The sequence below is a fragment of the Enterococcus sp. 6D12_DIV0197 genome (genome assembly GCF_002174385.1).
Classification (GTDB): Bacteria; Bacillota; Bacilli; order Lactobacillales; family Enterococcaceae; genus Enterococcus_D; species Enterococcus_D casseliflavus.
Window position 1 is genome coordinate 2,071,597 of sequence record NZ_NIBN01000001.1, and the last position, 52,537, is coordinate 2,124,133.

55 protein-coding genes and 1 pseudogene are annotated in these 52,537 nt (G+C 40.8%); 32 read left to right on the forward strand and 24 right to left on the reverse strand.

The window, feature by feature from the left end; all coding sequences use genetic code 11:
* The 3 genes from A5867_RS17960 to A5867_RS09545 all read right to left on the reverse strand — a co-directional run.
* The coding region (locus tag A5867_RS17960) for a hypothetical protein (RefSeq protein WP_212648497.1) at positions 1 to 258 on the reverse strand (258 nt) is incomplete at its 3' end.
* Positions 259 to 416: 158 nt separating this feature from the next.
* Entirely contained in the window at positions 417 to 683 is a 267-nt protein-coding gene (locus A5867_RS09535) for a hypothetical protein (protein WP_249270034.1), read from the reverse strand.
* 186 nt (positions 684 to 869) lie between these two features.
* Positions 870 to 1,223, reverse strand: a complete 354-nt coding sequence (locus tag A5867_RS09545; RefSeq protein ID WP_010748266.1) for a hypothetical protein — start codon at positions 1,221 to 1,223, stop codon at positions 870 to 872.
* Positions 1,224 to 1,710: 487 nt separating this feature from the next.
* Between A5867_RS09545 and A5867_RS09550 the strand changes: the two genes are divergently transcribed.
* The gene (locus A5867_RS09550) at positions 1,711 to 2,661 is read left to right on the forward strand and encodes a zinc-binding dehydrogenase (RefSeq protein WP_087627482.1); all 951 of its coding nucleotides are present in this window, start codon (positions 1,711 to 1,713) and stop codon (positions 2,659 to 2,661) included.
* Positions 2,662 to 2,932: 271 nt separating this feature from the next.
* The gene (locus tag A5867_RS09555) at positions 2,933 to 3,184 is read left to right on the forward strand and encodes a hypothetical protein (protein ID WP_015509648.1); all 252 of its coding nucleotides are present in this window, start codon (positions 2,933 to 2,935) and stop codon (positions 3,182 to 3,184) included.
* Between the two features lie 213 nt (positions 3,185 to 3,397).
* On the opposite strand, the gene A5867_RS09560 is transcribed toward A5867_RS09555, so the two are convergent.
* Both A5867_RS09560 and A5867_RS09565 read right to left on the reverse strand, forming a co-directional pair.
* Positions 3,398 to 3,907, reverse strand: a complete 510-nt coding sequence (locus A5867_RS09560) for an AAA family ATPase (RefSeq protein ID WP_087628168.1) — start codon at positions 3,905 to 3,907, stop codon at positions 3,398 to 3,400.
* Between the two features lie 39 nt (positions 3,908 to 3,946).
* Positions 3,947 to 4,351, reverse strand: coding sequence for a hypothetical protein (locus A5867_RS09565; RefSeq protein WP_086295313.1), 405 nt, complete (start codon positions 4,349 to 4,351; stop codon positions 3,947 to 3,949).
* Between the two features lie 406 nt (positions 4,352 to 4,757).
* On the opposite strand from A5867_RS09565, the gene A5867_RS09570 reads away from it, so the two are divergent.
* On the forward strand, positions 4,758 to 6,830 hold the full coding sequence (locus tag A5867_RS09570) for a glycosyl hydrolase 115 family protein (protein ID WP_249270035.1): 2,073 nt from the start codon (positions 4,758 to 4,760) through the stop codon (positions 6,828 to 6,830).
* An 84-nt stretch (positions 6,831 to 6,914) separates the two neighbouring features.
* On the opposite strand, the gene A5867_RS09575 is transcribed toward A5867_RS09570, so the two are convergent.
* Positions 6,915 to 7,427: a GNAT family N-acetyltransferase gene (locus tag A5867_RS09575; protein WP_087627483.1), complete on the reverse strand. Its 513-nt coding sequence runs from the start codon at positions 7,425 to 7,427 to the stop codon at positions 6,915 to 6,917.
* A 492-nt stretch (positions 7,428 to 7,919) separates the two neighbouring features.
* Between A5867_RS09575 and A5867_RS09580 the strand changes: the two genes are divergently transcribed.
* The 5 genes from A5867_RS09580 (at position 7,920) to A5867_RS09600 (ending at position 13,878) form a co-directional block, all read left to right on the forward strand.
* Complete coding sequence (locus A5867_RS09580) at positions 7,920 to 9,497, forward strand: ABC transporter substrate-binding protein (protein ID WP_087627484.1); 1,578 nt, start codon at positions 7,920 to 7,922, stop codon at positions 9,495 to 9,497.
* A 61-nt stretch (positions 9,498 to 9,558) separates the two neighbouring features.
* Entirely contained in the window at positions 9,559 to 10,488 is a 930-nt protein-coding gene (locus A5867_RS09585) for an ABC transporter permease (protein ID WP_015509667.1), read from the forward strand.
* 11 nt (positions 10,489 to 10,499) lie between these two features.
* Positions 10,500 to 11,396: an ABC transporter permease gene (locus tag A5867_RS09590; RefSeq protein WP_060791898.1), complete on the forward strand. Its 897-nt coding sequence runs from the start codon at positions 10,500 to 10,502 to the stop codon at positions 11,394 to 11,396.
* A 6-nt stretch (positions 11,397 to 11,402) separates the two neighbouring features.
* Positions 11,403 to 12,833, forward strand: a complete 1,431-nt coding sequence (locus A5867_RS18295; protein ID WP_087627485.1) for an ATP-binding cassette domain-containing protein — start codon at positions 11,403 to 11,405, stop codon at positions 12,831 to 12,833.
* Between the two features lie 103 nt (positions 12,834 to 12,936).
* Entirely contained in the window at positions 12,937 to 13,878 is a 942-nt protein-coding gene (locus A5867_RS09600; protein ID WP_060791900.1) for an ABC transporter ATP-binding protein, read from the forward strand.
* Positions 13,879 to 14,573: 695 nt separating this feature from the next.
* On the opposite strand, the gene A5867_RS09605 is transcribed toward A5867_RS09600, so the two are convergent.
* Positions 14,574 to 15,563: an AraC family transcriptional regulator gene (locus A5867_RS09605; protein WP_060791901.1), complete on the reverse strand. Its 990-nt coding sequence runs from the start codon at positions 15,561 to 15,563 to the stop codon at positions 14,574 to 14,576.
* A 176-nt stretch (positions 15,564 to 15,739) separates the two neighbouring features.
* Here A5867_RS09605 and A5867_RS09610 point away from each other — a divergent pair, with 176 nt between their 5' ends.
* The 4 genes and pseudogenes from A5867_RS09610 (at position 15,740) to A5867_RS09625 (ending at position 21,802) form a co-directional block, all read left to right on the forward strand.
* Positions 15,740 to 17,017 carry a PTS transporter subunit EIIC gene (locus A5867_RS09610; protein WP_087627486.1) on the forward strand — a complete coding sequence of 426 codons (1,278 nt, stop codon included), beginning with the start codon at positions 15,740 to 15,742 and terminating at the stop codon, positions 17,015 to 17,017.
* A gap of 73 nt (positions 17,018 to 17,090) precedes the next feature.
* Positions 17,091 to 18,557: a glycoside hydrolase family 43 protein gene (locus A5867_RS09615; RefSeq protein WP_087627487.1), complete on the forward strand. Its 1,467-nt coding sequence runs from the start codon at positions 17,091 to 17,093 to the stop codon at positions 18,555 to 18,557.
* Positions 18,558 to 18,576: 19 nt separating this feature from the next.
* Positions 18,577 to 20,793: pseudogene (gene bglX, locus A5867_RS09620) on the forward strand (beta-glucosidase BglX); the annotation flags it as partial.
* A 304-nt stretch (positions 20,794 to 21,097) separates the two neighbouring features.
* Positions 21,098 to 21,802 carry a flavodoxin gene (locus A5867_RS09625; RefSeq protein ID WP_087627489.1) on the forward strand — a complete coding sequence of 235 codons (705 nt, stop codon included), beginning with the start codon at positions 21,098 to 21,100 and terminating at the stop codon, positions 21,800 to 21,802.
* A 212-nt stretch (positions 21,803 to 22,014) separates the two neighbouring features.
* Here the strand turns inward: A5867_RS09625 and A5867_RS09630 are convergent, their stop codons facing one another.
* The gene (locus A5867_RS09630) at positions 22,015 to 22,203 is read right to left on the reverse strand and encodes a hypothetical protein (protein WP_170927526.1); all 189 of its coding nucleotides are present in this window, start codon (positions 22,201 to 22,203) and stop codon (positions 22,015 to 22,017) included.
* Positions 22,204 to 22,491: 288 nt separating this feature from the next.
* Between A5867_RS09630 and A5867_RS09635 the strand changes: the two genes are divergently transcribed.
* The 4 genes from A5867_RS09635 to A5867_RS09650 all read left to right on the forward strand — a co-directional run bounded on the left by A5867_RS09635 (position 22,492) and on the right by A5867_RS09650 (position 24,839).
* The gene (locus tag A5867_RS09635) at positions 22,492 to 23,373 is read left to right on the forward strand and encodes a LysR family transcriptional regulator (RefSeq protein WP_087627490.1); all 882 of its coding nucleotides are present in this window, start codon (positions 22,492 to 22,494) and stop codon (positions 23,371 to 23,373) included.
* Between the two features lie 166 nt (positions 23,374 to 23,539).
* The gene (locus A5867_RS09640; RefSeq protein WP_087627491.1) at positions 23,540 to 24,106 is read left to right on the forward strand and encodes a flavodoxin; all 567 of its coding nucleotides are present in this window, start codon (positions 23,540 to 23,542) and stop codon (positions 24,104 to 24,106) included.
* A complete protein-coding gene (locus A5867_RS09645; protein ID WP_087627492.1) occupies positions 24,075 to 24,419 on the forward strand; it encodes a carboxymuconolactone decarboxylase family protein in 345 nt (114 codons plus the stop codon). Before A5867_RS09640 ends, A5867_RS09645 begins: the two co-directional genes overlap by 32 nt.
* Positions 24,420 to 24,839, forward strand: coding sequence for a cupin domain-containing protein (locus tag A5867_RS09650; RefSeq protein WP_086338231.1), 420 nt, complete (start codon positions 24,420 to 24,422; stop codon positions 24,837 to 24,839).
* 222 nt (positions 24,840 to 25,061) lie between these two features.
* Here the strand turns inward: A5867_RS09650 and A5867_RS09655 are convergent, their stop codons facing one another.
* Positions 25,062 to 25,916: a LysR family transcriptional regulator gene (locus tag A5867_RS09655; protein ID WP_087627493.1), complete on the reverse strand. Its 855-nt coding sequence runs from the start codon at positions 25,914 to 25,916 to the stop codon at positions 25,062 to 25,064.
* Between the two features lie 117 nt (positions 25,917 to 26,033).
* On the opposite strand from A5867_RS09655, the gene A5867_RS09660 reads away from it, so the two are divergent.
* The 8 genes from A5867_RS09660 to A5867_RS09695 all read left to right on the forward strand — a co-directional run bounded on the left by A5867_RS09660 (position 26,034) and on the right by A5867_RS09695 (position 34,390).
* The gene (locus tag A5867_RS09660) at positions 26,034 to 26,948 is read left to right on the forward strand and encodes an acyltransferase domain-containing protein (protein ID WP_087627494.1); all 915 of its coding nucleotides are present in this window, start codon (positions 26,034 to 26,036) and stop codon (positions 26,946 to 26,948) included.
* 5 nt (positions 26,949 to 26,953) lie between these two features.
* Positions 26,954 to 28,600, forward strand: coding sequence for a malonate decarboxylase subunit alpha (gene mdcA / locus A5867_RS09665; protein WP_015509676.1), 1,647 nt, complete (start codon positions 26,954 to 26,956; stop codon positions 28,598 to 28,600).
* Positions 28,601 to 28,625: 25 nt separating this feature from the next.
* Positions 28,626 to 28,925, forward strand: a complete 300-nt coding sequence (locus A5867_RS09670; RefSeq protein ID WP_005226050.1) for a malonate decarboxylase subunit delta — start codon at positions 28,626 to 28,628, stop codon at positions 28,923 to 28,925.
* Complete coding sequence (gene mdcD, locus A5867_RS09675; protein ID WP_087627495.1) at positions 28,915 to 30,597, forward strand: biotin-independent malonate decarboxylase subunit beta; 1,683 nt, start codon at positions 28,915 to 28,917, stop codon at positions 30,595 to 30,597. Before A5867_RS09670 ends, mdcD begins: the two co-directional genes overlap by 11 nt.
* Before the next feature lie 3 nt (positions 30,598 to 30,600).
* Positions 30,601 to 31,194 (forward strand): malonate decarboxylase holo-ACP synthase, encoded by a 594-nt coding sequence (locus tag A5867_RS09680; protein WP_005231351.1) that lies wholly within the window; start codon positions 30,601 to 30,603, stop codon positions 31,192 to 31,194.
* 24 nt (positions 31,195 to 31,218) lie between these two features.
* Positions 31,219 to 32,304, forward strand: a complete 1,086-nt coding sequence (locus A5867_RS09685; protein WP_010748325.1) for an acyltransferase family protein — start codon at positions 31,219 to 31,221, stop codon at positions 32,302 to 32,304.
* Positions 32,305 to 32,316: 12 nt separating this feature from the next.
* Positions 32,317 to 33,174, forward strand: coding sequence for a triphosphoribosyl-dephospho-CoA synthase (locus A5867_RS09690; protein ID WP_087627496.1), 858 nt, complete (start codon positions 32,317 to 32,319; stop codon positions 33,172 to 33,174).
* Positions 33,175 to 33,346: 172 nt separating this feature from the next.
* A complete protein-coding gene (locus A5867_RS09695) occupies positions 33,347 to 34,390 on the forward strand; it encodes an AI-2E family transporter (protein WP_087627497.1) in 1,044 nt (347 codons plus the stop codon).
* Between the two features lie 71 nt (positions 34,391 to 34,461).
* On the opposite strand, the gene A5867_RS09700 is transcribed toward A5867_RS09695, so the two are convergent.
* The 4 genes from A5867_RS09700 to A5867_RS09715 all read right to left on the reverse strand — a co-directional run bounded on the left by A5867_RS09700 (position 34,462) and on the right by A5867_RS09715 (position 37,353).
* Positions 34,462 to 34,938 (reverse strand): GNAT family N-acetyltransferase, encoded by a 477-nt coding sequence (locus A5867_RS09700; protein WP_087627498.1) that lies wholly within the window; start codon positions 34,936 to 34,938, stop codon positions 34,462 to 34,464.
* A gap of 177 nt (positions 34,939 to 35,115) precedes the next feature.
* Positions 35,116 to 35,340, reverse strand: a complete 225-nt coding sequence (locus A5867_RS09705) for a hypothetical protein (RefSeq protein WP_005226057.1) — start codon at positions 35,338 to 35,340, stop codon at positions 35,116 to 35,118.
* Between the two features lie 157 nt (positions 35,341 to 35,497).
* The gene (locus A5867_RS09710; RefSeq protein ID WP_087627499.1) at positions 35,498 to 36,463 is read right to left on the reverse strand and encodes a Gfo/Idh/MocA family oxidoreductase; all 966 of its coding nucleotides are present in this window, start codon (positions 36,461 to 36,463) and stop codon (positions 35,498 to 35,500) included.
* Positions 36,460 to 37,353 carry a MurR/RpiR family transcriptional regulator gene (locus A5867_RS09715; RefSeq protein WP_010748330.1) on the reverse strand — a complete coding sequence of 298 codons (894 nt, stop codon included), beginning with the start codon at positions 37,351 to 37,353 and terminating at the stop codon, positions 36,460 to 36,462. The genes A5867_RS09710 and A5867_RS09715 overlap by 4 nt, the downstream gene beginning before the upstream one ends.
* 204 nt (positions 37,354 to 37,557) lie before the next feature.
* Here A5867_RS09715 and A5867_RS09720 point away from each other — a divergent pair, with 204 nt between their 5' ends.
* The 3 genes from A5867_RS09720 to A5867_RS09730 all read left to right on the forward strand — a co-directional run bounded on the left by A5867_RS09720 (position 37,558) and on the right by A5867_RS09730 (position 40,097).
* Positions 37,558 to 38,583 carry a Gfo/Idh/MocA family oxidoreductase gene (locus A5867_RS09720; RefSeq protein ID WP_087627500.1) on the forward strand — a complete coding sequence of 342 codons (1,026 nt, stop codon included), beginning with the start codon at positions 37,558 to 37,560 and terminating at the stop codon, positions 38,581 to 38,583.
* 114 nt (positions 38,584 to 38,697) lie between these two features.
* The gene (locus A5867_RS09725) at positions 38,698 to 39,096 is read left to right on the forward strand and encodes a heme-binding protein (RefSeq protein WP_087627501.1); all 399 of its coding nucleotides are present in this window, start codon (positions 38,698 to 38,700) and stop codon (positions 39,094 to 39,096) included.
* Between the two features lie 23 nt (positions 39,097 to 39,119).
* Positions 39,120 to 40,097 (forward strand): Gfo/Idh/MocA family oxidoreductase, encoded by a 978-nt coding sequence (locus A5867_RS09730; RefSeq protein WP_087627502.1) that lies wholly within the window; start codon positions 39,120 to 39,122, stop codon positions 40,095 to 40,097.
* A gap of 62 nt (positions 40,098 to 40,159) precedes the next feature.
* Here the strand turns inward: A5867_RS09730 and A5867_RS09735 are convergent, their stop codons facing one another.
* Entirely contained in the window at positions 40,160 to 40,348 is a 189-nt protein-coding gene (locus A5867_RS09735; RefSeq protein WP_087627503.1) for a hypothetical protein, read from the reverse strand.
* A gap of 182 nt (positions 40,349 to 40,530) precedes the next feature.
* Here A5867_RS09735 and A5867_RS09740 point away from each other — a divergent pair, with 182 nt between their 5' ends.
* Positions 40,531 to 41,856, forward strand: coding sequence for an NAD(P)/FAD-dependent oxidoreductase (locus A5867_RS09740; RefSeq protein ID WP_087627504.1), 1,326 nt, complete (start codon positions 40,531 to 40,533; stop codon positions 41,854 to 41,856).
* A gap of 242 nt (positions 41,857 to 42,098) precedes the next feature.
* Here the strand turns inward: A5867_RS09740 and A5867_RS18105 are convergent, their stop codons facing one another.
* The 4 genes from A5867_RS18105 to A5867_RS09765 all read right to left on the reverse strand — a co-directional run bounded on the left by A5867_RS18105 (position 42,099) and on the right by A5867_RS09765 (position 44,351).
* The gene (locus A5867_RS18105; RefSeq protein ID WP_005235914.1) at positions 42,099 to 42,266 is read right to left on the reverse strand and encodes a hypothetical protein; all 168 of its coding nucleotides are present in this window, start codon (positions 42,264 to 42,266) and stop codon (positions 42,099 to 42,101) included.
* Positions 42,267 to 42,573: 307 nt separating this feature from the next.
* Positions 42,574 to 43,368 (reverse strand): hypothetical protein, encoded by a 795-nt coding sequence (locus tag A5867_RS09755; RefSeq protein ID WP_005226067.1) that lies wholly within the window; start codon positions 43,366 to 43,368, stop codon positions 42,574 to 42,576.
* On the reverse strand, positions 43,358 to 43,897 hold the full coding sequence (locus A5867_RS09760) for a sigma-70 family RNA polymerase sigma factor (RefSeq protein ID WP_016609350.1): 540 nt from the start codon (positions 43,895 to 43,897) through the stop codon (positions 43,358 to 43,360). Before A5867_RS09760 ends, A5867_RS09755 begins: the two co-directional genes overlap by 11 nt.
* A gap of 61 nt (positions 43,898 to 43,958) precedes the next feature.
* The gene (locus A5867_RS09765; RefSeq protein ID WP_087627505.1) at positions 43,959 to 44,351 is read right to left on the reverse strand and encodes a hypothetical protein; all 393 of its coding nucleotides are present in this window, start codon (positions 44,349 to 44,351) and stop codon (positions 43,959 to 43,961) included.
* 162 nt (positions 44,352 to 44,513) lie between these two features.
* Here A5867_RS09765 and A5867_RS09770 point away from each other — a divergent pair, with 162 nt between their 5' ends.
* The gene (locus tag A5867_RS09770; RefSeq protein WP_087627506.1) at positions 44,514 to 45,773 is read left to right on the forward strand and encodes a glycosyl transferase; all 1,260 of its coding nucleotides are present in this window, start codon (positions 44,514 to 44,516) and stop codon (positions 45,771 to 45,773) included.
* Between the two features lie 16 nt (positions 45,774 to 45,789).
* Here the strand turns inward: A5867_RS09770 and A5867_RS09775 are convergent, their stop codons facing one another.
* Positions 45,790 to 46,275 carry an AmiS/UreI family transporter gene (locus A5867_RS09775; RefSeq protein ID WP_005226071.1) on the reverse strand — a complete coding sequence of 162 codons (486 nt, stop codon included), beginning with the start codon at positions 46,273 to 46,275 and terminating at the stop codon, positions 45,790 to 45,792.
* A 340-nt stretch (positions 46,276 to 46,615) separates the two neighbouring features.
* Between A5867_RS09775 and A5867_RS09780 the strand changes: the two genes are divergently transcribed.
* On the forward strand, positions 46,616 to 46,894 hold the full coding sequence (locus A5867_RS09780) for a LexA DNA binding domain protein (RefSeq protein ID WP_087627507.1): 279 nt from the start codon (positions 46,616 to 46,618) through the stop codon (positions 46,892 to 46,894).
* Between the two features lie 34 nt (positions 46,895 to 46,928).
* On the opposite strand, the gene A5867_RS09785 is transcribed toward A5867_RS09780, so the two are convergent.
* Positions 46,929 to 47,915: a DNA/RNA non-specific endonuclease gene (locus A5867_RS09785; protein WP_074933894.1), complete on the reverse strand. Its 987-nt coding sequence runs from the start codon at positions 47,913 to 47,915 to the stop codon at positions 46,929 to 46,931.
* A 408-nt stretch (positions 47,916 to 48,323) separates the two neighbouring features.
* Here A5867_RS09785 and mgtE point away from each other — a divergent pair, with 408 nt between their 5' ends.
* Both mgtE and rsgA read left to right on the forward strand, forming a co-directional pair.
* Entirely contained in the window at positions 48,324 to 49,688 is a 1,365-nt protein-coding gene (mgtE, locus tag A5867_RS09790) for a magnesium transporter (RefSeq protein ID WP_010748340.1), read from the forward strand.
* A 152-nt stretch (positions 49,689 to 49,840) separates the two neighbouring features.
* Positions 49,841 to 50,782, forward strand: coding sequence for a ribosome small subunit-dependent GTPase A (gene rsgA / locus A5867_RS09795; RefSeq protein ID WP_015509693.1), 942 nt, complete (start codon positions 49,841 to 49,843; stop codon positions 50,780 to 50,782).
* Positions 50,783 to 51,098: 316 nt separating this feature from the next.
* Here rsgA and A5867_RS09800 read toward each other — a convergent pair whose 3' ends face one another.
* The 4 genes from A5867_RS09800 to A5867_RS09815 form a co-directional block, all read right to left on the reverse strand.
* Complete coding sequence (locus tag A5867_RS09800) at positions 51,099 to 51,452, reverse strand: DUF2200 domain-containing protein (protein ID WP_015509694.1); 354 nt, start codon at positions 51,450 to 51,452, stop codon at positions 51,099 to 51,101.
* Positions 51,453 to 51,547: 95 nt separating this feature from the next.
* Entirely contained in the window at positions 51,548 to 51,835 is a 288-nt protein-coding gene (locus tag A5867_RS09805) for a hypothetical protein (RefSeq protein ID WP_005226077.1), read from the reverse strand.
* Positions 51,832 to 52,110: a hypothetical protein gene (locus tag A5867_RS09810; RefSeq protein ID WP_010748343.1), complete on the reverse strand. Its 279-nt coding sequence runs from the start codon at positions 52,108 to 52,110 to the stop codon at positions 51,832 to 51,834. The genes A5867_RS09805 and A5867_RS09810 overlap by 4 nt, the downstream gene beginning before the upstream one ends.
* A 36-nt stretch (positions 52,111 to 52,146) precedes the next feature.
* Entirely contained in the window at positions 52,147 to 52,515 is a 369-nt protein-coding gene (locus tag A5867_RS09815) for a hypothetical protein (protein WP_015509697.1), read from the reverse strand.
* Between the last annotated feature and the right edge of the window lie 22 nt (positions 52,516 to 52,537).

Here is a 52,537-nt window from a genome sequence, read left to right on the forward strand (position 1 = left end):
ATTTATTATCTTTTTTTGCCGATCAAGATCATCGATCTCAAGAAAGAAACATGCAACTCCATTACCATCTTTGCGTGGCATACTACTTAATTTTGCAGTGCTAACAATTTCCTCAACAACACTTTTTTCGCAATATGATCTAATTGTGTCTCTCGCATCAAAGAAGTTAAAGAAAACCATCCATTTTCCTGTTTTAAATTTATCCATATTCTTTCCGGAAGTGAAATATTCCCAATTAGCTAAAATTACGTTATCCATATTTTTACCTCCTTTTAATAAGAGTAACACTTATAATAATCGATTACAATATCGTGTGAGATCGTTTTCGTTCAGTTTTATAGATTGAGAATGAAAAAAGTTATTTATTGTAAATATTTGAAAAGAGAAGTAATTTCACAGAAAAAAACCTGTGCTCTTTAGAGTATGGATCCTTTTTTCATTGCTTCAAATTCAATCATAATCCTCGTTTTACCAATCACCGTGTACTTCTTAACTACAAATTGTTTCCTACTATTAAACTCACCAGCGACAACGATTTCCATTCCCTCATCAACATCAGCCAAGAAGTTCAAACTATGCGTCGCAATCAAACAATTCATTCCATTAAGCGAGAACCGCACCAAAGGGGTCTTGCTCATCTTCAACACTCGTATCTTCGAAACTACACCTTTCATCGTTTTCACATTGATCGCCTCCGTAAGCTTGTACATAATAGCAATAATCCGTTTTACCTAAAGTGACAGCAACATAAAACTCGACACATTTTTCACCGTATAAAGCTTCCTGTGACTCTGAAATACTGTCCGGGAATTCATTTATAAACTCGGAATAGGATAAATAGCCTTGCTCGTATTGGCTGATGATATTCATCACACATCAAACCACTTTTTCTCAGAAAAGAAATCTATATTTCGAATTTCACCATATTCTATGAGGGTGGATCCGATGTAGATTCCCAAATCATTATGACCAGACAGAAACCCGGTTATATCAGGCATAAATTTTCCCAACTGAGTGTAATTTAGTTGCACGGCTAACTTTTTGTGTTTCATAAGCGCTTCCTGAAGAAACTTTCCTATTTCTTCTTCATCCATTTCTGGTTTAGGAGGGCATACATAAGCTAACTCTTTGTCAACTCTATCAATATCAGTTGTATGTTCAGACAAGAAGAATCCTATCCACTTTAATTTTTTACGATCCTCATAAGGTTTAATCATTCCCATAATTATCACTCCTTAAAGAAATTATACGAACGTTTGTTCTCTTTGTAAAGCGAACAAGAATATAAAAAAATAGATTTTTGAAAGCTGCTTTCATTTTCTTCGCCAATATTCCGCCCATCTGATAAGTAACAATACATATTCTTAATGAAGTATAGGTATTGAGTAGAATATAGGGAATTGATGAATCCAATTAAATCAATGATGAACAGGGAATGAGAAGGAAATATAAATACTGTTAAATAACGCGATGATATAAGAAGCCTTCATGGCAGTTCTGAAGATGGATGAGGACGAACCGAAGAAATAATCTGTTTTGACGGATGTCAGTAAGAGGAATAAAATGAAAGTACCTTCGAGAGAAGGTGCTTTTTTTAATAAAAGGAAAAATATAAAATGACCGAAGGGACATTCGTCGGTTGTTTAGTAGATAGTTTCAATCGATTGATGCGTGGCTTTTGATAGATTGAAGATCGGAGATGATTTGCGCATGAAGGCGTTGTATTTTAATGAATTCGGTGATTCAACTGTTTTAACATATGGGGATTTGCCGGATCCCATCATTCATGAAAATGAGCTATTGGTAGAAATGGTGTATATTGGGTTGAATTATGCTGATATTTATCGGAGAAAGGGCACCTATCATATTGAATCCCGAGAGCCTCTTATTAATGGCTATGAAGGGGTAGGGAGGATTATTCAAAAAGGAACATCTGTCTCCAAGTTTCAGCTAGGGGAAACGATTCTTTTTGTGGATGTTCCTTTTGCTAATGCAGAATTGGTGGCTGTTCCTGAGGAAAATGCCATCCGTATCCCATCAGGTATACCACCTAAATTAGCAGCCAGTATTGGTCTGCAAGGGTTGACAGCTGATTTTTTAGCTCATGATCTTGGCAATAATGTGAATCATAGTAAGGTCTTCGTCCATGGGATAAGTGGTGGCGTCGGACAAATTTTATCGCAATTATTAACCGCAGATGGTCTAGAAGTGTATGGCGTCACTTCTACGGAAGAAAAGCGGCAACTGGCTTTAGACCAAGGCGCAAAACAAGTTTTTTTAAGAAATACAGAATGGCAAGATACCTACACTTCTTTCTTTGATACCGTTTATGATGGCATTGGGCATACATTAGCCGAAAGTGTCGACTTGCTCAAAAATAGAGGGAAGGTTGTCTTTTTTGGCATGGCCGGCGGAAATCCGCCAGCGATCGACTTTATTCCCTTGCTATCTAAATCAAAAAGTATTTTGACAGGAGATCTCTGGGATTACTTGACAAGTTTTCAAGAGCGGGAGAGAAGAAGCTCTCGATTGTTTGACTACTTTAGCAAGGATCAAATGAAAATCAGTCAACCAACCATTTTTTCATTAGCTGACGGAAAAGCTGCCCATGATTATTTAGAATCTGGAAAAAGTATCGGTAAAATTCTGCTGCAACCATAAGAAGGTAAAAAACTAGATGTTTTTATTGCAAACGATACACCGAATGTTTGATGTTTCACTAAGGCATTTTTTATATAATCGATAGTTCTCTTATGATACATCTTTAAGGATAAAAATAAATGTAAAATGAATAGAATATTGCAAAAAAATTATAGCTTTTATCTATTCAGTGAGAATAAGATAAAACTTTGTGATACACAGTACATTTAATTTGAAAATATTTAATTACAGCAGTAAGATAAATATATCAAATACTTAAGGAGTGATATCTATGACAAACTATGAAGAAAAGGAAGCAAAAGCATTGGTAAAGATTGCAGAGGTTCTTGATAAGTTAGATGAAAATTTAGCTGAATTAGACACACTAGATGCAGATGCAAAAAAACATAGTATGAAGAAATGGATCGTTGAGAAAAAAGCGATTCATGAAATCAAAAAGATCGCACACGAAGCCGGTAAGTATGAAAAGTACGATGAAAAAGCACTACAAAAAGAAATTGATGAAGTTGAGAAGTATATGTAATTGAAGAATAATAAGAAATTGTCACCATTATTCAGCAATTGAAATCTGAATTGATAAAAGCCAGATTTCAATTGAAGATTTAGAATTGACAATGATCTCAATAAGCCCATGCTCTTATGAGTGTGGGCTTATTTGTGTCAGTCACAAGAAGTAGCTCTCTGAGAATAGTTGCGTTAAAAAACATGGGCCAAAATTTACTAATTGAAGGAATATTTAAGAAGATGCCAAAATTAATTTTCTTATTTTTGAAACGGTCTCCGCAACAGAGTAATGGGAAATATCAATTTTTCTTGAACGCAATTCAGTATATTTTGGTAACCTATCCAGTGAACGCTGTAAATCAGATAGTGTTCGTTTCCCGGTGGTTATATCTCCTTCAAAGTTTTTCTGCAATTTTTCTGGCGAGGCAATTAATGAGAAGTGTTGCACGTCAATATCTTCCAATGCGATGCCGTTCAAGACTCGATCCACAATTTTTTGCTCATCCATAACCCAGCAAAAATAAATGACGTTGATCATAGAGTTATTGATAAAAGAGTTTAACAGAAAATGGATATTGTTGATCACCATATCCTTATTCTCTTCATTGACGATAAACGGATTCATCATCCAGCACCAATCCCCGTCAAGGTAAACAGACTGCTTTGTTTGTTTGGATAGTTCTTCAGTTATAGTTGATTTACCAATTCCCATCGTACCACTGATCAATATAAGCTTTTTCATCAGACTACCGCCAGCTTTCATATAAAAAGTATTTTTTTCTCAATCCAAAAACGTGTTTAGATTTTTAACTGTGATCCAACCATTCTCTTTCCACAGCCCAATCTCTTCAGAGCAAGCTACTTTTTCACTCGGTTCCTCATGCAAAAACAATTGGATTTTCTGTCCGTACAGTAGTTTTCGAGTCAAAGCAAAGGTTGCTTCCGCAAAGCCAGCTGCACCGATATAACCACAGATGCCATTTTTTTCTTTGTTATACAAATAAAAAATCTCGGCTTTTTCTATGTCTTTATAAAAGTCTACGAATAAGGTTGGAAACTGAGTAGAAAGATCGTCCGTGGCTTTTGGATAATTGATCACCTGATGACCATTTTCAGTAAGTGTATTCGTCAGTTCTTCAAAATCCTTTTGAAAAGCGATACTTCCAGAAATAATTATTTTTGACATGCTATGGCTCCTTGTCGTTGATTTACTTCATTATATCAGGATGAAGGTGCTAAGCGAGGGAAATTTTAGCTAACTTGTATCGCCAATCTAGTAATGGGAAGGACGAAATTATTGATTGAATTAAAGTAATCTGTCTATGAGAGACGTGTTTACTTAAAAGAAGACGATTAAAACCACAATACGAAAAAAGTCTGTTTTTTTAATTTTTTCATCGATTTTCTCTATTTTTTTGGGGAAAGGTTTCGTTTATTCTATACTTGTAAACGATCTCAAAGTGTTTAAATGGGGATTATTAGAATGATTTTTAGAATGTGGTCCTATTTTTTCTAAGAGCGAATTGACTATCAAGTTATAGATAGAATATTAGTTACAGTACAGTAGTTGGATTTTCATTAGAGTTAAAATAATGAAAGAAAAAGATGAAACGGGGGATTACATGGAAACAACATTTTTCATTTCGAAAAATACTTCTATCACGTCAAAACAGCTGGAAAATGAAGTGATTGGGCATGCTTGCGAGATATTGCAGCGTGACATTTTAACCGTTGTGGCAGACACAAAGAAGGCAAATGAAATTGAATTGGTTTTACTTGATGAAAAAAATGAAACGGATGCTTTTCATATACTTTTCGTATCGCTAGATAAAGTAAAAGTGTGTGCTGAAACACCGTTAGGATTAATGTATGGGGTTCTTGAAATCTCTCATAAAATTTTAGGTGTTCAACCCTTTTGGTATTTCATGGAGATTCCCCCAATAAAAAAGCCATTTATTGAATGGACAGGTTTTGACTTAACATTGCCTGATTTTGCAACGGACTATCGGGGCTGGTTCGTTAATGATGAGTTGCTGCTGGATCAATGGGAAGATAATGGTTCAAATGAATATGTATGGGAACGTATTTATGAAACATTGTTACGTTTAGGCGGAAATGTCATCATCCCTGGAACAGATAAGAACAGTCATAGACATCGAGAAAGTGCGCAAGCGATGGGGTTGATCTATACACATCATCATGCCGAGCCACTAGGCGCTGAGATGTTTGCTAGAAGGTATCCCAGTTTGAAGGCTTCATACGAGGAACATTTTGTGTTGTTTCAGGAATTATGGAAAAAAGCCTTACACGAGCAAAAAGGTACCAAGGTTATTTACACACTCAGTTTTCGTGGACAAGGGGATTGTCCTTTTTGGGCAGAAGATCTTGATCGACAGTGGTCAGCAGCAGAAAAAGCAGCAGTGATCAACGAAGTCGTCCATCTGCAATATCATATGGTTAAAGAAGTCGATCCTCATGCAGTATGTTCAATGAACATTTATGGGGAGATGACGGAATTATTTAATCTTGGTTTACTTGAGCTTCCGGATGATGTGATTGAGATTTGGGCGGATAATGGTTATGGCAAAATGGTTTCTCGTAGACAAGAAAATCACGATCCACGAGATGAGGTGCTAACAAACACATCAAAACCAAATCAATCAAGAGGAATCTATTATCATGTTGCCTTTCATGATTTACAAGCATCTAATTTCTTGACGATCTTGCCTAATAGCCCAGAATTTGTTTCTAGAGAGTTAATGGCGGTTAGAGAAGTCAAGATGGATAAGTTTGTCTTAGTCAATACAGGCAACATAAAACCGCATATTTTGTTCTTACAAGAAATAGCGAATTTCTGGCGAGCAGATTATCAGTTACGAACCAATCAAGAGATAATTTCAGAGCATGTAACACAATATTATCAAAATCAGCAAGAAGAGATCCAAGCTGTCTATGAAGCTTACTTTGAAGCGATTATTCGCTATGGAACACATGAGGATCAAACCGCTGGGGACGAGTTTGCCTGTTATTTGATTCGAAAAATTATTCAATCTTGGCTCAAGCAAGAAACAAAAATTCCGAGGATAGAATGGTTGACGGGTGATCGGAAAATCAAGGAGCAAGTCACAGAAATTTTCTCTATGGTAGGAGAAAAGATAGCAGCCTGGGAGAATCTATTGCTGAGATGCCAGCAGATTACATCATCCCTTCAGGATAAACGTGCGCAAAATGCTCGCTTTTTTAATGATATTTACCTCTCAGTAGCCGTTCAATGCAAAACATTAAAAGCACTGCTCCATTTGTTAGACGCTTATCAGATGCTTGATCGGGAAGAAATGGTCTTTGTATTTGTAAAAGTTTTCGATGCGTTAGAAGAAATCCATCAACTAATTCAAATACTAAAGGAAAATCCAAGTGATACATGGTATGATTTTTATGAAAATGATGGCTATACCAACCTAACATTGACAAAAGAGATGATCAAAAGTCTGTTGTCTTACATTCGTATCATTGGCGATGGTCCAGATCAAGATCAATGGGAGAGAAAATATATTATGGATCCCACTGAATCAAGAGTTATGTTGCTTTCAAATACTAAAAAAGCGTTGACGGATGAAAAGTTAGCAAGAAAAATCAGAGTAAGTTTTAGAAAAATTCCTAAATAATATTAATTTGAGATGAAACGCCATTCAAAAGTTAGACTAAATATCTTACTTTTGAATGGCGTTTCATTTAGTATGCAGTTTTTATTAGAATTCACTAGGCGAATCGTCCAATTCCAGCACCATATTATACCAAGCAACATTTGCATGTTGGGAATCTGACAGCCCTTCTAGTTGATAGCCATGCTTTTTGTAATATGGAATCAATGATTTTAAACAAGTTAAGGTGATTCCTTTTCTGTTTTGAAGACGACATTGTTCTTCGAGGGCTGACAGTAGTTTACTACCAATCTGACAGTTTCTATAATCAGGAGCGACAGCTAAGCTCAGAATACTTTGGTAGCCACCAAAAGGCTGATTAGGACAAGTACTTTCAAAGAGATCGTCAGAGAGATAACGTTTAGAAATAATGGGCCCTACAACGTAGCCAATCGGACAATCCTTTTCATTTATAGCAACAATAAAACTGTCACTTATTGTATGTATTCGATCCATCATCGATGTTTTGGATGCTGCTTCATCAGCTGTAAATCCTGCATTTTCAATCTGCATGATTTGATCGATATCCTCTTCTTTTGGTGGTCTGAAGAAAATGTTCATTCAATCACTCCCATCTTTATTCAAAAATAGTTTATCACATAATGACATATGACGTTTATATTTGAGAACGATAAAATTTAGAGACTCAAAATTCCTAGTACAGAATCGTTGTCACACTTTCAATCAAATGAAACAAAAAGAAGAATTAGTAGTTGTTAACTGAATGGGTTCTTATAAGAAAAAGTCAAATTAATGATAATAAATCGCAATTCTTCATTTTATTCTAACAAAATGACAATTTTCTTAGGTATTCATCACAAATCTATCACATTTCCAAGCTAAAGTTTGTTATTATCTGAAAATTTTCATCATTCAGATAAAAGCTTCTTCATTATGAGCAAATTTTTTATAGTTAGTTGATAGAAAACAGGACGAGCGTATGTGTTTTCGATCCAAGTTACACGCCAATGCGTCTAATTTCTATATTTGCTGGTATGAAGAAGAGCGCAAAAAAAAAATCCTTAAGTTACAGGGGACGAAATGGAGGATAACATGAAAAAAAGGAAAACAAGCTGGGCTCTCGTATTGTTAACAAGTCTGATGGTATTAGGTGCTTGTGGTAGTGGAGGCCAAGACCCAACAGATAGTTCGGGAGGGAATGTGTCAGGGGGAGCTAGTTCTGATCCTAATGTATTAGTGGTCGCATCAGGTGCGGATCCAGTGACATTAGATATCCATCAAACGAACGACCAAGCAACTACCAGGGTAGCAAGACAGATTTATGAAACACTGATCAAACAGACGAACGATCTTGAGTTAGTGCCAGGGTTAGCAACAAAGTGGGAAGAAATTGAAGAGAACCTTTATGAGTTCAAGTTGCGAGAAGATGTTGTCTTTCATAATGGGGAAGCGATGACAGCTTCTGATGTTGCCTACACCCTTCGACGGGCGGTTGACTCACCTTCGATCAGTCATATCATTGGTTCGATCGATCCTGATACGATCGAAGTGATCGATGATCATACGATCCTTATCGGGACAAATGGTGCCTTCGGGCCTTTCTTGACTCATTTAGCACATCCTGCGGTTGGAATTTTGAGTGAGAAAGCTGTGGAAGAAGCTGGTGAAGATTATGGTATCAGCAGCGTTGTGGGAACGGGTCCCTTTGAATTTGTTGAATGGGCAACCGGTAGTCACGTGACGTTGGATCGATTTGACGATCACTGGGATGAGCCAGCGGGAATGGAAAGAATTGAGTTTCGGACAATTACAGATTCAAGTGTTCGTTTGATTGAACTAGAGTCAGGAACCGTCGATATTGTTTATGATATCGCTCCTTCTGATAATGAAAAGGTTGAAGAAAACGATGAATTGACTTTATTAGCGACAGAAAATTTAGGAACGGAATACTTAGGTTTCAACGTTCGAAATGATACACCATTGCAAGAAGTAGGGGTACGTCGCGCGATTGCCCATGCTATCGATGTCGAATCGATTATCCAAACGGTTCATATGGGGATCGGGACTCAAATGAGTGGACCGATCAACGAATTGGTTTTTGGATATAATGAAAACTTGGAAGCTACTCCTTATGACGTTGAATTAGCAAAAGAACTATTAGCAGAAGCTGGTTATCCAGATGGCGGGTTCTCCCTTTCGTTGTATGTCGGTGATAACAATCAAGAACGAATCCGTGTCTCGCAGGTTGTTTCCGCTGCTTTAGAAGAATTAGGTATCACTGTTGAGGTCAACCAAATGGAGTGGGGAGCATTTTTAGATGCTGCAGCAGCTGGTGAACCAGATATGTTCTTACTAGGTTGGACAACGATCACAACAGATGCTGACTATGGATTGTATCCGCTGTTCCATTCAAGTAGCTTTGGCGAAGCTGGAAATCGTACGTTCTATCATAATGAACGGGTAGATGAATTACTTGATGCAGCTCGTAGCACTTCTGACCAAGAGGAACGCTTGGCCTATTATCATGAGGCGCAAGAGATTATCAATGATGAGATGCCATGGGTTTACTTACAAACCAGAGAAAATGTTTCAGGTATCCGCAACTGGGTGCAAGGGTTCGAACATCATCCAACTGGAAGTTACTTCTTAGATACGGTGTCAAAAAACTAAATTGGATTGAGAGTATAAAATAAAGAGCCGCAATGGCTCTTTATTTTGAGGAGATGAATAGATGTTCCAATATATTGTAAAACGAATTCTGTGGTTGTTTCCTATCCTGCTAGGCGTCTCTTTTATTGTATTTACGATTATGTATCTATCACCTGGAGACCCTGTAACGATGGTGTTGGGGGAAGGAGCGACTCCTGAACAATATGAGGCCATGCGTGTGCAAATGGGGCTTGACCGTAGTTTTATCGAACAATTTTTTCATTATATAAAAAATGTTGTCGTCGAATTTGATCTTGGGAGATCGTATGTTTCTGGCCGGGTGGTCATGGATGAAATCCTAGTCCGTTTGCCCAACACAATCAAATTATCAGTATGGAGTGTGTTATTTGCCTCGCTGATTGGTATTCCACTGGGAGTGATCTCTGCTTCGAGACCTTATTCCAAGGTTGATAATTTCGTGATGTTTCTTTCACTAGTTGGGGTTTCTATGCCAACCTTTTGGCAGGCACTCCTTTTAATTATTCTTTTTACTTCTACCCTGGGCTGGTTGCCAGCATCTGGTTTTGATACTTGGCAGCAAATGATCATGCCAGTATTTGCATTGGCTTCCTCGTCAATTGGCACGATCGCCCGGATCACAAGGTCGAGTATGATGGACGTTTTAGACCAAGATTATATTCGCACGGCAAAAGCCAAAGGAGTAAATGGTTCAAAGGTGACGTTCCATCATGCTTTAAGAAATGCCTTGATTCCCGTAGTGACAGTCATTGGTTTGCAGTTTGGGGCTTTATTAGGTGGGGCTGTATTGACCGAGACTGTTTTTAGTATCAATGGGATCGGGACATTGATGGTGAATGCGATCCGTACAAGAGACACAATGATCGTCCAAGGCGGTGTTTTATTTATTGCATTTATTTTTACGATGGTTAATCTATGTGTCGATATTCTCTATGCATATATCGATCCGCGAATTAAAACCTCATATGATTAAGGGAGGAACTCATGTTTTCTAGAAAAAAGGCCATTGCGAAAACGCAAGCACTTGCAGGCGTACCAGAAGGATCGAAACAAGAGATTTGGCTTTCCTTAAAAGCAAATCGCCGAGCAATGTTTGGGTTACTATTTATCACGTTACTGACGATTACTGCGATTTTTGCAGACTTTATAGCTCCCTATGGTATGCGGGAGCAAAATCTAGCCAATGCATTGCAATTTCCAAGTCGTTCTCATTGGTTTGGGACAGATGACTTGGGACGTGACGTATTGTCTCGTTTGATTTACGGCACGAGAATATCGCTTACTGTAGGCGTTTGTGCGGTGTTACTGGCACTCTTTTTTGGTGGCATCTTAGGTGTCTTATCCGGTTATTTCAGAGGGTGGATCGATACGCTGATTATGCGTTTTTGTGACATCTTACTATCCATCCCTTCCATTTTGTTGGCAATCGCCATCGTGGCTTCTTTGGGATCCAGTCTGCCGAACATGATCTTGGCGATCGGGTTGGCGAATATCCCCATTTTTGCTCGTATTATTCGGGCAAGTGTGATGGCGGTCAAAGAGAAGCAATTTATTGAAGCTGGAAAAGCGCTGGGCGCAAATAATGGATTGCTGATTTTTAAACACATCTTGCCAAATATCCTTTCACCAGTCATTGTGCATTCATCAATGGGCGTTGCCACAGCAATTTTATCTGCTGTTGGCTTAGGATTTATTGGCTTAGGTATGGAGGCTTCCGTTGCGGAATGGGGAACGATGTTAAATTTTGGACGAGGCTATATCCGAACACATCCCTACCTGACGATTTATCCAGGGATCGCGATCATGTTGACCATTTTATCCTTCAATTTGATCGGTGACGGAATCCGAGATGCCATCGATCCGAAGATGAGAGAGAGGTAAGCAGTTATGGACACGATCATGCGCGTCAAGAATCTACAAAAGTATTTTCCTGTAAAGAAGAAAAACTTTTTTGGGGTGGGAAAAGACTATGTGAAAGCAAATAAAGATCTTACGATCGATATATATGAAGGAGAAACATTGGGCATCGTCGGTGAAAGTGGCTGTGGAAAATCGACCTTTGGACGCACGATTATTCAGCTCCAGCGACAAACCGGAGGCTCGACCCTTTACTATGGAGAGACGATCGAAGATTTCATGCCTTGTTACGTAAAAAAAGTCTATCAACAACTGCCACAAAAGATGAAACAGTTTACTGATTCTGTCAATGAGCTCCAGTCGATCGAATCAAAACTCGCTACTGATTCAGCTGCTGATGTAGAAGCAACAACGGAATGGTTGCGTCTAAAGAAAATCGCTTTTGAAAATGAATATGGCAATACCCTACGATTAGTCGGAGGCTTGATTTTGCATGATGATCTAAAAAAGGTCAGTAAGCTTCTTTCGTCTCGTTACGAAGCTGCAGCAAAAGTTGCCGCTAGCAAGCGAGCGTTAACATTTAATCAGCAAAAACAAGCGATGAATGGGGCAGTGGATCAATCAGAGCTCATAAATTTGGAAAAAACGATCGCTGAACAACAAAATGACTTAGCAGCTATTGATAAGCAAGTCGCACAACTAAAAAAAGATGTCATGAACAAAAAAGAATTTTCATACTATGAAGAGCAGCTTGATTCTGGCATCGATCTAGCTGCTTTGACTCAAAAGGAATCAAGAGTTTTACGAAAAGACCTGCAAATTATCTTTCAGGACCCTTACTCCTCACTAGATCCACGGTTAACAGTGGGTGATATTATTGGAGAAGGTTTGTTGATACACAAATTTTTTGCTAGTAAAAAGGACCCAAACTATGAAACCTATATTCTTGATATCATGGAAAAATGCGGGTTAAAGAAAGAATTTATTCATCGCTATCCGCATCAATTTTCTGGTGGACAACGACAACGAATCGGGATTGCTCGTGCCTTAGCTTTAAAGCCCAAATTCATTGTTTGCGATGAAGCTGTTTCAGCGTTAGATGTTTCGATTCAGTCACAGATCATCAATTTGCTTCATGATTTGCGGGAAGAACTCAATTTGACTTACTTGTTTATCACCCATGATCTTGGAGTCGTAAAATTTATTTCTGATCGGATCGGTGTGATGTATTTTGGGCATCTTGTAGAATTAGCTTCAGCTGAGACGATTTTTTCTAACCCGATCCATCCGTACACACGGCAATTATTAAATGCCATTCCAACGCTAGACGAAGAGTATCGCCCATGGGCTCTTGATGAAACCCATCCTGATTTGGCATTCAACTATTCAAAAGAAACGGATGCTGATCCAGATTGGGTAGAAGTCGAGCCGAATCATTTTGTGAAGTGTACGCGAAAATAGTTTTTTTAGAACATAGAAATTGAAACATGGTTGATGAGTCAATCAATCGAACCATAAGCATGATACGATTGGTTTAATGGGAAAAAATCAAAAGGAGGTCCAGATGGATTTACTAGAAGTTGATAATCTGCATACGTATTTTGATACGAAACGGGGCACTGTCAAAGCTGTCAAAGGCGTTACTTTTTCATTAAAAAGAGGGAAGACATTAGGAATCGTTGGAGAAAGTGGGAGTGGCAAAAGTCAAACAGCCATGTCGATCCTTCAACTTTTTCAGCGAAATCAGTATATAGCGGAAGGGCAGATCCGTTTTGATGGAAAAAATATCCTCGAATTAAGCAAAAAAGAGCTTTTAAAAATTCGTGGAAATGATATTTCAATGATCTTTCAAGAGCCTATGACAAGTTTGAATCCGGTATTTACAATCAAAGCACAACTGACAGAAGCCTTGAAACTTCATCAGCACGTCGACAATAAGACGGCGACTTTACGGGCATATGAGCTGTTAGAAGCTGTCAAGATCACAGATCCTAAACGAGTAGCCAAGCAATATCCTCATCAGTTATCTGGAGGAATGAGTCAGCGGGTAATGATCGCAATGGCATTAGCCTGCAATCCGAAGCTATTGATTGCCGATGAACCGACTACCGCACTCGATGTGATCATCCAAGCAGAAATCCTTAAGTTAATGAATGAGTTAAAAGACAAGCTGGATACAAGTATTTTATTTATTACCCATGATTTGGGTGTCATTAGTAAAATGGCCGATGATGTGATCGTGATGCATGGGGGAAAAATCGTCGAGAGTGCCCCAATCAATGAGATATTCAAAAATGCTTACCATCCGTACACAAGGCGCTTGCTTGCTGCGTTTTTAAGAACCGACATTCGAAACAAGAAAACAGCGCCTGATGATTTTTACAGTAAGGAAAACAATGTCTTTGATTTCACCACATTTAAAACAGAAGAAACAGCGGACCCGGATTGGGTTCAGGTAGGAACTAATCATTTTGTCGCTGCTAATTTGAGAAAAATCGATAACTAAATGAAAAAGTCGTAAAACAAAATGAATTAACTGCTTATCTCGGCTCTTCAGTATATAAGCTTGAAAGAGAATGATATAACTGAAAATTTAGATCTCTTCGACATTTAGTGTTGGTAGAGAAAGACACAACTGAAAATTTAGTCAAAACCAGTTACGCATAGTGCTTAACTGGTTTTAACGTCGATACAAAAAAGCTTTGAACGAAGTAAAATCTTGCTCGTAAATAAAACAGGAAATGATATCATGCGTATAGTAAATTTCTCTCTTAAAAGTTTGCAAAATTGAGTTCAACAAGAGAATATCTGTTTTAAATCATGTTTCAACACTAGAAAATATCTATTAAATAATTGCATTTCGGATATGTTTACCCAAGAGGCAAAATCAGAATCCGTATACTGATTAAACTCTCAAAGATTCTACTCAATTACAGTCTTTTCAACGATCTCAAATACTAGGTGCTGCTGGAGTATATTTATGTTCTATTACAAGTATCGAATGAGAAATAGTATTGACTAGAATCATACAGTGAGGCACATTTTGCTCATTGAGCTTTTATTAAGTTAGAAGGTAGTTTATTCAAAAGGCTGGCCTGTCTTTTTTACCTTCTCAATAACTTTTAGGACTTCTGCATGGGAAGAATCATTTTTGAAAAAATAGAATAGGTTGCTTTAGTGGTAACTTGACTTTATGTTTTATTAAAAATGCAGCTTTCTTCTTGTACCAGGAGTAATGCCATATGTTTCTTTAAATTTTTGGTAAAAGAAATTAATATTCTCAAAGCCGACTTGCTGCGAAATATCAACGATATCCATGTCGGTTGAAAGTAAAAAACGATCTGCTGCCAAGATACGTTGATTGATTACAAGTTTTTTGTAAGAATAGCCGGTATGTTTTTTTAAAAGATTGGACAGATAATTGGGATTAAGGTTGAATTGTTCCGATAATTCTGTCAAAGTCAAATTTGCGTAATTTTTCTCGATGTATTTCAAAATTGGAACAATCGGGCTCTTTCGATATTGATCGGAACGATCCGTATAAGAATCTTGATAGATATTCACAAGATCCGAAATGATCAAACTCAACAATCCTTCACAAATGTCGGTATATGCTGTGGAACGATCAAACCATTCGCATAACAACTCTTTAAAAAAGAACTGTAGACGTGTCCTTGTTTCTGAAGCAAAATGAATAAATCGATCATGTTTCATTCCATGAGTGATGGCTTCAATAAAGAATGAAGTCAAAACGCTGTCCGAGGAAAAACGGTTGAAGAAATTTGCAGTTAAATAGTACTTGGGAATAATCAAATTAATGAGAATATCATCTTCGCCAAGCGGTTCAATCTTGTGAACAGTATTTGCATCCATCAGCAAAATTTGCCCTTCATACAGAAAATGTGGTTCATTGTTAATGATCTGCTGACATTTTCCAGCATACATATAGTTAAATTCAATCCAATCATGACAGTGAATAGGATAATTCTGAAAACGAGAATGTCGTTTTATAAAAAACGGCTGATCTTTAGTAATCATCTGTGAATCTGTCAGTTCCATACAAAGAACTTCTTGATCGTTAACAACTACTTTTTTAAAATCTGAATAGTCGGGTTTTAAATTGCCGTCACGGTAAGCTTCTTCATGAGAAGAAACTTCACGGATCAAGTTGTCTAGCGCTAAATGGTCCATCGTTTTACTCCTTTTTTTCGATTTTAACAATCCGTTATCGAGTAGTCAAATCTGTGTTTTTGTTAAAAAGAAAGCGTTTATTGATATTCGCGTCAGTAGAATAATTTGTTATATTGAAAACAAGTTGAAATTGAAGGCGCTATCAAATCAACAATAAATGAATGGAAGGAAATATTATGAAAGAAAAAATCACAGGTTATTTCGATAAATTAAGTCCTTTTTTTGACAAATTAGGCAACAATGCTTATTTAAAATCGATCTCCGGTGCGATGATGGGGACACTAGGTCCTATTTTGATCGGCTCGATCGCTGTTTTACTTCTAGTATTACCTAATAGTCTTCCAGCACTTTCATTTTTAGCTAGTTTCGCAAATGTTTTTAGCAAACTAAATCAAATAACTATTGGCTCGATGGCTGTTTATGTCGTGGTATTAATGGCTTATCATTTAGTGAAAAATCTACGTCCGTCAGAAGATGGTATTTCCGCTGCTATTATCGCATTGCTTAGTTTCTTTATCATTACCCCTCTAGGTACAACGACGGATGAAGTCAGCGCGATTCCAGCTACTTGGCTAAGTGCACAAGGAGTATTTTCCGCAATGATCGTTGGTTTGGTAAGTGGAAGAGTATATATTTGGCTGAAAGACAAAGGTTGGACGATCAAAATGCCAGCAGGTGTACCTCCTATGGTAACAAAAGTATTTGAATCAATTTTGCCTACGGTTCTTATCAGTGTGCTCTTCATTGTATTAAATTCACTCTTTGAAGCAACCAGCTTCGGCAACATGCATCAGTTTGTTTACAGTATCATACAAGAACCGCTTCAAGGGATCGGAGGATCAATCAGTGCAGTCATTCTGATCTCACTGATTCAACAGGTTTTGTGGTTTTTCGGTATTCATGGAACAAATGTCGTTATGCCGATCGTTCAAGCCCTGTGGATGGCAATGGACGTCGAGAACTTAAACGCTGTTGCGGCAGGCCAAACACCGCCAAACATTACTGGCTATGCATTCTTTATGATCATAACTTGGAGCGGTATGGGCTTAGGATTAGCATTATTAATGCTGCGAGCGAAAAGCAAGCAGTATCGAGAAACAGGGAAAGTCGCAATTGTTCCAGCTCTTTTCGGAATCACTGAACCATTGATTTTTGGTACGCCTTTGGTATTAAACTTTAAATTAGCGGTACCATTCATTACCAATAATAGCATTGCTTTAATTTTAGCTTATGTTTTAACACGTTTTGGATTTGTCGCTCGTTTTACTGGTGTTACTGCCATTTTCGGTTTACCAATTGGGTTCCATGCAGCTGTTCAAGGGAAACTATCGATTATCATTCTACAGTTGTTCATTCAACTGATTTTGTCACCGATATTATGGTATCCGTGGTTTAAAAAGCTGGATAAAGAAACCTATCAATTGGAACAAGCCGCATTGAAGGAGAAAGTGTAAACTCGATGAAGAAAGCGGCTAGTGTCGCTTTCTTCTTTTTACATGTGGCACTAAAAGAGAAAAGAGGAGCACAATGAAGTATACCAATCCAATTATCAAAGGATTTCATCCTGATCCGAGTATCTGTTTCGATGGGAAATCCTACTATATAGTCTGTTCAAGTTTTGAATTTTTTCCTTGTCTGCCGATTTTTGAAAGCCAGGATCTGCTCAATTGGCATTTTAAGCAGTATGCGATTGATTGTCCGGATCATATCAATCTGAAAGAAATCAGCAACTCGATGGGACTTTTTGCCCCAACGATCCGCTTCTTTGAGGAAACATATTTTCTAGTATGTACAAATGTCACCCAAGGGAATTTCATCTGCCATACGAAAAACCTTGACCATGGTTGGTCTGATCCAATCTGGATCGATTGTCCTTTTGGGATCGATCCCTCAATTTCATTTATTGATGGCCGATTTTTCTTCCAACTTGCTGCATCAATGAAAGGGAAAAACAGCATTCTACAATTTGAAATCGATCCTTACAGCGGGAAAATGCTGACAGATCCGGTAGAAATCAGCCAAGGTTGCGGTGGACGCGACGCAGAAGCACCGCATCTATTCAAGAAAGACGAATGGTACTATCTTGTATTGGCAGAAGGTGGCACAAGAGAAGGCCATATGGTAACGATTCAAAGAAGCAAATCAATCAATGGTCCGTATGAAGGAGCTAATACGAATCCTATCCTCTCTAATAGAGATATCAAATCGAGGCTTCAAGCCGTAGGGCACGCAGATTTCTTTCAAGACAAAAAAGGTTCTTGGTGGCTGACAGCTCTTGCGACTAGGCCCAACCGTCATTTCACCCTGCTTGGTCGTGAAACGATTTTATTACCTGTAGAGTGGATAGATGGTTGGCCAGTTGTCAATCAGACAGGGAATGCATCGGTTGAAGTTGAAACAGATCGTTTTTCAAAAAGCGTTAAGCAGCGGAATGAACTAGTACCTTTTCTCTGCAAGAAGTTGCAGAGTGTACGTTTGCCAATTGATTATACGTATGATACTGATTTGATCATTGATAACTTACCGACTCGTTTAGGAACTTCTAAGGACGAGCCCATTGCCTTTTTGTCCTTATGTCAAGCTGATACTACCTGCTGCTTTGAAACCACTTTGATGGTCGACGAATGTCAGGAGGGGACTTTTGGTATAGCAATCTACAAGGATGACTTGCATTTTTGCCAATTTGGATTGCGAAAAACAAAACACCAAACAGAACTTTTTGGCAGGAAAAACATCTTTGATTTACTTCTGTATCGATCCAATAATTTAAAAGATAGAGAGCGGTTGACTCTGAAATTGTCTGGAGACAGCAACAGCTACCACCTGCTGATTTTAGATGAAACGAATACAGTAGTGTTCAAAGATCAAATCGCTGTACGTCATTTTACAAATGAATGTTCTGACTCAAAATTTACCGGTGTCCAGTTAGGAGTCTTTGCAGAAGCAGCTACAGGAAAGACTCGATTCATCACACCAGAACTAAGATGTCAATAGAAAAAACTATGCGAGGAGTAATAATATGAAAAATCAAACACTGGTACAATTAGTCAACCAACTGAGCTTAGACGAAAAAATCGGCCAATTGGTGCAGTTATCTGGAGAATTCTTTCACGGAAGCGATTTGTCTTTGGGTCCTCAGCAAAAACTTGGTATCGAACAACAAACCATCGATGTTGTCGGTTCGGTATTGAACGTCACAGGTGCCCAAGTAACTCGAAAGATTCAAACAGACTACTTAAGAAAAAGTCGACACAAAATCCCACTATTGTTCATGGCAGATATCATCTATGGATACCGAACAGTCTTTCCGATCCCTCTGGGATTGGGAGCAACATGGAATCCAGCATTGATTCAAAGCGCCTATCAAGCCGCAGCACAAGAAGCAAGAGCGGCTGGTGCACACGTAACATATGCACCAATGGTCGACTTAGTACGCGATGCTCGATGGGGGCGATGCTTGGAGTCGACAGGGGAGGATCCGCTGCTAAATGCTGATTTTGCGAAAGCAATGGTAGAAGGCATTCAGCAAGAAAAAGGGGGAACACTGCTCGGAATCGCTGCCTGTGTTAAACATTTTGCTGCTTATGGTGCAGCAGAAGGAGGACGAGATTATAATACAGTTGATATGAGCGAACGCAAACTGCGTCAAGACTACTTAAGCGGCTATAAAGCGGCTGTCGAGGCAGGATGCAAACTAGTCATGACTTCTTTTAACACGTATGATGGTATTCCCGCTACTGCTAATCAATTTTTGATCAAACAAATTTTAAGAGAAGAATGGCAGTTTGATGGAGTCGTTATTTCGGATTATGCAGCTGTTCAAGAATTAATTCCTCATGGGATTGCTACGGATGATCGAGAAGCGGCCAAATTAGCGATCGAAGCAACAAATGACATCGATATGAAAACCCGATGTTATGCGAAAGAGCTTCGTCCGCTGCTGGAAAGTGGTGCGATCGATCAGCGGTTGATCGATGACGCTGTGTATCATGTCTTGAAACTTAAAAAGGATTTAGGGCTGTTTGAAGATCCCTTCCGTGGCAGTTCAGAAGAAGTAGAAGCTCAAATACTCTTATCCGAAGAGAACCGGAAACTTGCACGAAAAGTTGCTTCCGAAGCGATCGTTTTATTGCAGAATAAGCAAGAGGTACTTCCTCTTACTCCAAAAAAAGAGAAAATATTACTCGTTGGTCCATATGGTGACAACCAAGCAATGATTGGTTTATGGGCAGTACACGGAAAAACAGAGGATGTCACAACATTAAAAACGGCGCTCCAAAATACAGTGTCGGAAAAATATGTTCATTACGAACCAGGTTGTCCGCTTTTAGAAGATGATTCTATACTTGGAGACTTTGGCTATACTGCCAGTGGCAATTCCTCATCAGCTGCACAGCAAGATCTTTGGCTGAAAGAAGCGTTAAAAGCTGGCACTGAGGCAGACATTATTCTTTTTGCTATGGGGGAACACAGTTTGCAAAGTGGGGAAGCTGGCAGTCGAACGGACCTTCATTTACCAGCTGTTCAAAGAGCTTTTATTAAAAAAATGACCGCTCTTGGTAAAAAAAATATCTTGATCAATTTCAGTGGTCGCCCACTGGTGTTAAAAGAAGAAACAAAACAAATGGATGCAATATTACAGGCATGGTTTCCCGGTACAGAAGGAGCACAAGCAATCGTTGACATACTTTTTGGGAAGGTCAATCCTTCTGGTCGTTTAAGTATGAGCTTCCCAGAAGATGTAGGGCAGCTGCCACTTTACTACAATCACTTCAATACTGGAAGACCATTGAACAGCAAGACACATACAGGACGTTTCGTTTCGAAGTATCTGGATTGCTCAAACGAGCCGCTCTTTCCATTTGGTTATGGGTTGAGTTTTGGGGAAGCATCATACCATTCGTTAAAATTGAGTGATTCAACCATGAATGAAACGTTGGAAGCTGAAATTACGATCCGCAACAATTCTGCTTACTCCAGATTGGAGACAGTCCAGCTTTATATCAGAGATCACGTTGGATCGGTAGTTAGGCCAGTGAAAGAATTAAAAAAATATAAAAAAATTTCGTTGTCTCCATACGAAGAAATAACCGTTTTGTTCACGATAACTAAAGAAGATCTTTTTTACTATCAAAAAGATCTGACTTTTGGCGTCGAACCTGGATTGTTTACTTTGTTTATTGGGAAAAATTCTGCAGAAGGTGAAGCAGCGACTTTCGAACTTCTATGAATATATGGTCATTTTCTGACACGAAACGCTTTCTGATCCTTTAACTACTTCTAACATTTCAAACAAGGTACTGTTTTCATTAGGTATTACCTTGTAAAAATATAGATCACAAGGAAAAATGAAAGATAAGACAGGGGAGAGCCGTAAAGCTACGCTTAATGTTTTAAGGCTTCTTATAATGTGCTGATTCTGTGAGAGAAAGGGAAAGGAAACCCTAAAAATCTTTTTTTGCCTTGCCTTAAAGTCCACTTCAAGAATTATACTGGAACTACCAATTTTGGTGGAAAAAGAAAGGAGTAATTCAATGAACAAATGGACAAAAGGACTTTTTCTGACAATGCTTTTTCTAACAGGATGTAGCAGTGATTCAATGAATGACGAGCCAGACATTGGTACAACAGAAACAAGTACTAGTGACACCGTTACGCAACAAATGAGAGAAACAGGGATTGATGGAGAGGCCGATATTTTGATTGCCTATTTCACAAGACCAGAAAATTTAGAGCATGAACCAGCGGTCGAAGCAGTTTCTGGAAGTAGTTTTAATGTAATCGATGACACCTTAGTAGGAGATGTCCAGGTGATAGCAGAAATGATTGCTGAACAGACCGGCGGTGCGTTGTTCTCGATTCAAACAGAAGTAGGTTACCCTAACGTTTACGATGAACATACAGCTTTTGCGACTAGAGAGGTGGAAGAAGATGCCCGACCAACGTTGATGACTGACGTTGCCGAAATGACTGAAGTGGATGTTCTCTTTATCGGCTTTCCCGTTTGGTGGAACCGTGCCCCAAGAGCCGTTTTAACATTTCTTGAAACCTATGATCTTACGGATAAACAAATCATTCCTTTTGCAACCCATGGGGGAAGTGGACTGACCAATAGTCAAAACGAACTTCAAACGTTGTATCCAGCGTATGACTTTCTGGAAGGCTTTGCAGCAAGAGCGGGAAGTGTTGAAGAGGCTGAACCGAATCTGTTGAATTGGCTCGATGAACTAGGATATTAGCAAAATTTAAGTTTAGTAGCCGTTTCTCAATTGGCTACATGTTCATGATGTACCACAAACCGAAATAATCATAATATAATTATGGTAAACTAATGCAGTTGATTTATGAATCATTTGGGGATGCGCTGATGAATTAGAAGCAAAAGCTCCTACTTATTCCCGAGAATAGTCAGTTTTTCCGATTTATTCGTTCTAGGTTGACTACAATTCTGTTATTTCGGATAAGAAAGGTAGATCATGACCAAAGAGCCGATTAATAGAATCACACCAATAACCGACAATGGCAATACAGGACCATTCCACGGACGTTTGTTCAGCAACGCACGCACTCTAAAGATGAATACTCCAAGTCCGAGTAAAGCGATCGCTACACAAAATAAAAAAATTGATAAATTTAACATCATATTCCTCCAAATCATTGTATGAGGACTCATACCAAGATACTCATACATCCTACGCCAAAAGCCGTAAAAAGCAAGCAGCTGACAAAACTGTTCGTTTAAGCGAACAGTTTTTACATGTTGTTGACGAATCTTTTTACAATTCTGCAATTTCCTACGTTTTTTAGCTAGATTCGCTGGAACAGTGATTCTTTGTTATCATAAGACTTGAAAAGGAGACTGGAGAGGGTGGTTCTCTTTTGTTTCGAACACCTTGAATGCAAAAGAAAAAAATGAGGAGGAGATTTTGTGGAAATTCGGTTATTAAAATATTTCTACGCGATTGCGGAGGAAGGGACGATTTCTCAAGCTGCAGAAGTGCTCCACATCACACAACCGACATTGAGCCGTCAATTAAAGGAATTAGAAGACGAGTTAGGGACGGCACTATTCACTCGTGATAATCGGAAAATGGTTTTAACGGAAGCGGGGCGTTTTTTAAAAAGCCGTGCAGAAGAGATTTTGAGTTTGACAGACCAGACAATGCAAGCGTTTGAAGATCGTAAAAAACATTTGTTTAGCGGTCACTTCACGATTGGTTGTGTGGAAGCAGATAATTCCGATACGCTTTCCTTGATGTTGGAAGAATTTATCAATGACTATCCTGATGTTCGCTTTCATATTCATAGTGGTACGGGAGATGACATCAGCGATCGCCTGGAGAAAGGCTTGTTGGATCTAGCGATCTTGATCGAACCGATTGAAATCGAGAAGTACGAAAAAATCGTTCTTCCACGAAAAGAAACATGGGGCTTTTTGACATCGGCTGATTCTTTTCTTGCGCATAAAGAAGAAATAACACCCGAAGACATCAAAGGTGTGCCTTTATTGATCTCCAAGCGTCCAGAAGTACAGCAAATGTTCAGTCAATGGTCGAAGACACCAGTGGAAGAGTTGCCGATCGTGGGCACCTACAATTTAATATTCAATGTCTTTTCCTTAGTAGTAAACCATGTTGGTTCGGCATTGACCATCAGCGGAGCAGTCGGAGAACGAAGGAATGAGGCAATCAAGTTTCTACCTTTAGTACCACAAATCGAGACCAGCTGTGTATTGGTCTGGAAAAAGAATCGTGTGCTGTCACCAGTCGTTATCGAGTTTATTCGGCGATTTCGCGATTCCTTTCAATAGTCTCAGTGTAAACATCAAATGAAGCGGTGATATCCGCTTCTTTTTTGTATATCGAAACCAGCTATGCTTTGTAAGCATAAGGTCTTGTGTGAAAAAGCATTAGCCAATCCAACTCGATTGGCTTACCATTAAATCTATCAGGAAACAAAGAGTAGGAGGTGACACAATGGCGGCAATACTTGTTTGTTCACGAGCTGGTGAAAATCTGATTGAGGGACAGCTAAAAAAACTGGGCTTAGGAAATACGCAGATTCTAGCAGAGAAACTGTCAGAGCAGCTGCAATGCCCCCTTTATCCCCTTGCCCCTGTGGAACCTTATCCTGAAAGCTATCAGGTGATGGTCGAACAAGCACAGAAAGAAAAAGCTACTAATGATTTTCCCCGTTATCAAACAGTACCGTCTGCGTTTTTTAAAGAACGGGTACTATTTGTTGGATTTCCCAACTGGTGGGGGAGCTATCCGAGGATCGTGGCGAGTTTTTTAAAAGACCATCATTTCGATGGGAAGATTATTTTTCCCTTTTGTACTCATGAAGGCTCAGGATTCGGCAATAGCCTAGAAGACTTTAAAAAAACTTGTCCTAAAGCCCTCATATATCCTGGATTAGCCATCCGTGGTTCACGAGTGAATAAGGCGAATACTGCCATTCAAAATTGGGTGAGCCAGCATTTTATCACAATAGAAGAAGGAGTCGATCAATATGGTAAAGAAACAAACTGCAGGAAGAGATAATCTAGGGTCATTTGCGCCGAAATTTGCGCAATTAAATGATGATGTGTTATTTGGTGAAGTTTGGTCACGTGAGGAAGAATTGGCTCCTCATACAAGAAGTTTATTAACGATATCTGCCTTGATTTCGGGTGGCAATTTTGAACAATTGACTGCCCACCTGACGATTGGCAAAAAAAACGGGATCACTGTAGAGGAAATTGCAGAAGTAATCACTCATCTGGCTTTCTATGTTGGCTGGCCCAAAGCTTGGTCTGCTTTTAACATCGCCAAAACGGTTTATCAAGAAGAGCTAGCTGAATTGGAGGAAAAATAAATGTCAGAACTCGATGCAGCAAAAGAAGCTGGAATCTTTTCATTAGGGAACACAAATGACGCCTATGCACAATATTTTAGCGGTCAGAGTTACTTGAATCCTTTAGTAGCTGATCCAGCGATTCCAGTCAACGTTGGCAATGTGACTTTTGAACCAGGTTGCCGCAACAATTGGCATCGGCATATTGATGGTGGGTATCAATTGTTGTTGGTGACTTCAGGAGAAGGCTGGTACCAAGAAGCAGGAAAGAAACCGCAAAAACTTACTGTTGGTGATGTCGTAGTCATCAAGGAAGGGGTCAAACATTGGCATGGTGCATCAAAAAATAGTTGGTTTGCCCATGTAGCGATTACTGCTGGTGCTTCAGAATGGTTAGAAGCAGTCAGTGATGAAGAATACGATCAATTGCCCGATGCATAAGCGATGATAAGGCAGCCGTACTGGAAGGCGTGTAACAAATCTTATGGGGTCTCACCTGACTGGGACAGCCAGTAGTGTGGCTAGTCAAAAGAGATCGAAGTGATCAATGTGATCAATGTGAATGAATGTACGGTCGAGCCGATGATTCAACCTTTGTAAATAGGAAAGAAAAAAGAAGCGTCCACTTGCACAGCTAACGTGCGAATGGACGCTTCTTTTTGTTTAGCCAAGATAAAATTCAATCAACGTTTTTGCAATTAGTTTTGTCATGGGATGACCTTTAGTAAAGCTTGATGCTAAATAAATGGTCCTTGATAAGGGGAAATCTGCTAGTTCACGTAAAACGAAAGGCGCCTGATCTTCATAGCCCCAAGTAATTTTAGGAAAGAACGTGATTCCTAGTCCTTGATTGATAAGGGAGCGCAGTGTCGCTGGATCGTCCGTCGTTGAACCGATAGCCAAACTGATTTTTTTTGCTTCAAAAGTTTCGTCGATGGTTCTACGCAGCGGGCTGTTTTCAACCAGCATCAGCAAAGGCACGTGTTGGATATCGGCAACTTGCAAGTCTTTTTTTTCTGCCAAGGGATGCTTTTGGGGGATCGCCAGTAAGATGGGTTCCGTGAATATTGGCAGATTGGTCAAGCCGTTCTTTGGCTCAGAGGTAATGTAGAAGGCTTGTTCTTTGTTGGTCTCCTTACTGCCGTGCTGCTTGATCGAAAGTTGGATCTCAGGGTGCTTTTCAACGAATGTCGCCACCAAGTTGGGCAAGGAAACAGAAGCGACTTCAGAGTAAATCGTCACTGCAGGGACCATTTCTCCATTTAAGGCTTGGATCGCACTCATTCCTTCGTCGAAACGTGCTAACGTCTCAACGACATAGGGATAAAATTCTTCAGCATACATCGTCAACTCGATATGCCGACCGGCATGATAGAACAAAGGAACGCCTAGTTCACTTTCTAGGTGTTTCATGGCACGGCTCAAGGCAGGTTGTGAGATGTATAATTCTTGTGCAGATTGGGTAATATTTTTCGATTCGGCTACTTTTTTAAAGTAGCGTAAATGATCAAGGTTCATCAGATACTCCTCTTTCCATACCTTTTGGTTATGGATATTCACGAAACTGGTATTTTTTATTATAACAAACTTCCGTTATTATGACACAGGAAAGAGAAATTGTTTAGGAGGTGTTTCATGAGTACAGGTTTCTTATACCCAGGACAAGGCAGTCAGACCAGCAAGATGCTTGAGGACGTGCCTGCCAGTTATTTCCATCGGCTAGAACAGGCGACAGGCTTTGATTTACACCCTGTATCGGGGGATCTCAAACAAGATACCGTCTCTATTCAGTTGGCCCTTTTAGTAAAAGCGGCTTTTTACACGGACCAGATGAAAGCATCTGATGTGCAACCTCAGCTTGTGGCGGGGCATTCGATTGGCGCTTTTTCCGCTGCGTTAGCTTGTGAAAGCTTGAGTTTCGAAAATGCCGCTAGCTTGGTCTATCATCGGGCGACATTGATGAAAGAAGCCTATCCGACTGATTATGCCATGGGGGTACTGGTTGGTGTAACGAGAAGTGAAGCAGAAGCGCTCGTGGCAAAAACATTTGATCCTGCTGCTCCCGTCTATTTATCAAATGAAAATTGCCCCATGCAGCATACGATCTCTGGTCATATCAAAGGCTTGCGCAAGACGCTAGCTCAAGCGAAAGATTATCATGCGCAAACCGCCAAACTTTTAGCAGTGCCTGTCCCGTCCCATTGTGTGTTGATGGCAGAACCCGTGAAACGGTTTGCGCCATTTATGAACACGGTATTCCTTGATGTGCCTATCTGTCCCTACCTCAAAAATACGGATGGTCGGATGACCATGAACCCTGAAGAGATCCGTCGAGATTTGCTGCAAAATATTGCTTATCCGGTGCAGTGGAACAAGATCATGGATGTTGCCTACGAAGCAGGACTTGATTTGGCTCTTGAATTTCCTCCTGGCAATACCCTAACAAAACTGATCCAAGCAAAATTTGGTGAAAACAAAGCGATCCGTGTGATCAATTTGGATCAACATGGCTTGGATGATGCTTTATTCCTATATCAAAAATGGAGATGAATAGAATGGAAAAACCTGCAAGAAACTGGGCAAGTAAACGTGAAAAGAAGGCCCAAACCATGAAAAAAATCGAGCATCTTCTCGATGGAAAATATGTCCCAACGGAAGCGATCATTGAAGTCTTAGAACAGTTGATCCGTCCGGGAGACAAAGTGGTCCTTGAAGGCGACAATCAAAAACAAGCAAGCTTCCTATCAAAAAGCTTAGAACAAGTCGATGCTCAAAAAGTCAATAATTTGCATATGATCATGTCGAGTATCTCCCGTCCAGAACATTTGACGATATTTGAAAAAGGCATTGCAGCGAAAATCGATTTTTCTTATGCAGGCGCACAAAGTACGCGCGTTGCCCAAATGATTGAAGACAAAACTATGAAATTAGGGGACATTCATACGTATTTGGAATTATATGGTCGCTTATTTATTGACTTGATTCCGAATGTGGTCCTTGTGGCGGCGGACAAAGCCGATCGCCAAGGAAATCTTTATACAGGTTACAATACGGAAGAAACGCCAACGATCGTCGAAGCAGCAGCCTTTAAAGATGGGATTGTGATCGTTCAAGTTAATGAAGTGGTCGATCGTTTGCCGCGGGTCGACATTCCCAGCGATTGGATCGATGTCGTCGTGGTAGCAGACCAACCGTATCAATTAGAAGCCCTCTTTACGAGAGATCCGCAAAACATTACGGAATTACAAATTTTGATGGCGATGATGGCATTAAAAGGAATCTATGCAGAACATGAAGTACAATCGTTGAATCATGGGATCGGTTTTAACACCGCTGCGATCGAGTTACTTTTACCAACCTATGGAGAAACGCTTGGAATTAAAGGAAAAGTAGCGAAAAACTGGGTCTTGAATCCTCATCCAACGATGATTCCAGCTATCGAATCTGGTTGGGTCGAAAGCATCCACAGTTTTGGTGGGGAAGTTGGTATGGAAAAATATATTGCCGCTCGACCCGATGTATTCTTTGTCGGAAAAGACGGCACGATGCGCAGCAATCGAGCATTATCACAAACTGCAGGTCAATATGCCATCGATATGTTTATCGGTTCGACCTTACAACTAGATTATCAAGGAAATTCTTCTACAGTGACGAAAGGCCGCTTATCTGGGTTTGGTGGTGCACCAAATATGGGGCATAATCCGGGGGGCCGTCGGCATTCGACTCCAGCTTGGCAATCCTTGCGGGATGAAACAGATCCTTTAGCAAAAGGACAAAAATTAGTCGTTCAAATGGTTGAAACGTATGGGTCCAATAAAAAACCTGTTTTTGTAGAAACGTTAGATGCGTTGGCTGTCCAAAAGCAAGCTGGTTTAGCCAATGCCCCAATTATGATCTATAGCGAAGATACGACGCATATCGTGACAGAAGAAGGCATCGCTTATCTTTATAAAGCAAACTCAAAAGAGGAAAAACAAGCAGCAATCGCAGCCATCGGTGGTGTAACCCCACTAGGAATGACCAGCACAAAAGCTTCTCTGGATGCCTTGCGCAAAGCGGGAATCGTGAAATTACCAGAAGACTTAGGGATCAAACGCAGTGATGCCAAACGATCATTGCTAGCAGCTCAAACCGTTGATGATTTGATCGAATGGTCCGATGGGTTGTATGAACCGCCAATGAAATTCAGAACGTGGTCTTAATAAGAGCAAGAGGAGAGAAGAAGAGATGGAAAAATTAGCTTATACGTATCAAACAACGAAACCAGTCACCAAAAAAGTCCATGTTGGCGTGGTTGGTTCTGGTGACTTGGAAATTCTGCTTTTTCCAACGGACAAACAAGAAACCACCGTTTCAGTGTGTACAGGAAGTGACGGCTTTGGCGATGTGTGGCAAAATGTCTTGACACGTTTTTTTGAGCGCTATCCAATCAGTGCGCAAATAGTGATCAACGACTTTGGCGCCACTCCCGGTGTGGTTTACCTACGATTAACCCAAGCAATGGAGGAACTAGCAGATGAAGAATAGTTTTGTAGAATTAAATGCCCGAGAACGGGTGCACGCATTATTGGATGTCAAGAGCGGTCGTGAATTGATCGATCCATTCGACCAAATGATCGCACCCAATCTGGTGGCTCAAGACATCGTGCCACAAAGCGATGATGGGATCGTTGTTTGCCGTGGAACGATTTCTGGAGAAAACGTGGTCGTGATCGCTATGGAAGGGAAATTCCAAGGTGGCGGTATCGGTGAAGTTTCTGGTGCTAAAATCATCGCTGCATTGACGCATGTGTTGGAAGAAAACCAAAAGGGCAATCCGATCACACCGATCATCATCCTAGATACTGGTGGGGTACGCCTCCAAGAAGCGAATTACGGCTTATTGTCGATCGCAGAAATCGGCAATTTGATCGTTGCAATAAAATCGTATGTGCCAGTGATTGGCTTAGTGCCAGGTCGGGTGGGTTCTTTTGGCGGTATGTCGATTACCTCAGCACTTATGAGCTACTTGATAGCGACGAAGAAAGCCCGTATCGGTTTGAACGGTCCTGAAGTCATCGAACAAGAAGCTGGCGTGAGAGAATTTGATTCCAGTGATAAAGATTTGATTTGGAATACCATTGGCGCCAAACAACGTTTGGAAGCACAAATGATCGATGAACTAGTGACTGACAGTGTCGAATCGATCCAAGAAGCTGTGATTGCGGCGATGGTTGAAAAGAAAGACAGTCATCGCAGCGAAAAAAGTGGTTTTTATCTTTCTCTTTTAAACGAACTTGATCTATCAAAGCCGCTGACTATCGAGGCATACAATAAGGCTCTTGCAACGCATAAAGCAACTGAAGTGGCACCTATTACTGTAACAGAAGGCCAAGAAGCTGCTGCTGACAGTATCGGTTATCATTGGTTTTCAGCATTGACGAATCTGCAGTTCCCAACCTCAACTAGTGCAACAGTCTATGCAGCTGCATCTGACCTTTTTACTGAAGAAGTCGTTGTTACAGCGATCGTGCCAAACCCAAATAATCCGATGTATCGGGTACGCAATGGAGAAGTTGGTTTAGTCGAAGGGTACGAGATGGGCCACCTGTTAGAGACTGTTTATCAAGAAGACAAAGTTAAAGCAATCAAACGGCCAATCATTGCGGTCATCGATGTCCCTAGCCAAGCGTATGGCTATAATGAAGAATTGATTGGTATTCATGCAGCTTTAGCAAATAGTGCGGCAGCTTATGCCAAACTACGCCAAGCGGGTCATCCAGTGATCGGTTTTATCGCTGGTAATGCGATCTCTGGGGCTTTCTTAGCGCATGGCTTGCAATCAAGTCGTCTGATCGCATTAAATAGTGAAAAGATCACTGTTCAAGCAATGTCAAAAGAAAGTGCAAGTCGGGTCACCAAACGGTCGATTGCCGCGATTGAAGCCGCTGCGGAAAAAGTACCAAGTATTGCTTATGATATCAAAAATTATACGAAACTTGGGGCAATCTTCACTTTCTTATCCTCCATTACGGATCAGTCTGTCACCTCTGAAAGCAAAGCGACTGTAATCGAAGCGATCAATGAGGCGATTGATGATGTGCGTAAAACGAATGACACGATGTTGACCAGTCGCTACACCAATCCGATCGCTAAAAAGAGCGGCCGGCTGGAAACGAATAACGTATTTGAAAAAATGAATGCAGAATGGAATGAGTAACGAATGAACCGTGCCCACGATATCGTTCAATTAGATAAAGAAGTTCTTGATATGATTGATATTCCGAAATGGTTTTCTGAAAAAGAACAGCTTTTTGCGACCGTCCGTCGTGGGAAACCCCGTAACCCCAGCTATTTACCAGTGGGGTTGCGCGGGGAAAAGCGGCAAGAACGGTTTGCCTTTGAGGCACCCTGCAACATGATCAAACGAACGATCCATCCTTGGGAATTGATCACTCGTGAGAGCTTTCGATTCAATGAAGTAGCCAATTATCCAGTTTACCGCAACTATCAACAAGCACGGCTTTTATTGAAGCACTATTCTTGGGGAATCGGTGGCAGCTTGGGTTTTGAATTGGCTGCAAAACAGGCAGCAATCAAGCCGACCAGTGATTTAGATCTGTTGCTTTATGCCGACACGAAAGAAAAGCTGCCACTGGAACTATTGGAAAAGCAGGCAGCCTTTTTTCAACAAATCGATGTTCAAGTTATCACAAAACAAGGCGGGTTTGCCTTAAAGGAGTATTTGGAACATCCATCAAAAAAAATCTTAGTAAAAACAGACGAAGGGCCAAAACTCACCACTGAGATTTGGTAATTATTAGAAAAGTGAGCGAAAAACATGTTTGAGAACAACGATTTAAAAATCAACATCAGTGATTTCCAAAAAGTATTTGCCGTGACAGCAGTAATGATGCAAACGATTTTGACTTTTGCCTTATCCAATACCCAAGATGAAAAGACTGCAGCATTCATCGGTACCTTTTATGTCTTGGTGAAATTTACCGCACCCCTGTTTATTTTTGCTATTGTTTATAACATGGTTAAGACAAGTCAACATCTGTCTTATCTAGAATTTTTGAAAGAAAAGTTTTTTGAACTTGTCGTGCCATATGTGCTTTGGACGACGGCTTATTTATGGCTGTTTCCCGCTGTCCAACAAGGAAAACCTTATACTGATACAGCAACGTTTTTACTGAAATATGTGACGGGGGATGCGGCGCCACACTTGTGGTATACGATCATGATGCTGCAGATCCAATTGTTGATGCCGTTTTTTGTCTGGTTAGGTTACAAAGTGTTGACGAAGAAAAAAGCTGTTTGGCCAGTATTGATCGTCGCAACTGCTTTGTATGTCGCTTGGTATGTGTTTTACGATCGCCAAGTTTTTGAAGGACCGCATCATGAAAGCTGGTATTTATTGGATCGGTTTGTCTTTAGCTTTGTGATCTATGGGATCTATGGCGAAGCCGCTTTGATTTATCACGAAACCGTCTATCGCTTCCTATACAAGATTCGCTATGCTTTCTTGCCAGTGGGCTTAGCATTAGGGCTATTATCTGCCAATCATCTGCTACATTATGCAGGTGATCTAAGTTTCGCTCATGCACCGTATTTAAATACATTGCAAAGCTTATATAGCTTAGTATTGATTTTTGCAGTCTTTATGTTTGGATCAACCATGATCAAAAACAATGCCCCACAGTTAGGGACGTTTAAGTGGCTGTCTACTTATGCGTATCGGACCTATCTTGCCAATGTTTTTGTCTTTCAAGTCTTGTTGCTATGCTTCAAAGATTTATTGCTGCAACTGCCAATGGGCATCATGATCATCGTCGCTTATTTGGCAACTGCCAGCTGTGGTTTTTTAACAAGCTATGTTTTGCATGTTTTATGGGTAACGATCAAAGGTCAAATCAAAAACTAGAGGAGGAGTTGGATGTTTGCATTAGCTGTAGAAGAAAATTGTCGACGACTCGCCCAATTGGTAGAAGAAGCCTTGATTGCAGAAGTGACATTGTCCCCAAAACCTGGGTTAGTGGATGCCATTGATTCAGGTGCCCATCACGACATGGATCGAGCACTCTTTCTACGATCAGCTCGAGCATTGACGCCATACTTTGAAGAAATGGCCTTGGTGTCTTGGGGAAGCAGCATGTCTCAAGAGTTGCGGGAAGCACTCGCTGCAATCGGTCGGAAGGCAGAACAGGCGATGTTGGCAGCCACTTGTGGCATCAACACTCATAAAGGAGCCATCTGGGCATTAGGCTTGCTCATCAGCGCCGTCAGTAGCCAACTAAGTCGCAAACAGCGGATTTTTTTACCAGAAGTCTTTTCTGATATCCAATTTCTCACTGCATTTCCTGATCGTGCGCTGATTCAACAAACAGAAAGTCATGGCAAAACTGTTCAAGCCAAATATGGACATCTCGGTGCGTATGGGGAAGCTGCTGCTGGGTTCCCTCATGTTCAAATCGCTCTAGCGGATTATTTTTCTCGGGATTGTTCCAATGAGACCAAAAAAAGGCTCCACATGCTGTTGGCAATCATCGCTACGCTGGACGATACGTGTATTTTATACCGCAGCAATCAAGAGGTACTGGCACTGGTTCAGCAACTCGCACAAAAAGCCAATCAGCAAGCGTTGCCGAACCCAGCATTTCATGCACTAGCAGCCTTCTGCCAGTCAGAAAATGTGTCTCCCGGCGGCAGTGCTGATCTGTTGGCTGCCAGCTTCTTTTTATTGTCCATCAACTCGGTTTTACCCGTAAACGAAGGAACGACCGTTCACCAATAACTCTTTTCCTTAGAAGAAAGGCAACGATTCTTCTAAGGATTTTTTGTTTCATTTTTTCGCTCGATTAAGAAAAATAAAATCTCTTGCTATTTGCATAGTTTAATGATTAGATAATTCTTAGGCACTACTGAAATGCTTCGTTGCTCCATTGCAACGAATAAAGGAGTTACAGATGAAATACTATAATGCTTTTCTTCAAAATCTTGTGTTGCGGCGCTGGACGGTCCTGTTTATGCTTGCGGGCATTCTTTTTTTGTTTCGCAGTCTGATGACCATTCTTTTGCTGACCTTTATCTTTACGTATCTGATTTATCGGCTGGTTCTTTTGCTCCATCGAAAAAGCCATCTGCCCATCAAGCTTACGAGCATCCTGACCTACAGCTTGATTGTTTTTGTTCTTTATTTAGTAGCAACAAATTATGTACCCATCATCATCAAACAATCCGTCCAATTAGTCAATTCCGTTGCTGATTTCTACCAACGGACAGACTCCAATAATGAATTGATCGAATATGTCTTGAATTTATTGCAGACCAGCGAATACATCCAGAAATTACAAAGCGGCGTTCTAGTCGTGATCAATTATCTGTATAATTTCGGTGAGTTGGCGTTGACTGTGCTGATCTCCTTTCTGCTTAGCTTCTTCTTTATGATCGATAACAAAAAGACCGTTGCGTTTTCTCGGCTGTTTTTGCAAGGGCGAGGGGCGTGGTTCTTTGAAGATGTTTACTATTTAGGAGCTAAGTTTACGCGGGCTTTCGGAAATGTGATCGAGACGCAGTTGGTGATCGCCTTAGTCAATACAGCGATCACTGTTTTCGCCTTAGCGGTGATGGGCTTTCCGCAGCTGTTGAGTTTGGCGTTGATGATTTTCTTTCTCAGCTTGATTCCTGTTGCTGGTGTGATCATCTCGTGTATTCCATTGACGTTTATTGCCTATTCTATCGGCGGATTTAATGACGTGATCTACATTCTATTGATCATAGTGTTTGTTCATGCGTTGGAATCCTATATCTTAAATCCGCGCTTGATGGCTAATAAAACAGAGATCCCGATGTTTTACACGTTTATTCTCCTGTATCTTAGCGAACATCTCTTTGGCTTGTGGGGCTTGATCATCGGGATCCCATTGTTCACTTTCTTTTTAGATTTAATGAATGTGAAAGAGATTCCGCGATTGCGTAAAAAATCCGATGACACCTTGCAGGACCAATAAAAATGATTGCTGTAAAGGATGGCAATTGATAGAAAAAACCATCTCTGCCGATGAAAGGCGAGATGGCTTTTTTATTTCGCAGCAATTTTTTTCGTAAAGGAGACAAAGCAGATTGCTGAAGAGGGGCTTTGAAACCTGCCTGTTGGGAAATACCCCAAAGAATGATAAAAGTGAACCAGTTTGGATTCTTGCAGGATCGTATTCAAACGAATCGTATCTGTTTGTACGTTCCTTTCAATCAAGATCATTGCTTGTCTACCAATCCCGCGGTTCTCGTAGGAGGGAAGAAGGGCGATGGAAGATAGCTTCGTCGTATGTTCCTGCTCAACCGTCAGTTTTAGGAAGCCCACGGTTTTCTGAGCGGTCATGATTAAAAAATAAGTGGTATTCGACGCAGAAAACTTTGCGTTTAGCTTCTCGAAACTTTGTAAATAGGGAGAAGTTTCTTTGTCTTGATAACGGAGAAAGAGGGATTTGAAGGCCGCTTTTTGTATCAAGTAGATTGAAAGCAGATCGGAAAGCTTCGCTTCTTTAAGCTGAATGAGCATGCACACCTCCATAAAAAATCAGACATCATTTATTGAAAGACATTGATTCGGCTTAGCAGATCCTGATGGAAAAGCCATCGATTAGCAGTCTTTCATTGGCTCGTTTCTGTTTTGATCCTTCCCTCAACCACAGCTTCACAAACGAAGAGATCCGCTGGGGTTCGTGCCGTCGTTGTTTTATTGAAAAAGATCATTTATCGATGTCACTAAGTCGTCATAGGTTTGACCGGTAGCGATTGCATAAACGGAAAGCAAAAAGACGAGTGCTGCTGCCAACACGTAAAAAATACGGAGGCGATAGCCGTCACCTGTCCGGCGATTTTTTACAAAAGTAAAAACCGTCACAGCTAGATAAGCGAAGGTCAATAAACAAATAAGATACGTTATAATTTCTGGAGTCATAAGTGTTTTCCTTTCTTTTTTATTTGTATAAAAATATACTCAATAAATATAATATAACCATTTCAATAGCGTCAAAGAAAGCGCTCAATTTTTGACAAAAAAACTGACCGAGTGGTAGCCACTGGTCAGTTCTATTCAAAAACGATGGGGCATGATCTTAATTGTCTTTTTTTTCCGCATCTAGTAAGCTTCTTAGTTCATCTGCTAAAGCGATACAGGCAATACTATCCGTTAAGGACATCAGGGGATTTTCGAGTTGTCCTTGTGCAAGAGCGGTGTGAACTGCTTGAATCTCTGAATGGAAATCATCGATCTCGTACCCAATATCATAGACCGTGTCTTCTTGGTCAATCGTCACGGTAAAAGAAGCGGGGCGATGGAAGTTGGGGATCGTGATTTTCCCTTTTGTTCCTTGTAACTCCGCCACCGTCTCTTTTGTTTGGTCAAATCCGGTCTCAATCACTGCAACGAAGTCTTCACGGACAAAGCGTGCTTCAACGTAGGTATCAACCCCAGTTTCATAAAGGCTGTAATCGATCAATTCAGCAGTTAAATTTTCTGGTGAAAAATCTTGTATAAAGGCTAAGTTATAGATCCCCATATCCAGTAAAGCACCCCCTTGTTTTGGCAGATAATGGTAAGAACTGCCTTCGACTGGTAAATGGCGGCGAAAAGTAGTCGTGACACTTGTTAGCTCACCGATATGACCACCATCCACAAGTTCTTTTAGTTTGCGATACGCTGGGGTGAAGCGTGGCTTCATGGCTTCCATAAAGAAGACTTCGTGTGCTTGAGCTTGTTTTTGTACATCGCGCATTTCTTGTGCAGTCAAGGTTGCTGGTTTTTCACATAAAACAGCTTTTTTCGCTTGAAAGGCTTTGATGATCCATTCATAATGATACAAATGTGGCAAAGCAATATAAACGACATCGATAGTTGGATCATCTAATAGGTTTTGGTAGTCATCAAAGACGGCATCACACGGAAATTTTGCTTGAAACGCTTGCGCTTTTTCCATCGTACGACAAGCAACCCCATAAAGCTGGGCGTCTTGAAAATTTTCTAAACTTGCAGCAAAGCGATTGGCGATATTTCCGGCACCAATAATTCCCCAATTGATCATTTCATTTCCCTCTTTTCTTCAGTTGACGGGTATTCTGAGAGAATCCCTGATTCCAAAACAGTTTGTTTTTTTCTTAACTCGACAATATTTTTTTGGTATTCTTTGGCATACAGCAATGCAAACAGTGAATCTAAAATATACTCAAAGGCGACCTGTGAAGAAAAGGTGCCGACTTTGAGAAAATCACGTTCATCATGAGAAGCGATGATCGCATGGGTCGCTAATGGGATGATTTTCGCATGGGCGTTTCCAGAAATCACGATCACTGGTACCCCGACATCACGAAAGTGCTGCATGATTTTTTCGTATTGCGTATTTTTCCCACGGTAGGTAATAAACACGGCACAATCATTTTGCGTGACGTTCGATGCATTCCACGCATCATCCCCATATTCATCAGCAACGATCAGATACTTATTGATTTTGACCAACTTATTTTGAAAACTTCTTGCCCGGATCTGAGAATCGCCGCGAGCAAATAAGAAAATCCGTTGCGCAGCTTCCAACGATTGCACCACTGCTTCCATCATTTCTGGAGCGACCTGAGCATGGGTTTTGTGGATCGAGTTGATCGTTAGATCGGCCATTTTTTTCAAAATGTCAGGTGTTTGATCCTTAGGCGAAAAGGGAAAATTCGCGTCAACAAAGGTTGGGTTGAACATCTGATTATGGGCAATTTCAGCCAGACCTAAGCGAAAACTTTTAAATCCTTCATACCCCATCTTTTTGGCTAGACGAATGACGGAAGAGTGGGATGTGTATGTATGCTTAGCGATGACTTCAATCGTCAACGAAGGCACATCATTGATATTTTGCAAAATATAATCGGCAATCCGTTTTTCCGTATTGGTCAATCCTTCTTGAAGCCGTAATTTATCTCCTAATAACATCAAACCACCTCTTTCTAATCATAGCCTAGGACAAAGAAAACCAAAAGCAAAAACTGTACCTTTTTGGCAATTTGGTAAAAATGTTCAGAACCACTCAGCAGTTTGCGAAAAAGTCTGGTCAAAAGAACCTGTTTTTGGCAAAAGACTTCTCATTTCGAAGGATATCAGCAATAATCAAGCTATCAATTCATAGGAGGCGTCATAATGTTAACTATCGCATATCTCGGAAACGGAAAAAGCACCAATCGCTACCATCTGCCTTTTTCAACCAAGCTGCAGGATAAGATCAAAGTAAAGACGATCTATTCACCAAGCGGAAAGCTGACCTGGCCAACTCTAGAAGGTGTTCATTACACCTCTGACTTAGAGGATATCTACCGTGATCCTGAAATTCAATTAGTTGTGGTCACGACCCCCAGTCATTTGCATTATGAATTAGGCAAGGATGTCTTGCTTCATGGGAAAAATGTCTTGATCGAAAAACCTTTTACGGAAACTTCGGCACAAGCAAAGGAATTGTTCGCACTGGCGCAGGAGAAAGGCATGTTTGTGCAATGCTATCAAAATCGCCGCTTTGATTCCGATTTTTTGACCACGCAAAAAGTGATCGAAAGCGGCGTGCTCGGAGATCTCTTAGAAGTAGAGATGCATTATGATTATTTTCGTCCAGAGATTCCACGGTCAGTGACCGAATTTTCATTGAATACTAGCTACTTGTACGGACACGCTTGTCATACACTGGACCAAGTGATCTCCTATTTTGGGCAACCAGACGATGTCCATTATGAGGTTCGGCAATTGCTTGGAAAAAATCGCATGAATGATTACTTCGATTTGGATCTGTTTTATGGTCGAATGAAAGTCTCAGTCAAATCTAGTTACTTCCGATTAAAAGAGCGGCCTAGTTTTGTCGTTTATGGCGAAAACGGCGTTTTTGTAAAACAAACCAAGGATCGACAAGAAGAGCATCTAAAACAGTTTTATCTCCCAGATCATGCCGATTTTGGGATCGATTTGCCAGAGCACTATGGCACACTAACTTATATGGATGCTAACGGGAACTACCATGAAGAAAAAGTCATCTCTGAAATTGGTGATTATAGCCGTGTGTATGAGGGCGTCTATGAAACGATCATCCATGGCAAAGAGAAAATCGTGAAAGACGAAGAAACGATTTTACAAATCGAAATGCTAGAAACAGGCATCAATCAAGTGATTACTGAGTCATAAGGCAGGGTGATTATGGGGCTTTTGACAAGCAAAGCGCCTGAAGGCATCAACTGACTCAACGTAAAGGAGTAGATCCGAATCGAACCTTCAGAAATCCTGCAAGAAGAACAGCAGCTGCAGTTTGCTCATTTTGACAATGACCTCGCATTGCGGTTGGTTATTGCCATCGATCAGTACGTTAAAAGGAACTACCCGAAGCCGGTAGGGATCAAAGTTGTTCATCAGGGCTTGCCGATCATTCGATTTTTAATGGCAGGGCGAAAAGAGAGCCCTTGGCTTGAAAGAAAAGAACGAACGGTATTAGAAAGCGGGCATAGTTCACTGTACGTCTATGCGCAAAAAGATAGAGTTATACAATTTGCTAAATGGGCACAAGACGAACATTATGCAATTTGTGGTGGTGGTTTTCCAATTATCGAAGACAGAAAAGTCACGGGTGCTATCTGTGTGTCAGGTTTGGCTCATTTAGAGGATCATAAAGTGATCACCGAAGTATTGAAACAAATGATTTAAGAAGATAGAAAAGGGGAAGCAAGATGAACTTAGCGATTTTAGGGGCAGGCATGATCGTCCATGATTTTTTAACGGTGGCAGGGGATGTCCCACAACTTGAACTGTCCGCTATTTTTGGGACAGAAAATGATTTAGAAAAAATGAATCACTTAAAACAGCAATACGGGATTCAAACCGTCTACACAGAGTTAGGGGCATGTTTGGCGGATCCATCCGTTGACACCGTGTATGTCGCACTGCCCAATCATTTGCATTATTCCTTTGCCAAAGAAGCAATCCTCGCTGGCAAACACGTCATTTGTGAAAAGCCATTTACGTTGCAGACACGAGAATTAGTAGAATTAGCAGAATTGGCTGCTGCCCATGAGGTGCTTTTGATGGAAGCCATCACAAATCAGTACTTAGCCAACTATCAAGGAATAAAAGCGGAGCTTGAAACATTGGGAGAGCTAAAAGTGATTGAATGCAACTATTCACAGTATTCTTCTCGTTATGATTTATTCAAAGAGGGAACCGTTTTACCTGCATTTAACCCGAAAATGGGTGGTGGGGCATTGATGGATATCAATATCTATAATATTCATTTTGTCGTCGGGCTTTTAGGAAAACCAAAAAGCGTCCGCTATTTCGCTAATGTCGAAGAGGGGATCGATACTTCTGGCATGCTGTTTTTAGACTATGAACAAACAAAAGTCGTTTGTATCGGCGCCAAAGATTCGACAGCGACGATTCGCTCAACGATCCAAGGGACGAAAGGATCGATCATCGTCAATGGGCCGACGAATATGCTTGCCAGCTATGACGTTGAACCGGTCCATGGGGCAAAAAGCCATAAGGATCGCAGCGTTCACGGACATCGTATGTTTGAAGAATTTGTCCGTTTTGCACAAGCCATTCACGAAAATGATCACGCCTTTGTCAAGGAACGCCTTGCCCATAGCAAGATGGTGATGGAAGTAGTGGAAAAAGCATTGGCAGATGCCCAGATCGTATTAGGATAATCGCATCAATGAGGAAAGACACCAGCTTCTTAGAAAAGTTGCTGGTGTCTTTGTCTGTTGTCTTATTTTTTCTTCTTTAAACTCAATAAGGTTAGTGGGATACCCAAGGTGAGGTAGCCGACAAGCGTCATCAAACAGACCGCCAGCCAAAAATTATCTACTGCTAGAAATGCAATCAGGCCATATGCCACCAGAATCGAGAGAAAATAAAAAAGAAAGAGCTGAAAAAAACGTTTAAAACTCACAGTCATTCATTCTCCTTTGTCGTTAAACTGACAAGAAAAGTATACCATATCAAACGCAACTTCAAGGGCTGATTGTGATCATTCGCAGGAGCCGCAAAAGGCGAATTGTTTTGTCGGCTGACCGTGATTCGCTATACTTGAAGGGAAGAGAAAGCGTAGGAATTTTTTTTAGGAGAAGGAGGAGACAGATGAAAAAGGTGGATGTACTGATTATCGGAGCGGGTCCAGCTGGAACGGCTGCTGCCTACGGGTTAAAAGCCAAAGGAAAGACAGTGGCGATCGTTGAAGCCGATTTATGGGGTGGCACGTGCCCCAATCGCGGGTGCGATCCAAAAAAACTACTGATGCGAGGCGTAGAAGTCAAAACAGAGGCGAAACGTATGCAAGGCAATGGCGTTCAAGGGCAGGTATCCATTGAATGGCCGGCACTGATGGCGTTTAAACGCTCGTATACCGATCGGGTGCCGGAGTCAACCAAACAAGGGTTACTAGCAGAAGGCATCACTACTTACTACGGACAAGCCGCTTTTCGTGATGCCCATACGGTCGTCGTGGACGCAGAAGAGATTCAAGCAGAAAAAATAATTATTGCGACAGGACAGCGTCCAGCGGTACTGCCAATCGTCGGCAAGGAGCATTTACAAAGCAGTACTGATTTTCTTTCCTTTGAAAAGATGCCAGCAACGATTGCTTTTATAGGTGCTGGGTATATTACCTTTGAATTGGCGATGATCGCTCAAGCAGCAGGTGCTGAAGTTCATGTGATCCATCATAATGACCAGCCGCTAAAAGGATTTGATGCTGAATTGACCGCAGAAATGGTTCGTTCAATGCAGGACCAAGGCGTTTCGTTCCACTTTAATCAGAACACGCGGCGAATCACGAAAGAACAAAACCATTATACGATCCAGACACAAGCATTGTCTCTCACCGTAGAAGCAGTGATTGGTGCCACGGGACGCAGACCCAATAGCGATCAGCTGCAACTGGAAAAGGCAGGGGTAGAAACGTCAAAACAAGGGATCGTAGTAAATGAGTTTTTGCAGACTAGTCAAAGACACATCTATGCAATTGGGGATGTGCTAGCGAAAAAGCAGCCCAAACTGACGCCTGTTGCCAGCTTTGAAGCCGCCTATCTTGTCGATCATATAGATGACCAGAAAACACCCATCCGCTATCCGCTGATCCCTACGCTGGTTTTTGGTGCGGAAAAACTAGCAAGAATCGGGATCAGTGAGCAAGAGATTGCCGATAATGCCTCAGAGTATCATAGCGAGGTGATGGATCTTTCTTCTTGGTATACCTATCGACGAATCAATGATCAAGATGCAAAAATCAAATTGGTTTATGACACATCTGATACCATCGTTGCGGTCACGATTGTTTCTGCATTGGCCGATGAGTTGATCAACCACTTCGTTTTTGTGTTGGAGAATCAGCTATCGAAAGAAGCGCTGGCCCAAATGATTTTTGCCTACCCAACACCTGCTAGCGATTTGTCCTATTTTCTATAAATAATCAAACAAGCCTGCGCTAGTTTCCGCTAGCACAGGCTCTAAATTATTATGTCCGTATTGACTATAGTCCGTGAACCTTAAATGAACCTTAAAGTTAGGCTGGGTTTCATTTAGGCAATGTCTTTGTTTTCTAGTAACCCTAGGTTTAGGCTTTTTTTGACAGTCGGCGGACAGCTGCAATCAGTAAGATCGCTGACAAGAAGAGTCCGACCAAATAGATGATGAAAACAGAATCTGGCTCATAGTGCCGATAATTGAATATTTTTACCATAAAAAAGAGAAACGGGATCGCTGCAATAAGGGTTGAAACGAAACGTTTCCGCCATTGTATGAAAAACGATCCAATCACTAGAAAAAGACAAAACGGGATCCAAAAGACCAAATGTCCGATAAGTTCGATTTTTCACACCTCCTAGCAAGTAAAATCATCATAACGTTTCTTCCTAAAAAGCAAGCGTGAAGGAAAAAATAATCCCATTAGGCATGTATGAAATTATGAGTGGAGTCTTCTGAAAAGTTCACAAGAAATCTGAGAATTTCAAAAGGAAATGAAAAAACGAACGGTTAGGAATATCCCAATAGTCCGAGACAAAAAATACCTCTTGCAGCATTCATTTTGACTTGAATCCTGCAAGGGGTACTCTTTTGTAGAAAATCTGGTGCTTTATTCAATTGATATAAAAGAAATGCTTAGGAAGGAGCAGCAGTCCTTTTTTATGGCAAGATGTTCTTACTATGAAAAAGGGAAATGACCATACCTATGTCCAACAGATCCTTATAATAAAATCCTTTTAGTGGACCAATGTGTAAGAAAAATCCGAGAATCATTAATACAAACAGCAGCAGGAAAAGCAGGTTGAAAGCGGTCATCAAGCGAAAACTGAAATGCCAATTACTCAGGAAATACTGATATTTCGCTGCTCGGTAAACTTTGTTTTGAATCGGAATTTTTTTGAGTGCAGGGATCGATTCGTGATAGGACGTAAATAATTCGTAGTCTTTTTTCGTCAGTACTTCTGAGAAAATGTGCGTCCCTGCCTGAAAGTCGAAATAGCCCCAATGGAATTGTTCTTTATCCTCTGGTGATTCGTGCTTCATCAGCTTTCTTGGCTTGATCGTGAACGCCTTGATGGTCTCATAGGGGTAACTGAAATAGGTGTTACTTTCTAAATAGTCGATGATGACCAGAAAAAGCATGCGGGTTTCTGTGAAAACTAACAAACGATTGCCGCGGGTATCATGAAAGATGTCACGGTATGCTTTTGCTTTCTCGGTTGTTGCATAGGCATAGGCGCCAAGCCCTTGATTGGCGAAGGCGAGGTTTCCATCTGGCGTCAAAGGCAGATAGCCAAGAATCGTTTCGTCTTTTGCTAAAAGCGTCCGAAGCTCCTCTAATAGATCTTGCAAGAAAACATATTGTTTGGACAGCTCGAAGGTTGCTGCTTTTTCTTGTTCAGATATTTTTGTCAGTGAATTGTTTTCATTTAAGACTAACTGTTTAAAATCCATCGATAGTCATCCTTTCTTTTAAGCGTTTGCGGCCACGGGAAAGACGATTGTAGATCGCTGAGACATTTAAGTCCGTCTGCTCTGCGATGGTTTCGGGTGACTCTTGGTAAAAATAGTAGAGCAGAAAGATCCTTTGATCGAGGGCTTCAAGGTCTTCAATAAAGCCCAAAAAGTTTTCCTTTGTCAAAGGTGATTCTTCAATAGCTAGTTCCTGCTCATCAACAGGTTTTTCTTCCAGTGAGCGCTTGTTCAACTTCCGCTTGTGGTCAATCGCACGACTACGACTGATCAAAAGCAGCCAAGTAATCAAGCGGCTTCTTTCTGGTTGGTACGCAGCAATCTTTTGCCAAACCTCGTAAAAAACTTCGTTCGCTACATCTTGGCGCTCGCTCACTTCATGCGGTTGGGAGAGGACACTATGAATCGTCCTCAGCATGCTATCACCATAAACAGCTAACAGTTCTTCTAAGCCGGCATAGTCTTTCTTTTTGATTCGTTCAATGATTTCTTCATCCTGCACCTTTTTCACCCCTTCACACTATATACGAAGAATGTTTGCCTTTTCTATCAGAAAAAGAAAAAAACCTCTGTTAACGAGGTTCATGTTCTTTGGCCAGAAGATCTGTTGCCAAGCGCTGGGCCAAATATTCCCAAAGAATGCCGCCAAAAAAAGCGCCTATCATATAAAGAATGACTGCTTGCAGCTCCAATGGATTATTTGCTAGCCAGAAAGAAAATAGCGAGCCGATGATGAATAGGTAGCTGCCAAAAAGCAATTGCCGCCACGAGCGTTTTTTAACAAACTTGCTAATGAGAAAGGTTGAAAGGATCATCAAGAGAATTTGGATGAATGCCAGCGAAGGCAAAAGTGCAAAGTCAGAAACAACCATTTCCCAAAATTGTTGAATCAAGAAAAAGAAAGCAAAGAGAATGAGCCCGCTTGATAATGTACTAAGCCGCAAGGAAGATATTTTTTTTCGCATTGGTTTACTCCTTGAAAGGTTTTCTTTATTATAGCAAATTTTTAATTAAATAATGTAAAAAGATGAACGAGAAGATCTGCAAAAAAACTTCTCCTACATGTGCCTACTTTTAGTATACTTGAAAGAAACGAGTGGATGGACTCGATACATAAGGAGGATTTCATGCCAACGATTCTTTTTGCGCCTGCGGTATTCAACTTGGCTGAAACGACAAGGATGATCGAAGTCGCTAAACAAATGCAAGGAAATCACCACTGCGAGTTCTTTGGTTTTTCAAAAACCTTTGCTTCACTTATCACTGAAAGTGGCTTTACGTACCATTTGCTGACGCCGACTCTGACAGAAAAACAAGAGGAACAGATCATAAAATTAGATCAACTACGCTCAATCAAAAATCCCTTCACCAAAGAGATGGTTGCCGCGCGTATTCTGAGCGAACAAAAGCTGATCGATAAACTTGCTCCTCAGGTCATTGTAACTGGATCGAATGTCACGATCTTTCTATCTGCTCGCAGCAAACAGATTCCCTTAGTCTACGTAAAACCCTATGCGATGAGTGATCCCTTTTTTCGATCAGATAGCGCGTTTATCCCTTCTAGTTTGCGTTTCTTCGGACCGTTAAGGAAACCACTTTGGTATTGGACAAGAAAACAATTGGTAAAATCCCGCTGGATGCCCCGAGCATTCAAACACGCTGCCCAAACAGAAAAACTTTTTATGCCTGAAACGAGCTTACGAATGATGGACGCTGATTTAAATCTCATCACCACTCCTGATTTATTTTTAACGAAAGAGCAGCTGCCAGAAAACTATCAAATCGTTGGGCCGATTTTTGCGAAGCTCGGGTCTTCTTTACCAGACGAAGTGTTGACTTTTATTCAACAAAAGCGGCGGGAAAGAAAACGAATCGTTTATTTTGCGATGGGCAGTTCGGGGAATCCGCGCATGGTGCGAAAAATCTTAGCTTTCTTGCGAAACCGTTCGGAACTAGCGATCATTGCTCCGGTTACGCATCTACTCAAGGAGAAACACAACGACTCAGAGAATCTGTTCTTGACCGAATATCTACCAAGTCATTTATTGCATGAGCATATCGATTTTTCTTTTATCCATGGTGGGGAAGGGACTGTTCAAACAGCTTGTGCATCTGGGAAGCCGTTTATCGGAATTGGGATGCACTATGAGCAATGCTGCAATATTCAGTACTGCGTGGCGTATGGCAATGCAATCGCACTGACAAAACCATTAACTGAGAAAAAGCTGGAAGCTGCCCTGACTGAGGTTGGAGCTCCGAAGATTTGCCAACAAGCCTATCAGTTAAAGAAGGATTTCCCGACAAATGGTCCTCAGAAAGCGATGCAGGAGATTGAACACTTTTTAGAAAAAAACAATTTTCCTATTAAAAAGAGTGATTATCATTGAGATAATCACTCTTTTTTTAATAGAGATCTACTAGCATCAGCAAGCCTGGGACCCACGTAGTGAAGATACCACAAGCGATCGCAAAATAATGAATCTTACGACCGAAGTTTACCTTCACGATCGTATCCAAAAAGCCGCAAAACCATAACGCTCCCCATGTTAACCAAATCAATGCAAAGAGGGGATCTTGCTCCCATTGCCAAGAGACCCAAGCAAAAGGTAAGGTATTGATGGCTACGAATAGCGCAAAAATCCCATAAATACGTAGATCTAAATCAAAAAGGTAAATGATCCCTACCAACAAATACGTGAAGGCAAAGAGAAAGCCAGTGCCTGCTTCATAATAAGCGCCTTGAAGCATATAGATTAGATTGATAATAAAAGATAACGTACCTGTAAAAAGATTGATCAAAGCAAGTGAGCGGTAGTCAATGTGAAGTAAGCTGCCCCAGCCGTTGATTATCAAAGTAATTCCTACAAAAAATAAACCGATCCCTAACATAAAATCCTCCTTTACTTAAATTTAGAATAACAAATTCAAAGAAAAAATAATAGCTCTATTTATTTTTATGTCAATAAAAAGGAAAATAATTTTGAAATTTGCTATTTTTTGCTGCTAAATTTGATAAAATCAATACCAAAGAGCGCTGCTAGCCGATGCTTTTCTCGTTAAGGGGAAAATTTCAGCGTATAAAAAGAACTTTTACTCGTTGGAAGAAGGGGAAAAGAGACAGATCAATAGATTTTCAGTGTATTGATCGGACAAAAAGCAGACCAGGTAGCAGTTTATCGGTTTTTACGAATTTGCAGCAGTGAAGACTGTTTTGCGGAAAGGAGGACTTATGCCTAGAAAAGATCGAATCTTACTTTTCATTGATGAATATATGCAAGCTCAAGGTTGCGCACCTACCATACGAGAAATCTGTGCCAATGAAGAAATAAAAACGACCTCTTTGGTTTATCGTCATTTGCTGCGTCTCGAAAAAATAGGCCTAATTTACCGAGCTTATCGCTTTAAGTCACGTTCGGTTCGTTTTACAGACGAAGGGAAGGCCTATGTCAAAGCGTTGCGACAAGCACTTTTAGCAGACGAAAAACAAACGCATGGCAATGAAGAATAGCTTAACACCAAAATAAAAAAGCCTCTAGGCTTTTTTATTTTGGTGCACGGTAGCCAGCAGCTTCCGCTTCAGCGATCGTTTTGAACCATTCTTTCGGATTCGTCGTATCATCATAGTATTTAGATCCTGGCAAATGATAGATGCCGCTTCTTGATCCTTTGATCAAACCATTTCCTTGTTGATCGACATATTCTTTCTGTTTCTCCTCTGTTTCACTGTTTTGAGAAGTGGCTGTTGTCGTGTTGTTCTCACTACTTGTAGCATTCTCCTGTTGCGTCATATCTTCGTTTGAAATCTCGCTGCTGCCATCCGCATAGTTGATCGTGACGCTATCTTGGATGTTGAAGATATAATAGTTGAATTGGATCGTATCGTCGCCAATAGATTGGGCTTGCATCTGTACCCCACGGGCAACCAGCTCGTCATCACGATAGATTGGAGTGACAGAATATCGAACATAATGGTTTTTGTCTTGCTTGAGATAGTAGTTGATATCCATTTCTAAGCGCAACATCTCTGGATTGTTCAATTGACTAGTTCCCGTGATCAAATTCTTCCAGTTTGCATTTTCGCCAGCTAAAGCAAACCCAATCAAATGCGTCCGATTATATAAATATTTCCCATTGGGGAGCTGTTTATTACGCCAGCCTGTCGGTTTCACGCTGGAGATATCGCCACGTTTTTCCGTAGGCATTAAGGATTGATTCAACATTGCTTCAGCCGAAGTCGCTCGATTGAGGTGGTCAAGGTCGCCGTATGCTTCCCAGGCACCATTTTCAAGTGAAAGGTCGTCTTCTGAAAACTCAGGGATGTTTTGATTGACTTCAATTGTTTGGGTGCCTTGGTAGGTTAGCTGTGCCAATTCGTCTGCGCGAATATCTTTAGCAGAAGGGGTGCTTACCTCTGATTGTTGCGTTTCCTGCTTTGGAAATAGGTCATTGTTTTGTAGGAAACCAAAGCCAACTGCTGCGAGTGCGAGAAGCGCAGTGACCGATCCAATCAATGTTTTTTTCTTTGCCATCTCTTTATTGCCTCTCTTTTCATTGATATAGGTTTAGAATAAACGGTGAGTAAAAAAATCACAACTAGTTTATCATACCATTTGCGGGGGATGTTTTACAGCGTCTGCTAGCTTCTTTTGCCTTTTGTTCTTGACAAACTTCAGTCAGTTTTCTTTACAAGCGACGTCCTTTAAAAGAATTTTTCGTCTGCGAGTGATATTTTTCATATTTTAAAAAAACTATGTGATATAATGAATAAAGTTGCTGCTCTATCCCTTTGATGCTTGTTTTAATAACAGTCATCTCCAGCTGCGGAACAAACTTTCAGCTGTCTAGCAGACAACGTTCAAACGAAAGAAAACTGGACAATTTTCTGAACGATTGCCTTTCTTTCTTTGACCAAAATTATAGGAGAAGGAGTGTATCCCATGAACCAGCAAGAAACCATCTTACATTATTTAAATAAGAAAGACTCTGAAAAGTTAAAAGAACTCGTATCAGGAATGGAAGAGCTGCCGCTATTACAATTATTCAGCAACTTATCCGCGGATGAAAAAGTGATCGTTTTCCGACTGTTACCGAAAGACAAAGCCCTTATCCTGTTTGAAGATTTGACACCAGCTACCCAACAACACTTATTACGCTCTTTCACCGATGAACGAGCAACCGAATTTGTGAATGAGATGGCGCCAGATGTTCGTGTACGGCTTTTAGATGAGTTGCCAGCGACCGTAACACAAAAACTTTTACAATCGTTGGCGCCTGATGAACGAGCTGCAACAAACCTCTTACTAGGGTATGAAGCCGAAACTGCGGGTCGCTTGATGACACCGGAATTCATTACATTGAAAAAAGATATGACAGTCAATCAAGCATTGGAAAAAGTGCGAATGCAAGCCAAAGAAAAAGAAACGATCTATACGCTTTATGTTACTGATCAAACGAAAACGTTAGAAGGTGTTTTGTCGCTGAAAGATCTCTTAATAGCACAAGGGGATCAACGCATCAGTGAGATCATGTCCCAAAAAGTTATTTATGTGACCACTGACACCGACCAAGAAGAAGCAGCCCGTTTGCTAAATGAACTAGATATCATTGCGCTGCCAGTCGTAGACAAGGAATCAAGAATCGTTGGGATCATTACCGTCGATGACGCGATCGATGTCATCGAGTTGGAAACAACGGAAGACATGTTTAATGCCGCTGGTTTGGTCGATGTCGCCTCCAACGAAGCAGACCGTAGTAATGTTTTGATCAATGGCAGCCTGTGGCAAATCTGGAAAGTCCGCTTGCCATTCTTAGTGATCACTTTAGTGGCTGGACTTTTAGCTGGGGTCGTCATTGATGAATTTGAACAAACGTTAGAGTCGGTGGCAGCCGTTGCGATTTTTATTCCTTTGATCATGGATATGGGTGGAAACGTTGGTACACAATCCTCTACTGTATTTGTTCGGGGGATGTCGTTAGGGCATATTGATCTTTCAACCTTCACCAGACATTTCTTTAAAGAAGTTTGGATCGGTTTGAGTCTAGGCTTGATCGTCGGGATCATCTCTGGAACCGCTGCTTCACTTTGGCAAGGGATCCCGATGTTAGGGGTCGCTGTTGGGATTTCATTAGTTTTTGCTATGACCTTAGCGGCAGCACTTGGCTTTTTAGTCCCGTTTGTACTTATTAAACTAAACATCGACCAAGCAGCCGGCTCGGCACCGATCATCACCTCGATCAAAGATATTGCTGGCTTGTTTATCTACTTCGTTTCAGTAAATGTTCTTTTGGGTCATTTGCTTTAGCATACTGTCCGTTCCAGTGGTATAATAAAGCGACATCACATGATGAGCACAACATAGAAAGGGGAAATGTCCTATGACAAATCAAATGAAGCAACATCAACTCGGAGGTTTCTCTTTTTAAGTGCGGCCTCCTAATTAACTGGAGGGAAATCATGGAAAAACAAGGAATCGTGGTCTTTCAGGCTAAGGATATCGCAAAAGTCCGCCTGACTACAGGAGAAGAATGTTTAGCAACCGTTTCAGGAAAATTTCGTCAACAGGCACGAGCGCCAAAGGATTATCCTATTGTTGGTGATTTTGTCCAAGGGCAGGTGTATGATCAAGATCATTTCTTGATTGATGCTTTGCTCCCACGAAAGAGTTTTTTACAACGAAAAGTAGCCGGAAATCGGACGGATGAACAAGGGATCGCTGCGAACATTGACACGGTTTTTATTGCTACTAGTGCCAATGAAGAATTTAATTTCGCTCGGTTAGAGCGCTTTGTCACGATCGCTTGGGACAGTGGCGCTAACCCAGTGATTCTCTTGACCAAAGCCGATCAAGTCACAGCTGATGAAAAAGCAGAGCTGCTGCAAGCATTAAACGATGCTTTTGGTGTGAAAGCATTCGCTACTTCTATTTATGAACCGAACGAATTGCTGACAGAAGCCTACTTTTCAGACGGAAAAATCAGTGCATTTATCGGTTCGTCAGGCGTCGGGAAGTCCAGCTTATTAAATCAGCTCATGGAACAAGCCGTTCAAAAAACCAATGACATACGAGAGGATAGTCGAGGACGACACACGACGACGAGTCGCCAGTTGTTCACACTGCCCTCTGGCGCAATGATCATCGATACTCCTGGCATGCGGGAAGTTGGCATCAGTACCGTTCGGTCAGCTTCGATCGAGCAATCCTTTGAAGCGATCAGTCAATATGCTGAAGGTTGTTTCTTCAGAGACTGTCAGCATGAAACAGAACCGAAATGTGCGGTAAAAGCAGCTATTGCTGCCGGTGAGCTTTCAGAAGCAGCCTTCGCTCGCTATCGCAAAATGGAAAAAGAGCTGGCGTATTTGAAACGAAAAGAACAGATCAAAGAAATGAAAAAGTAATAGTTAGCACTCCTTTCTATAAGAGGAGTGCTTTTTTTGTACGTGTCAAGAGCGCCTTGTTGAGTAAAGAAGAGGAGAGCCTCAGCCAACGTTCTTGTGTTTTCACGAAAAGGCGGCCAATTCCAAAGGGCACTACATGCTAAGTGGTTGAACTAAACTAAGATCGCCTGCCTGGTTACAAGCTGTCGTCAAGAAAAGCAGGATAAAAAAACACAGTGGGGTGTTGTCCCACTGTGTTTTGAGCAATGATTTGCCCCTGCCAAGGTATTTCTAGTATAAAGCGTTGATTCTTAAATAGCAACTCGAAAAAAACGCCTCATTCAGCAGAGCGCAGAATTTTCGTCATGGCTTTTCCTTTCGCCAATTCATCGATCAGTTTATCTAGGTAACGAATTTCTTGAACTATTGGCTCTTCGATCTCTTCTACCCGAATCCCGCAAATCACACCAGTAATCTGTTTTCGTGCAGGATTGAGCTGAGGGGCTTGCTTAAAAAAGCGTTCAAAAGAAACATCATCAGCCATCTGTTGGAGTGTTTCTTGGTCATACCCAGTCAGCCAGGTAATAATCTGATCTACTTCTTCTTTTGTCCGATTTTTCCGTTCTGCTTTGGCAATATACAGAGGATAGACTTTCGCAAAACTCATTTGGGTAATCTTTTGATTTTTCATGATAAACTCCTTTAGTCTTTACACAAAGTATACTTCATTTTTTTCTTTTTGCCGAGATTTTCAACGTTTGTTGTGTGCCAAAATAGGCGAGGGGACTAAAGGATGATTTTTTCTTCTTGTTCACGAAACCCCAATACCTTTTGTCGTGACTCGCCATCCCAATAGAGCAAGTCCAAATTCTTATGCAGCATTAGCTGTGTATATAATTCTTTCAGAGTCAGAGCAGGCTTTTTGGGTTCGAAAAATAAAATCAATTGGTTATGACTATCTTGTGCGATCGTCGTAAAAGGAATCAGGTTTTCTTTGTAAGTTAAATAAATTCCTTGGTAATCTGCTGCACTCGACGACGTTGTCAGTGCTGTCAAGAGGTCTCTTGCTCTCATAGTGAACCCGCCTTTACTGTTTTTTGTCGATAGGCATCGATATCCAACATGATTTTTGTTTTGCCGTACACCGTATACTTTTGCACCACGAATTGGTGGCGCTTATTCCAATAGCCACCCACAGTTAGAAACATGCCCTCATCAACATCCCCTAAAAAATTCAAACTGTGCTTCGCAATCAAACAGTTGGTGGTGCCTAGTGTAAAGCGGACCAAAGGGGAGGGGGCAAAGGAGACGATCCTTATTTTTGAGACAGCGCCTTTTTGTGTTTGCATCAGGTATTCCTCCTTTAGTAAGTAGTAAAAAGCGGATCATTCGTTGAGATCAAACCATTTTTTCTCTTCATAAAAAGCAACATGACGAATCTCATCATAATGGATTTTTTCTGTGGTTTCTCCCGTCAAATAAATGCCCAATGTGTCGTATCCGCTGATTTTTCCGACAATATCTGGGGGATAGCCGCCTTCTTCATTGACTTCTTCTCGTTGGATCGCCACAGTTACGTTCTTTTTCATTGCTTCGAATAAACATTGATTGATTTCTTCCGTTGTGAGTGACGGCTTAGGCGGACAATCAAACGTGCGTGTCGGCTCTTCTTCAATTTCAGTTGTATGCTCAGATAAAAAGAATCCTTGCCACTTTAGCTTTTTCCGATCTTCATATGGTTGTAGCATACCCATAGCAATCACCTCTTATCTATAT

What these genes read in the sequence shown, in the direction of transcription:
- mdcD (WP_087627495.1), top strand. Translation starts at nt 28,915, where the DNA reads ATGAAGAATAGTTTTGTAGAATTAAATGCCCGAGAACGGGTGCACGCA.
- A5867_RS09550 (WP_087627482.1), top strand. Translation starts at nt 1,711, where the DNA reads ATGAAGGCGTTGTATTTTAATGAATTCGGTGATTCAACTGTTTTAACA.
- A5867_RS09695 (WP_087627497.1), top strand. Translation starts at nt 33,347, where the DNA reads ATGAAATACTATAATGCTTTTCTTCAAAATCTTGTGTTGCGGCGCTGG.
- A5867_RS09645 (WP_087627492.1), top strand. Translation starts at nt 24,075, where the DNA reads ATGGTAAAGAAACAAACTGCAGGAAGAGATAATCTAGGGTCATTTGCG.
- A5867_RS09560 (WP_087628168.1), bottom strand. Translation starts at nt 3,907, where the DNA reads ATGAAAAAGCTTATATTGATCAGTGGTACGATGGGAATTGGTAAATCA.
- rsgA (WP_015509693.1), top strand. Translation starts at nt 49,841, where the DNA reads ATGGAAAAACAAGGAATCGTGGTCTTTCAGGCTAAGGATATCGCAAAA.
- A5867_RS09655 (WP_087627493.1), bottom strand. Translation starts at nt 25,916, where the DNA reads ATGAACCTTGATCATTTACGCTACTTTAAAAAAGTAGCCGAATCGAAA.
- A5867_RS09810 (WP_010748343.1), bottom strand. Translation starts at nt 52,110, where the DNA reads ATGCAAACACAAAAAGGCGCTGTCTCAAAAATAAGGATCGTCTCCTTT.
- A5867_RS09735 (WP_087627503.1), bottom strand. Translation starts at nt 40,348, where the DNA reads ATGACTGTGAGTTTTAAACGTTTTTTTCAGCTCTTTCTTTTTTATTTT.
- A5867_RS09555 (WP_015509648.1), top strand. Translation starts at nt 2,933, where the DNA reads ATGACAAACTATGAAGAAAAGGAAGCAAAAGCATTGGTAAAGATTGCA.
- A5867_RS09700 (WP_087627498.1), bottom strand. Translation starts at nt 34,938, where the DNA reads ATGCTCATTCAGCTTAAAGAAGCGAAGCTTTCCGATCTGCTTTCAATC.
- A5867_RS09720 (WP_087627500.1), top strand. Translation starts at nt 37,558, where the DNA reads ATGTTAACTATCGCATATCTCGGAAACGGAAAAAGCACCAATCGCTAC.
- A5867_RS09805 (WP_005226077.1), bottom strand. Translation starts at nt 51,835, where the DNA reads ATGAGAGCAAGAGACCTCTTGACAGCACTGACAACGTCGTCGAGTGCA.
- A5867_RS09740 (WP_087627504.1), top strand. Translation starts at nt 40,531, where the DNA reads ATGAAAAAGGTGGATGTACTGATTATCGGAGCGGGTCCAGCTGGAACG.
- A5867_RS09590 (WP_060791898.1), top strand. Translation starts at nt 10,500, where the DNA reads ATGTTTTCTAGAAAAAAGGCCATTGCGAAAACGCAAGCACTTGCAGGC.
- A5867_RS09815 (WP_015509697.1), bottom strand. Translation starts at nt 52,515, where the DNA reads ATGGGTATGCTACAACCATATGAAGATCGGAAAAAGCTAAAGTGGCAA.
- A5867_RS09710 (WP_087627499.1), bottom strand. Translation starts at nt 36,463, where the DNA reads ATGATCAATTGGGGAATTATTGGTGCCGGAAATATCGCCAATCGCTTT.
- mgtE (WP_010748340.1), top strand. Translation starts at nt 48,324, where the DNA reads ATGAACCAGCAAGAAACCATCTTACATTATTTAAATAAGAAAGACTCT.
- A5867_RS09600 (WP_060791900.1), top strand. Translation starts at nt 12,937, where the DNA reads ATGGATTTACTAGAAGTTGATAATCTGCATACGTATTTTGATACGAAA.
- A5867_RS09565 (WP_086295313.1), bottom strand. Translation starts at nt 4,351, where the DNA reads ATGTCAAAAATAATTATTTCTGGAAGTATCGCTTTTCAAAAGGATTTT.
- A5867_RS09575 (WP_087627483.1), bottom strand. Translation starts at nt 7,427, where the DNA reads ATGAACATTTTCTTCAGACCACCAAAAGAAGAGGATATCGATCAAATC.
- A5867_RS09545 (WP_010748266.1), bottom strand. Translation starts at nt 1,223, where the DNA reads ATGGGAATGATTAAACCTTATGAGGATCGTAAAAAATTAAAGTGGATA.
- A5867_RS09685 (WP_010748325.1), top strand. Translation starts at nt 31,219, where the DNA reads ATGTTTGAGAACAACGATTTAAAAATCAACATCAGTGATTTCCAAAAA.
- A5867_RS09615 (WP_087627487.1), top strand. Translation starts at nt 17,091, where the DNA reads ATGAAGTATACCAATCCAATTATCAAAGGATTTCATCCTGATCCGAGT.
- A5867_RS09755 (WP_005226067.1), bottom strand. Translation starts at nt 43,368, where the DNA reads ATGGATTTTAAACAGTTAGTCTTAAATGAAAACAATTCACTGACAAAA.
- A5867_RS09730 (WP_087627502.1), top strand. Translation starts at nt 39,120, where the DNA reads ATGAACTTAGCGATTTTAGGGGCAGGCATGATCGTCCATGATTTTTTA.
- A5867_RS09780 (WP_087627507.1), top strand. Translation starts at nt 46,616, where the DNA reads ATGCCTAGAAAAGATCGAATCTTACTTTTCATTGATGAATATATGCAA.
- A5867_RS09570 (WP_249270035.1), top strand. Translation starts at nt 4,758, where the DNA reads ATGAAAGAAAAAGATGAAACGGGGGATTACATGGAAACAACATTTTTC.
- mdcA (WP_015509676.1), top strand. Translation starts at nt 26,954, where the DNA reads ATGGAAAAACCTGCAAGAAACTGGGCAAGTAAACGTGAAAAGAAGGCC.
- A5867_RS09690 (WP_087627496.1), top strand. Translation starts at nt 32,317, where the DNA reads ATGTTTGCATTAGCTGTAGAAGAAAATTGTCGACGACTCGCCCAATTG.
- A5867_RS09650 (WP_086338231.1), top strand. Translation starts at nt 24,420, where the DNA reads ATGTCAGAACTCGATGCAGCAAAAGAAGCTGGAATCTTTTCATTAGGG.
- A5867_RS09580 (WP_087627484.1), top strand. Translation starts at nt 7,920, where the DNA reads ATGAAAAAAAGGAAAACAAGCTGGGCTCTCGTATTGTTAACAAGTCTG.
- A5867_RS18295 (WP_087627485.1), top strand. Translation starts at nt 11,403, where the DNA reads ATGGACACGATCATGCGCGTCAAGAATCTACAAAAGTATTTTCCTGTA.
- A5867_RS09610 (WP_087627486.1), top strand. Translation starts at nt 15,740, where the DNA reads ATGAAAGAAAAAATCACAGGTTATTTCGATAAATTAAGTCCTTTTTTT.
- A5867_RS09670 (WP_005226050.1), top strand. Translation starts at nt 28,626, where the DNA reads ATGGAAAAATTAGCTTATACGTATCAAACAACGAAACCAGTCACCAAA.
- A5867_RS09605 (WP_060791901.1), bottom strand. Translation starts at nt 15,563, where the DNA reads ATGGACCATTTAGCGCTAGACAACTTGATCCGTGAAGTTTCTTCTCAT.
- A5867_RS09800 (WP_015509694.1), bottom strand. Translation starts at nt 51,452, where the DNA reads ATGAAAAATCAAAAGATTACCCAAATGAGTTTTGCGAAAGTCTATCCT.
- A5867_RS09680 (WP_005231351.1), top strand. Translation starts at nt 30,601, where the DNA reads ATGAACCGTGCCCACGATATCGTTCAATTAGATAAAGAAGTTCTTGAT.
- A5867_RS09765 (WP_087627505.1), bottom strand. Translation starts at nt 44,351, where the DNA reads ATGCGAAAAAAAATATCTTCCTTGCGGCTTAGTACATTATCAAGCGGG.
- A5867_RS09775 (WP_005226071.1), bottom strand. Translation starts at nt 46,275, where the DNA reads ATGTTAGGGATCGGTTTATTTTTTGTAGGAATTACTTTGATAATCAAC.
- A5867_RS09770 (WP_087627506.1), top strand. Translation starts at nt 44,514, where the DNA reads ATGCCAACGATTCTTTTTGCGCCTGCGGTATTCAACTTGGCTGAAACG.
- A5867_RS09630 (WP_170927526.1), bottom strand. Translation starts at nt 22,203, where the DNA reads ATGTTAAATTTATCAATTTTTTTATTTTGTGTAGCGATCGCTTTACTC.
- A5867_RS09660 (WP_087627494.1), top strand. Translation starts at nt 26,034, where the DNA reads ATGAGTACAGGTTTCTTATACCCAGGACAAGGCAGTCAGACCAGCAAG.
- A5867_RS09705 (WP_005226057.1), bottom strand. Translation starts at nt 35,340, where the DNA reads ATGACTCCAGAAATTATAACGTATCTTATTTGTTTATTGACCTTCGCT.
- A5867_RS09640 (WP_087627491.1), top strand. Translation starts at nt 23,540, where the DNA reads ATGGCGGCAATACTTGTTTGTTCACGAGCTGGTGAAAATCTGATTGAG.
- A5867_RS09715 (WP_010748330.1), bottom strand. Translation starts at nt 37,353, where the DNA reads ATGTTATTAGGAGATAAATTACGGCTTCAAGAAGGATTGACCAATACG.
- A5867_RS09625 (WP_087627489.1), top strand. Translation starts at nt 21,098, where the DNA reads ATGAACAAATGGACAAAAGGACTTTTTCTGACAATGCTTTTTCTAACA.
- A5867_RS09585 (WP_015509667.1), top strand. Translation starts at nt 9,559, where the DNA reads ATGTTCCAATATATTGTAAAACGAATTCTGTGGTTGTTTCCTATCCTG.
- A5867_RS09785 (WP_074933894.1), bottom strand. Translation starts at nt 47,915, where the DNA reads ATGGCAAAGAAAAAAACATTGATTGGATCGGTCACTGCGCTTCTCGCA.